At 50.2% G+C, this 45,486-nt stretch carries 40 protein-coding genes and 1 rRNA gene; 7 read left to right on the top strand and 34 right to left on the bottom strand.

The features are described 5' to 3' along the window. Window positions 1-196: 196 nt before the first annotated feature. The 6 genes from BW941_RS16900 to BW941_RS16880 form a co-directional block, all read right to left on the bottom strand. Window positions 197-637 (bottom strand): GNAT family N-acetyltransferase, encoded by a 441-nt coding sequence (locus BW941_RS16900; protein WP_076518056.1) that lies wholly within the window; start codon window positions 635-637, stop codon window positions 197-199. Between the two features lie 111 nt (window positions 638-748). Next, window positions 749-1,234, bottom strand: a complete 486-nt coding sequence (locus tag BW941_RS16895; RefSeq protein ID WP_076518054.1) for a GNAT family N-acetyltransferase — start codon at window positions 1,232-1,234, stop codon at window positions 749-751. Window positions 1,235-1,379: 145 nt separating this feature from the next. Next, window positions 1,380-1,673: a DUF1330 domain-containing protein gene (locus BW941_RS16890; RefSeq protein WP_076518052.1), complete on the bottom strand. Its 294-nt coding sequence runs from the start codon at window positions 1,671-1,673 to the stop codon at window positions 1,380-1,382. A 183-nt stretch (window positions 1,674-1,856) separates the two neighbouring features. Then, a complete protein-coding gene (locus BW941_RS18000; protein ID WP_245820129.1) occupies window positions 1,857-2,759 on the bottom strand; it encodes a transposase in 903 nt (300 codons plus the stop codon). Next, window positions 2,729-3,418, bottom strand: a complete 690-nt coding sequence (locus tag BW941_RS17995; protein WP_245820128.1) for a transposase — start codon at window positions 3,416-3,418, stop codon at window positions 2,729-2,731. Before BW941_RS17995 ends, BW941_RS18000 begins: the two co-directional genes overlap by 31 nt. A 160-nt stretch (window positions 3,419-3,578) precedes the next feature. Further along, window positions 3,579-4,127: a GNAT family N-acetyltransferase gene (locus tag BW941_RS16880; RefSeq protein ID WP_076518050.1), complete on the bottom strand. Its 549-nt coding sequence runs from the start codon at window positions 4,125-4,127 to the stop codon at window positions 3,579-3,581. A gap of 913 nt (window positions 4,128-5,040) precedes the next feature. Here BW941_RS16880 and BW941_RS16870 point away from each other — a divergent pair. After that, window positions 5,041-5,796: an enoyl-CoA hydratase/isomerase family protein gene (locus BW941_RS16870; RefSeq protein ID WP_084189105.1), complete on the top strand. Its 756-nt coding sequence runs from the start codon at window positions 5,041-5,043 to the stop codon at window positions 5,794-5,796. Window positions 5,797-5,898: 102 nt separating this feature from the next. Next, a complete protein-coding gene (locus BW941_RS16865; RefSeq protein WP_076518044.1) occupies window positions 5,899-7,545 on the top strand; it encodes a DUF2135 domain-containing protein in 1,647 nt (548 codons plus the stop codon). A 52-nt stretch (window positions 7,546-7,597) separates the two neighbouring features. Here the strand turns inward: BW941_RS16865 and BW941_RS16860 are convergent, their stop codons facing one another. From BW941_RS16860 to BW941_RS16825, 8 genes are all read right to left on the bottom strand, one after another. After that, a complete protein-coding gene (locus BW941_RS16860) occupies window positions 7,598-8,719 on the bottom strand; it encodes a fatty acid desaturase family protein (protein ID WP_245820126.1) in 1,122 nt (373 codons plus the stop codon). Window positions 8,720-9,087: 368 nt separating this feature from the next. After that, a complete protein-coding gene (locus tag BW941_RS16855; protein ID WP_076518042.1) occupies window positions 9,088-10,200 on the bottom strand; it encodes a fatty acid desaturase family protein in 1,113 nt (370 codons plus the stop codon). Between the two features lie 14 nt (window positions 10,201-10,214). After that, the gene (locus tag BW941_RS16850) at window positions 10,215-11,342 is read right to left on the bottom strand and encodes a ferredoxin reductase (protein ID WP_076518040.1); all 1,128 of its coding nucleotides are present in this window, start codon (window positions 11,340-11,342) and stop codon (window positions 10,215-10,217) included. An 884-nt stretch (window positions 11,343-12,226) separates the two neighbouring features. Further along, entirely contained in the window at window positions 12,227-13,822 is a 1,596-nt protein-coding gene (locus tag BW941_RS16845) for an isocitrate lyase (protein WP_076518038.1), read from the bottom strand. A gap of 160 nt (window positions 13,823-13,982) precedes the next feature. Further along, window positions 13,983-14,918: a sensor histidine kinase gene (locus BW941_RS16840; protein WP_076518036.1), complete on the bottom strand. Its 936-nt coding sequence runs from the start codon at window positions 14,916-14,918 to the stop codon at window positions 13,983-13,985. Continuing rightward, window positions 14,911-15,459 (bottom strand): heme NO-binding domain-containing protein, encoded by a 549-nt coding sequence (locus BW941_RS16835; protein WP_076518034.1) that lies wholly within the window; start codon window positions 15,457-15,459, stop codon window positions 14,911-14,913. Before BW941_RS16835 ends, BW941_RS16840 begins: the two co-directional genes overlap by 8 nt. Before the next feature lies 1 nt (window position 15,460). Next, window positions 15,461-16,819 (bottom strand): response regulator c-di-GMP phosphodiesterase, NosR family, encoded by a 1,359-nt coding sequence (gene nosR, locus BW941_RS16830; RefSeq protein ID WP_076518032.1) that lies wholly within the window; start codon window positions 16,817-16,819, stop codon window positions 15,461-15,463. Between the two features lie 125 nt (window positions 16,820-16,944). Then, on the bottom strand, window positions 16,945-18,150 hold the full coding sequence (locus BW941_RS16825) for a BaiN/RdsA family NAD(P)/FAD-dependent oxidoreductase (protein ID WP_076518030.1): 1,206 nt from the start codon (window positions 18,148-18,150) through the stop codon (window positions 16,945-16,947). Between the two features lie 74 nt (window positions 18,151-18,224). Here BW941_RS16825 and BW941_RS16820 point away from each other — a divergent pair, with 74 nt between their 5' ends. Further along, the gene (locus BW941_RS16820; RefSeq protein ID WP_076518028.1) at window positions 18,225-19,022 is read left to right on the top strand and encodes a lysophospholipid acyltransferase family protein; all 798 of its coding nucleotides are present in this window, start codon (window positions 18,225-18,227) and stop codon (window positions 19,020-19,022) included. Between the two features lie 34 nt (window positions 19,023-19,056). Here BW941_RS16820 and BW941_RS16815 read toward each other — a convergent pair whose 3' ends face one another. The 16 genes from BW941_RS16815 to rpsB form a co-directional block, all read right to left on the bottom strand. Next, the gene (locus BW941_RS16815; RefSeq protein WP_076518026.1) at window positions 19,057-20,529 is read right to left on the bottom strand and encodes a methyl-accepting chemotaxis protein; all 1,473 of its coding nucleotides are present in this window, start codon (window positions 20,527-20,529) and stop codon (window positions 19,057-19,059) included. A 104-nt stretch (window positions 20,530-20,633) separates the two neighbouring features. After that, window positions 20,634-21,302 carry a ribonuclease HII gene (gene rnhB, locus BW941_RS16810; protein WP_084189103.1) on the bottom strand — a complete coding sequence of 223 codons (669 nt, stop codon included), beginning with the start codon at window positions 21,300-21,302 and terminating at the stop codon, window positions 20,634-20,636. Then, window positions 21,299-22,435: a lipid-A-disaccharide synthase gene (gene lpxB, locus BW941_RS16805; protein WP_068441138.1), complete on the bottom strand. Its 1,137-nt coding sequence runs from the start codon at window positions 22,433-22,435 to the stop codon at window positions 21,299-21,301. Before lpxB ends, rnhB begins: the two co-directional genes overlap by 4 nt. A gap of 1 nt (window position 22,436) precedes the next feature. Next, window positions 22,437-23,207 carry an acyl-ACP--UDP-N-acetylglucosamine O-acyltransferase gene (gene lpxA / locus BW941_RS16800; RefSeq protein ID WP_076518024.1) on the bottom strand — a complete coding sequence of 257 codons (771 nt, stop codon included), beginning with the start codon at window positions 23,205-23,207 and terminating at the stop codon, window positions 22,437-22,439. Continuing rightward, window positions 23,204-23,668 (bottom strand): 3-hydroxyacyl-ACP dehydratase FabZ, encoded by a 465-nt coding sequence (gene fabZ, locus BW941_RS16795; protein WP_076518022.1) that lies wholly within the window; start codon window positions 23,666-23,668, stop codon window positions 23,204-23,206. Before fabZ ends, lpxA begins: the two co-directional genes overlap by 4 nt. Window positions 23,669-23,671: 3 nt before the next feature. After that, the gene (gene lpxD, locus BW941_RS16790; protein WP_068441130.1) at window positions 23,672-24,688 is read right to left on the bottom strand and encodes a UDP-3-O-(3-hydroxymyristoyl)glucosamine N-acyltransferase; all 1,017 of its coding nucleotides are present in this window, start codon (window positions 24,686-24,688) and stop codon (window positions 23,672-23,674) included. A gap of 17 nt (window positions 24,689-24,705) precedes the next feature. Beyond that, window positions 24,706-25,206 (bottom strand): OmpH/Skp family outer membrane protein, encoded by a 501-nt coding sequence (locus tag BW941_RS16785; RefSeq protein WP_076518020.1) that lies wholly within the window; start codon window positions 25,204-25,206, stop codon window positions 24,706-24,708. 27 nt (window positions 25,207-25,233) lie between these two features. After that, window positions 25,234-27,792, bottom strand: a complete 2,559-nt coding sequence (gene bamA, locus BW941_RS16780) for an outer membrane protein assembly factor BamA (RefSeq protein WP_076518018.1) — start codon at window positions 27,790-27,792, stop codon at window positions 25,234-25,236. Window positions 27,793-27,819: 27 nt separating this feature from the next. After that, the gene (rseP, locus tag BW941_RS16775) at window positions 27,820-29,157 is read right to left on the bottom strand and encodes an RIP metalloprotease RseP (RefSeq protein ID WP_076518016.1); all 1,338 of its coding nucleotides are present in this window, start codon (window positions 29,155-29,157) and stop codon (window positions 27,820-27,822) included. Beyond that, window positions 29,154-30,335: a 1-deoxy-D-xylulose-5-phosphate reductoisomerase gene (ispC, locus tag BW941_RS16770; RefSeq protein WP_076518014.1), complete on the bottom strand. Its 1,182-nt coding sequence runs from the start codon at window positions 30,333-30,335 to the stop codon at window positions 29,154-29,156. Before ispC ends, rseP begins: the two co-directional genes overlap by 4 nt. Further along, window positions 30,332-31,177, bottom strand: coding sequence for a phosphatidate cytidylyltransferase (locus BW941_RS16765; RefSeq protein WP_076518012.1), 846 nt, complete (start codon window positions 31,175-31,177; stop codon window positions 30,332-30,334). The genes ispC and BW941_RS16765 overlap by 4 nt, the downstream gene beginning before the upstream one ends. Further along, complete coding sequence (gene uppS, locus BW941_RS16760; RefSeq protein ID WP_076518010.1) at window positions 31,170-31,937, bottom strand: undecaprenyl pyrophosphate synthase; 768 nt, start codon at window positions 31,935-31,937, stop codon at window positions 31,170-31,172. The genes BW941_RS16765 and uppS overlap by 8 nt, the downstream gene beginning before the upstream one ends. Window positions 31,938-31,943: 6 nt before the next feature. After that, entirely contained in the window at window positions 31,944-32,501 is a 558-nt protein-coding gene (gene frr / locus BW941_RS16755) for a ribosome recycling factor (protein WP_076518008.1), read from the bottom strand. Then, the gene (pyrH, locus tag BW941_RS16750) at window positions 32,498-33,235 is read right to left on the bottom strand and encodes a UMP kinase (RefSeq protein ID WP_068438548.1); all 738 of its coding nucleotides are present in this window, start codon (window positions 33,233-33,235) and stop codon (window positions 32,498-32,500) included. The genes frr and pyrH overlap by 4 nt, the downstream gene beginning before the upstream one ends. Window positions 33,236-33,359: 124 nt before the next feature. Then, window positions 33,360-34,214, bottom strand: coding sequence for a translation elongation factor Ts (gene tsf / locus BW941_RS16745; RefSeq protein WP_076518006.1), 855 nt, complete (start codon window positions 34,212-34,214; stop codon window positions 33,360-33,362). Window positions 34,215-34,297: 83 nt separating this feature from the next. Next, window positions 34,298-35,035, bottom strand: a complete 738-nt coding sequence (gene rpsB / locus BW941_RS16740; protein ID WP_068441099.1) for a 30S ribosomal protein S2 — start codon at window positions 35,033-35,035, stop codon at window positions 34,298-34,300. A 292-nt stretch (window positions 35,036-35,327) separates the two neighbouring features. On the opposite strand from rpsB, the gene map reads away from it, so the two are divergent. The 3 genes from map to BW941_RS16725 all read left to right on the top strand — a co-directional run bounded on the left by map (window position 35,328) and on the right by BW941_RS16725 (window position 39,742). Further along, window positions 35,328-36,107 (top strand): type I methionyl aminopeptidase, encoded by a 780-nt coding sequence (gene map / locus BW941_RS16735; protein ID WP_076518004.1) that lies wholly within the window; start codon window positions 35,328-35,330, stop codon window positions 36,105-36,107. Continuing rightward, complete coding sequence (gene glnD / locus BW941_RS16730; protein ID WP_245820125.1) at window positions 36,104-38,800, top strand: [protein-PII] uridylyltransferase; 2,697 nt, start codon at window positions 36,104-36,106, stop codon at window positions 38,798-38,800. Before map ends, glnD begins: the two co-directional genes overlap by 4 nt. A gap of 99 nt (window positions 38,801-38,899) precedes the next feature. After that, on the top strand, window positions 38,900-39,742 hold the full coding sequence (locus BW941_RS16725) for a pirin family protein (protein ID WP_076518002.1): 843 nt from the start codon (window positions 38,900-38,902) through the stop codon (window positions 39,740-39,742). Window positions 39,743-39,786: 44 nt separating this feature from the next. On the opposite strand, the gene BW941_RS16720 is transcribed toward BW941_RS16725, so the two are convergent. Further along, window positions 39,787-41,130, bottom strand: coding sequence for a DEAD/DEAH box helicase (locus BW941_RS16720; protein WP_076518058.1), 1,344 nt, complete (start codon window positions 41,128-41,130; stop codon window positions 39,787-39,789). 136 nt (window positions 41,131-41,266) lie between these two features. Between BW941_RS16720 and BW941_RS16715 the strand changes: the two genes are divergently transcribed. Then, window positions 41,267-42,094, top strand: coding sequence for a M48 family metalloprotease (locus BW941_RS16715; protein ID WP_076518000.1), 828 nt, complete (start codon window positions 41,267-41,269; stop codon window positions 42,092-42,094). Window positions 42,095-42,160: 66 nt separating this feature from the next. On the opposite strand, the gene BW941_RS16710 is transcribed toward BW941_RS16715, so the two are convergent. The 3 genes from BW941_RS16710 to rrf form a co-directional block, all read right to left on the bottom strand. Continuing rightward, complete coding sequence (locus BW941_RS16710; RefSeq protein ID WP_076517999.1) at window positions 42,161-43,198, bottom strand: hypothetical protein; 1,038 nt, start codon at window positions 43,196-43,198, stop codon at window positions 42,161-42,163. 4 nt (window positions 43,199-43,202) lie between these two features. Continuing rightward, entirely contained in the window at window positions 43,203-44,363 is a 1,161-nt protein-coding gene (locus tag BW941_RS16705; RefSeq protein ID WP_076517997.1) for a hypothetical protein, read from the bottom strand. Window positions 44,364-45,201: 838 nt separating this feature from the next. Then, window positions 45,202-45,317, bottom strand: a 5S ribosomal RNA gene (gene rrf / locus BW941_RS16700). Window positions 45,318-45,486: the final 169 nt, after the last annotated feature.

Raw genomic sequence — 45,486 nt, 5'->3', positions numbered from 1 at the left:
CGGTGTAGTGATTGTATTTGTTCTTCGTTTTCTTAGTCATTTAAAGACCCTCATTAGGTAGTAGTGAGGTGTCTACTTTTCATGGGTAACTCGGTCAGCTAACGCCGTGCGCAACAGCCGAAGATTACTGGCGCTTTTTGTGCGTTTTTTTTGCACAAAAGGTGACCGTAAACGGAGGTCAGTTTGCCGCACCTTGTTATGAATTGATAGGCTTAGCATAGAACCCCATTGTATCCTTGAAATTGAACCCGTTTTTTTTGTAAAACTTAGATGCTGGGATTTCTATATCAGTAGTCAAATAGATGCTATTTACATTCATATTCTTTAAATTTTCTTCAAGACTTTCAAGTAATTTATGACCATGACCTGAGCCTTGCATTTTAGTATCTATACACATTTCTCGAAGGTAAAACATATCGCCGAAGTGAAAAGGTTCAACATTACCTAGAGCAAACCCCATAAGATCTTCACTCTCAAGCAAAACACCTACAAAGCCCTTAGATTCGAAGAAATGATTTAATCTTTTGAAAGCATCTTCTTCTGTCCAAGGTTCATTCCAAGGTTCCGTTGAAAAAACATGAGAAAATAGCTGCGCACAATTTCTAATGTCATTCTCTGTGATAAGCCTAAATTTCATTTCATGAATACCTCATAACGCTTTTGTTGTGGGGCGGTGAAACGTAGTGAGGAACGAGCGAAGTTTAACCGTCCCAGCCCCGCAGGGGCGTTCACCAACTGTTTGTTAGGCTTATAATGTTCGATGGTACAGATAGAAATCACGCCCATTAGCTATAAAATTTGACTCATGGATAAACCCTAATTTTTCATATAGATTTTGAGCCGCTTTCATGGAGTCTTGCGTCCAAAGAATTATTCTTTTATAGCCCTCGTCCTGTGCTTGAAGAATTAGCTTACTAACTAATTTACTACCTAAGTTATTATTTCTAAACTCTTTCTTAACAGCAAGAAGGTGAACTTCTACCTCATCTTCTTTTGCTAGCTTTCTTGCGTTAGATGTTGGTGGAACCATGATAACTAATCCCGCTAAGCGCTGATTTTCAGTATTAGAGGCTGTGATAATTCGCCCCCTTGAACGAATAGCAGCAGCATCAAATAGCGATTCTGCTAATTCAGCTTCTGTGTAGCCTTCGCCCACATAAACATCATTTAGTAATTCTGATAATTCAGAATCAGGAAAACCTAAACAGTTTGTTGCTTCAATTTTGAAATCCATTTCTTAACCTTTGAGTAAGTCGGCTACGACAGCCTAACGCCCGGCTCACCGAGCAAATTTTTGATGGCGGCTTTTGTGCGTACTTTTGCACAAAAGATGACGGCTAAAATTTGTCCGGTGCAGCCGTTTGTTAGCTGATACTATGCTATTGCTCTGCGCCATATTCTGGAACAAATACCACAATACCCTCTGTAATTTCGTTTCTTAGTTTTGAAAGTTCTTGAGCTTCTTTGGACTCATAAAAAACCTTTGCTGACTCAATACTCTTAAATTTATATATGACCATATTTGTATATGGGGAACCTTCTAGTACTCTAACACCACTACCCACCACCAACTTGCCAGAATATTTCTCCACAATTGGTAAAGATAACGGCCCTAGCTGGTCGATTCTTTTTTCATCGATAATGTTGTAGTGATAAATAATGTAACCACTCATGATATTCCTTATTATTGCCAGCTAACGAGCCTGTAGAAAAACATTCTTAGAAAAATCCATCTTTCTACGCTCCTTTGTTTGCTATTAATTTTTTAATTAACAATAATGTACAAAAATAATCGACTAAAAAACAGCCAATTTCATTTTTTACGCGCTTACGGCCTGATTCAGCACTAAAACAGACTATATACCCCTCATTTGACCATAATTCATGATCTTTTCAATATTATGAACCAAGCTAAACAGTAGCCATTGTCCCTGAATTTTCGCTTTGCTTCTCAGCGAAAACCGGTTCAAGCCTTTGTTAGTGCCGATATTCCCGAATACGGGTTCGACTACTGACATTCGATGACCATAGACCTTCTTACCGAACTGACTATCGACACGCTTCTTCATCCACTCAGTCGCGCTTTTACCTTTATTTATCGTAAAGCTGACTTGTCGACCGTGACCACTTCGGTCATTCGGAGAGTCTGGATTTCTCATGCAGTCATATTTCAAAGGGCAGCTTCGACAATCAGTCAGTCGCCCTTCAAAGGCGAATTTTTTGTCACCATTTCTCTTAGTAGCTTCGTCTTTTAGCCACATCAAATTACCAGCAGGACAAATGCAGGTTTTATTCTTTTGATTTAGCTTGAATTCGCTCGATGGAATAACCTGTTTAACTCCCACTTTTGTATCTTGATGACGCTTGCCGTACTTTTCTTTTTGATTTGCAAATTTTTTATCCCTGGAACGAAATGCATTATCCGGGATATAGGCATTAATTCGATTTTCTTTCAGGTAGAGATTGTTATCTTCGTTCGAGAAACCTGTGTCTGCTGTGACGATAACCTGATCGCCCAGGACATCTTCGCTAATTCCAAGGCGATCATATCGGGCTTGAATGCCTTCTAATATAGGCTTTAACGTGTGATGTTCCTGACCTTCACCAAATGCCTGAGCCTCTACAATAATCTGATGTTTCTTATCCACAGCAGCGACACCGTTGTAACCTTGGATCGTTCCTTTACTGGTTAACATTTTTCCCGACTCATTATCGGTGATGTTACTTTTTACTTCTTTGGGTCGTTTTCCTTGCCCCATCCTTGGGGTTGCGTCTTTAGGAATTGATCAACTTTCTCGTAATGCTTTGATAACGTATCGATTGATTGTTCGAGCTGTTCTTTTCGCTCTCGTTCCCGAGGCTTGCGCTTATCGAGTTTTTTATGCTCCTTCATACAGTGCTTAATTTGAGCACGTATCTTCTGACGTTTCTCAGATAATTCAGACAAGGTTCCAGAGTGTTCTTTCGACGCGTTTGATCGCATTTTGCAGCCATCAATGGCGATCAGTTCATTACCGAGAAGGCCTTGTTCAGAGCAGACCAGCAGTATTTGTTCGAATACAGATTCGATAGCATCGGGATAGCTGCTAACGAAACTTGCAATACTGGTGAAGTGAGGGACAGAGTCGCATGACAGCGCTTTAAAAATAATATTATTCTCGCATTGCCACTGAATTTCACGGCTTGAGGTGATGCCCTTAGAGTACGCGAACAATATTATTTTCAATAAAATGGCAGGGTCGTAAGCAGAGCGACCACCCTGATCGTTTTGGTATTTTTCATAGAAGACAGATAAATCGATATGACCTTCAATCAGCTGATGAAGAGTAAATTCGAAGGTGCCTGGCTGAAGTTGTTCAAGAAAGTTAACGACCACCATTGCGGTTTGATCGTAGTCGTACTTTTTAAAGTTGGGCATTTAAGACCTCCGAAAATCAGAGGTCTATTTTATCAAAAAACGTCTGTTTTTCAGAGTTTTTCTACAGCCTCAACGCCTTGCTAAACGGCAGCCAAAGCGTAGCGTAGGCTGTCCGGTGGAGGGCGCGCTTTTTGCGCCCGGAACGAATTTGAGCAACTTGTTATAAGGCATTTTGCTGCCAGTCTGATTTATTGATTTTGTACAGAACGTGCTCACATTGAGGGTGTGATACTTCAATATCGGGGTGCATAAAATTTTCATTACTGTTTTGCATGCCAATCTTTTGCATGACTGATTTAGAACGTTCATTGGAGAGCGTTGTAAATGAGACAACCTCATTTAGATTTAGCTGAGTGAATGCAAATTTTAAGGCTTCTTTGGCTGCTTCGGTTGCATACCCTTTACCCCAGTGCTCCTTTGACAATCGCCAGCCAATTTCTACACAAGGCGAAAACGGCATTTTGTCTGTTGGAGTATGCAAACCAACAAAGCCAATGAATTTATGCTGGTCAGGTATTTCGACGGCCCAAAATCCCCAACCACGATCATGTATAAGGGATAAGATCTTTATCCCCATTTCGTAGCTTTCTTCTTTAGTCTGGAGCTTAGGAAAATACTCCATTACCTCTTTATCACTGCACATTTCAGCAAAAGGAAGAAAGTCATCCTCTGTCCATTGACGAAGCAGTAATCTATCCGTTTTCAACATTCTTCGACTATGCCTTATAACGCCGCCAGAACGCGGCAATTTTGGAGTGGATTTTTTGTGGCAGCGTAGCGCCCGCCACGAAAAAGCGACGGAAAAATTGCTCGCTGTTACTGGCCTTGTTATGCGCTACTTCCAATTGCCGTCTTCATCGAAACTGTCAGCGTCTACTGCTATCAAGATCTTTGAAGGCTTAGATATTAGGTATGAGATGTTACCCGTTCTCCTACCCGATTTCACAACAACAAGCACTTCAGAACCTTGCTGACTCTCATAAATCGGTGTTTCGATTATTGCACCACTTTCTAACTCAACAAATGTTGATTCGCCACGGTGTGAGCTTATTACTCCGCGCTCAACGCTCACTACTTTTGGAGCGTCGGTTATGTACAGATATATCCAGTAAGTCAACGCAATTAAGCACGCTGCTGAAATAATGTAAATCAAGATCTTACTCAACATGGATACAGCCTACGAGTACGCATAACAGCTTGTTAGTGTGCGTGCGCGTTTATCCTGGAACACTCTTTCGAGCTTTCCAGGGTAACTCACTGACTTCATTGAAGAATCTTCCATAACTCAAATACCCTTTCCAGAAAAACGCGCACGCCTGTTATTTCGGCGAGAGCTTGCACATAAACTTGTAAACCAAGTTTGTAAGCCTTTGATTCGTTTAATGTTTACCGTACTACCCACCGGCAAAACGCGCAAGCGCGAATGTAAAGCGTGCCAGTTTTATTCGATAACTCCAAAATATACTGTATGGATACCCATACTATCTTTGCATTCAGGCGCCTTCGAAGGGCATCACGTAATCCACACGTTCGATCATTGCGATGTTATCTTTGATCATTGCTCTTGTGGGCACCCTTTGCCATGATCCAGTCTCTTTAAGGTCTTTCTGTCAGGGTTTCTTATGTATCAGGATATCGAGTATCAGGTTAACGATCGCATCGCGATTATTTCGATCAATCGCCCTAAGGTGTTGAACGCAATTCGTGTTCAGACCTATAAGGACATCATTGCTGCGCTGCAATCAGCAGATGCCGATGATGCTGTATCTGTCATCGTGATGACGGGGGCAGAAGGCAAGTTTACAGCGGGCAATGATCTTCGTGATCTGCTGACCGACGGTGATCTCGAAGGTGTACGCGATGGTGTCGCCGGTATTTTCGATACCCTGGGTGGCCTAGAGAAGCCGCTGATTCTTGCGCAGGAAGGCGTTGCTGTCGGTATCGGCGCAAACCTGCTGTTGCATGCCGATCTGGCTTACGCTGGTAAGAGCATCCGCTACAGCCTGCCGTTTGCCAAAATTGGTGTTGCCGCAGAAGGTGGTTCTTCTGTGATGCTGGCTGAAGCAATCGGTCCTAAGAACGCGGCAGACCTGCTGCTTACCGGTCGCTTCTTCTCTGCCGCTGAAGCTGAGAAATGGGGCCTCCTGAATGCTGCCGTTGAGGATGGCAAAGCCCTTGAGACTGCGATGACCACCGCTGCCGAGCTGCTAAAGAATCACCAGGGTTCACTTAAGGCAATCAAAGCGCTGGGCCGTGCTGAAGGGCATCGTGAGCGCTTGAACATTGCAGTGAAGGCAGAGATGGGCGCATTCACTGATCTACTGGCAACCCCAGAAACTCAGATGCGTATTCAGCACGTTCTTAAAGGCGGCAAGTAATACGCTCTGTTCAGGGGCTAGGAAAGCCCCTGCCCCGCTTGTGGTTACCGATGTTTCGTGTTTCCATTCTGTCCTGATCTAACAATCCACAAGGAAGTTTTTATGCTCAGGACATTCTCTTCATTCTCGCTTGTATTCGCTGCTACCCTCATTGCCTCATGTGGTGGCGGTGGTGGAAGTAGTTCGGGTTCTGACCCTGATCCCACACTCCCTATCACAGATCCTGCTCCAGATAACCGCCCGTCTATTTCCGCTGTGGCTACGGACTACTACACAGGCTCTCCTGTTACTGAGGCCATGGTCAGCGTTCGCTGGGGAAACAGTTCTGACGAATACTTCTCGGCAGAAACCAACTCAACTGGTAAGGCTACCCTGCGCTACCCTGATGGCACAGACACTCTGACCATCTACTCAGATGCCGAAGGTTACGCCGAATTTGGACGTACTTTTAACTTCGATACAGAGACAATTTCTGTTTCTTTAATCCCCGTTCATACGAGCGTAACGATAGGCAGTGGATCAGAAAACGAGATTCTGGTCGATGGTGAGTCAATTATCTCACTACCCGCTAATGCATTCGTTGATGCCGACGGGAATGCATTCTCAGGTGACATTGATGCCGAGCTTACCGTGATCGACCCTCGTGAAGACCCTGAGTTAATGCCGGGTCAATACGAAGCTGTGGATGGTACAACAGGGGAGATCAGTAATATCGAAAGTTTCGGTGCAATTAATGCGACCTTCGAAGATGCTGATGGCAACCCACTTCAGTTGGCTTCAGGTCAAACAGCCACCGTTCGTATTCCTCTCTCTGGTGACCCTGAAAATGCCCCTGAGAGCATCCCTCTTTTCTACTATGACGATGACTCTGGCTATTGGATTGAAGAGGGCTCTGCCACTCTGACAGAAATTTCTGGCGGATTCTTTTACGTTGGTACAGTTTCTCATTTCACCACGTGGAATGCCGACAGGGTCTATGAGACGGTATACCTGACCGGCTGTGCTGTTAATGAAGACAACAGTGTTGCCGCTGACGTCCGCGTTACGGCAACTGGCCTCGACTACACGGGTACATCTTCTGTGTACACCGACGAATTCGGTAGTTTTACCATCCCTGTCCGTATGGCTTCTTATCTCCGTATTCAGGCCTCCGGAAACGGTCTGCTCAGTGGCTCTCAAGAGCTGTCTTCATCAGAAGAGGACGAAACACTCAGCGATTGTTTGACGCTTTCTCCCGTCGATATTTCGATAGCGCTAAGCTGGTCTGAAGAACCAGAAGACCTGGATACCCATCTGGAAGGGCCGGATGACGCAAGTGAAAGTGGGCAATTCCACCTGTACTACTCAGATGACGACCTGGTCATTGGTGATGAAAGTATCTTTATCGATGTTGACGACACCGACGGCTTTGGCCCTGAAATCACTTACCTGAGCGGTTTCCCATACGATGGTACCTATAGCTATTATGTCTATCTGTATTCTGGTGATGGAAGTATTCAGGACTCGCCTGCGCGCGTAGAGCTGACTATCGGAAGCAACTCTTCTGTCTTCGCTCCGCCATCGGGTGAGCCTTCAGAATGCTGGCATGTGTTCGATATCACTGTAAGCGGTGGTGAGCCGGCTTTAACAACCGTCGGAGAGTGGGTGACGCGCGACGATTGCTACGGCAGTGCAGAAGAAGGGGATGGTGGCGCTGCAGCTGCTTCCGCGAACGAGATAGTACCGCCTACGAAGTACTACGCACAGTAAAAGCAGTGAAACAAAAAAGCCGCTCAATGAGCGGCTTTTTTATGCTTCGAGATCAGGCTCTGGCTTGTTTGAAGGCCGCCTTCTCTTCTGGTGTTGGCTTGCTGTACTTCAATACACGCTCAACCACCGTTTTGTACTGGCTCCACAGCGAGCCTGTGTTATACGGAATGTTGTGCTTGCGACAGACTTCCTGAACCTTCTCTGCCACTTCGTTGTAGCGATACGATGGCATATCAGGGAACAAGTGGTGCTCTACCTGGCGGCTCAGGTGACCACTCATGATATGCAGCAGCTTTGAGCCTTCAAGGTTAGAGGAACCCAGAATCTGACGGTAGTACCACTGACCGCGCGTTTCGTTCTCACACTCTTTTTCACTGAAGGTGTGCACATCTTCTGTAAAATGACCACAGAAGATGATGGTGGATGCCCAGAAGTTACGGATCAGGTTCGCGCCCATGTTCGCCAGCAGTATACCGAAGAACATTGGCCAGCCCAGGAACAGAGCAACAACACCCGGATAGAACAGGTAATCGCGGAACACACCTTTGCGAATTTTAGAGAAGAAGTCCTTAGCCAGCTGCTTCTTCGTTACAACGCTCTCACGGTCTACTTTCTTTTTACCGAAGAATACACGCTCACCAATCAGCTCATGGTAAGCAACGCCCCACTGGAAGAAAGTCGACAAACCCAGGTACCAGAAGAACTGATTCTTGAAGCGTGGCTTCCAGGGAGTGTCATCACTCAGACGCAGCAGGTCGTAACCAAAGTCACGGTCTTTGCCAATGATATTGGTGTAGGTGTGATGCTCAAAGTTATGCGTACGACGCCATGACTGACCGTCACACACGTTATCCCATTCGAACGTGGTGCCGTTCAGGTGTGGATCGTTCATAAAGTCATAGGCACCGTGCATGATGTTATGACCAATTTCCATGTTATCGAGGATCTTAGCCACACCCAGCATGACAGCCCCTACAACAAACCAAATCCAGTGGTAGAAACCTGCAACCATGATTGCACGGCCACCAATATCAAGTATGCGTTGCACACGAACGACTTTGCGGATGTAACGGGCGTCTTCTGCACCCACCTTGGCCATGGTCTCATCCCGGATCTGGTCGAGGTCGTTTTTGAATGACTCCAGCGTTTCTGCACTTGGTATCTGAGTCGTCACTTTAATTCTCCTGAAATGACTATTCTGCTATTGAGCAATCAATCAATTGCCTGACAGCGAATTGCACTTTACGTGCCACGACGGCATTGGTTGTCAGTGTCATACAGAGAGCGGTCAGTGTCGACGAAAGTCACCCTTTCCTCTATTTCATCAATAGTCAGCTGCACGCGCTTACTTCTGAATTCAGGCAACCAAGTACTCCGAAAAGGCCTGATTGCTGGCCTTTTACGAGCAGTGAGGTGAACTTCCAAGTCGGACATTTTTGTTCAACAAAGAGATGGGCTTACTCAGCATGGAAAAGTAAGAGGCATAAAAAAACGGCATATCCCTTCCGGAAGATGCCGCTTTTGTCAGACAGGTGTCAGATATCAGGCGTTAGCCACTTCACCTGTTTTCTTCGGTGGACGGCTGTATTTGATGACACGCGCAACCACTGTTTTGTACTGATCCCACAGGGTACCTGTGTTGTACGGGATATTGTGCTTGGCACATACCTGACGAACTCTCTCGGCCGCTTCCATGTAGCGGTAAGATGGCATATCCGGGAACAGGTGATGCTCGATCTGACGGCTCAGGTGACCGCTCATGATGTGCATGACTTTAGAGCCTTCGATGTTTGAAGAACCGAGAATCTGACGGTAGTACCACTGACCACGGCTCTCATTGACGCACTCTTCTTCGTTAAAGGTGTGTACTTCTTCGGTGAAATGACCACAGAAGATAATGATATTAGCCCACAGGTTACGGATCAGGTTCGCTACGAAGTTACCGCCAAGAATCGCGAAGAACATTGGCCATCCGAGGAACAGACCGACAACCGCCGGGAAGAAGATGTAGTCACGGAAAACAGCCAGACGAATCTTGGTAAAGAAGTCTTTAATCAGCTGGGCGTGAGAAATCGGCAGCTTGCCTTCTTTGTGGCGCTTACCAATGAAAATCCGCTCACCAAACAGTTCGTGATAGGCAACAGCCCATTCGAACATCAGCATCAGTACAATCAGTCGGATTGGCTGAAAGCGGTAATGATCTTTCCACGGTACATCATCACTCAGACGGAGAGTGTCGTAGCCGAAGTCGCGGTCTTTACCGATGATGTTGGTGTAAGTGTGGTGTTCGAAGTTGTGAGTACGACGCCAGGAGTTGCCATCAGCAACAGCATCCCAGTCGAATTCGCGTGAGTTCAGATGTGGATCGTTCATCCAGTCGTACTGACCGTGCATGACGTTGTGACCCACTTCCATATTGTTCAGAATTTTAGCGCAGCCAAGCATGACGACGCCGATCACCCAGAAGATCCAGTGATAAAAACCAGCGACCATAGTCAACCGGCCAACAAGATCCATACCACGTTGGATACGTACTATTTTGCGGATGTAATTCGCGTCTTCCTGACCCACTTTGGCCATGATGTCGTCGCGGATTTCATCCAGGTCTTTATGGAATGATTCCAGTGTATCGGCACTAGGAAGATGTGTTGTCATTATAATATTCCTTGTTAGACATCCAGTACCACGTCATTGACAGGAACAGACACACATAACTGAATGTCTTCTCTGCCAGTGTCTGAGTACTGACCGGTGAGAGTGTTAAGAACTACGCCGCTTTTCTTAGTACATTTGCATTGGTGGCAGACACCTACACGGCATCCGGCCAGCGGCTTGAGTCCATTCTGCTCTGCAAGCTCAAGAAGGCTCACTGGGTTTTCAGCACTGCTCATCGCAGCAACACCGCCCTTCTCGAAGTTTACATAAGCATCTTTTGCATCGGCACGGTCGAGCTCAATCGGAGCCGCACCGAAGTATTCGAACATGATGTTCTCAGCAGACACACCCTGCTCTGAAACCACACCACGAACGAGCTGGATCATTGGCGTAGGGCCGCAGATCATTACTTTGCGCTCAGCGAAATCCGGACAGACTTCCTGAATGTGCTCGGCACTGAACACGCCTTTTTCGGCACTATTCATAAAGGTCACACGGATGTTCTCGTGCTGAGCCGCGATTTTTTCGAATTCTTCTTTGAACAGCGCGTTAGCTTCATCACGCACGTAAAACATAAGGTGCGCGTCACGCTTATCGCCGGTTGCGGCCATCTGGCTCAGCATTGAGCGGAATGGCGTAATACCGCTGCCACCAGCGATCATCAGAACAGGATCATTGCCAGCAGGAAGAACGAAGTCACCTTCCGCAGGCGTCAGGTTACAGATGCCACCCGCTGCAAAAGCCTCGCGCAGCCAAGGGGTTACACGACCACCTTCCTGTACACGAATACTCATTTCGATCAGACCGGTTTTTCTGAAGTGCGCAGGAGCGCTCGATACTGAAAAGAAGCGAGTCTGAAGGGTACCGTTCTGCTCGGCGGTAATCTGCAGGTGCTGACCGGCTGTAAAGCCTTTCCAGCGTTTTCCGGGGCGAATGACCAGTGTGTATACATCGTTAGTCTCTGGGCGCACCTGGATGACTTTTGAGCGGATCGCTTCGGTCGTCCAGCCTGGTACGGCCATCTGAATAAGAGGTTCGAGGTATGCGCTGATTTTGTTCTGCTGTGTCAGGCTCTGTGCCACCCACTCGTGGGCTTTAGAGAAGAAAGATCCTGACTGCACACTGGTTTCTGCTTGGCTCATAATTATTCTACTTTCGTAATGTGAGAATGCGCTGTCTCATCGGCTGAGATTGCCCACGCAATGTTAACGAACTGTGACCATGTGTCTATTGGCGACAGAGGCCACATAGGCTGAACGGAAAACAGCAAAAAGCTTGCCCGTTACTGACAAATTCATCAGCTACTGCAAATAAATCCTTATAAATCAGTATATTGGACGACTTTGTCAGACGACTACTTGCCGTAGATCAGCGTTGTGCGCGGTAATTAGTGCTTCTCAGGAAATAATGTTTTTATTCTTGTTGTGATAATGGAAACATTTTCCAAGCCACATAGGAAGAATTTCTTATGTAAGTGTCAGGAAAATACCACATCTCGTGCCATGCTTCCGGAAATGGCTTACCGTTGTCATTTTAATGTCATCGCCGAAGCTGACCATGGCACATGTAGGAGGGGATCATATCCCCGAACATATATCGGGTAATAACGATGTCGGGAAGAAGCTTCCCTCCTACAGAATCGCTCAAGCTTCGCGTTGAGCTCCTACAGGTCGGCAGGTCAACTCGTAGGAGCGCTCCAGCCAGCTTGCCTGGCTATGCGCGATATTTCTGGGAGAAGCTCCTCTCCTACAGAATCGCTCAAGCTTCGCGTTGAGCTCCTACAGATCAGAGGCGTATGAAACCGCGGAAACAAAAAAAGCGGCCCGTAGGCCGCTTCTTTAAGAACAACTAATCAGATCTTAAGAGAACTGGTTAGAAGTGTTCTTAGCACCACTAGCTTTCAAATCATTCTCACCAGCAACGCTTTTCTTTAATGGCTTTGTGGTCGCGACCGCAAAGACATTCTTTGCTGGCACAAAAAAGGCGACCCTAAGGTCGCCTCTTTCTAAACGCTTTTAATCAGATCTTAAGAGAACTGGTTAGAAGTGTTCTTAGCACCACCGGCTTTCAAGGCGTTCTCACCAGCAAAGTATTCTTTGTGGTCGTCGCCCATGTCAGAGCCAGCCATGTTCTGGTGCTTAACGCAAGCGATACCTTGACGGATCTCTTTACGCTGTACGCCTTCAACATAACCCAGCATGCCCTGGTCACCGAAGTACTCTTTAGCCAGGTTGTCCACAGACAGTGCAGTCGTGTGGTAAGTAGGCAGAGTGATCAGGTGGTGGAATACGTTCGCTTCACGTGAAGTATCAGCCTGGAACGTCTTAACGCGAGCGTCAGCAGCTGCAGACAGCTCAGAGTCGTCGTATTCAGCAGACATCAGGTTAGAACGGTCGTACGCAGAAACGTCTTTACCTTCAGCTTCCCATGCATCGTAGGTCTGCTGACGGAAGTTCAGAGTCCAGTTGAATGATGGAGAGTTGTTGTAAACCAGTTTCGCATCTGGGTGTACTTTACGTACTTCGTCCATCATGCCTTTGATTTCGTGTACTGTAGGTACTGCAGTTTCGATCCACAGCAGGTCAGCACCAGCGTTGATAGCTTCGATACAGTCGAATACGCAACGCTCGTGGCCAGTGCCCTGACGGAACTGGTACAGACCAGAAGGCAGACGCTTAGGACGAACCAGTTTGCCGTCACGGTTCAGCAGTACGTCGCCGTTCTTAACGTCTTCAACGTTAACTTCTTCAACGTCCAGGAATGAGTTGTAAACGTCACCCTGATCGCCTTTCTCACGAACAACAGCGATTTCTTTAGTCAGGCCAGCACCTTCAGAGTCAGTACGTGCAACGATAACACCGTCGTCAACGCCCAGCTCAAGGAATGCGTAACGCAGAGCGCGCAGCTTAGCGTGGAAGTCAGCGTGTGGAACAGTCACTTTACCGTCCTGGTGACCACACTGCTTCTCGTCAGCAACCTGGTTTTCGATCTGCAGGCAGCAAGCACCCGCCTCGATCATCTGCTTAGCCATCAGGTAAGTCGCTTCAGCGTTACCGAAACCAGCGTCGATGTCAGCAATGATTGGTACGATGTGAGTCTCGTAGTTGTCGATCTGACCCTGGATTTCTGCTTCTTTAGCAGAATCGCCAGCTTCGCGAGCTGCGTCCAGTGCACGGAACAGGCCACCCAGTTCACGAGCGTCAGCTTGACGCAGGAAGGTGTACAGTTCGTTAACCAGTGACGCTACAGCAGTTTTCTCGTGCATAGACTGGTCAGGCAGAGGACCGAACTCAGAACGCAGAGCTGCAACCATCCAACCAGACAGGTAGAGGTAACGACGCTTAGTAGAACCGAAGTGCTTCTTGATAGAGATCAGCTTCTGCTGACCTACGAAACCGTGCCAGCAACCCAGAGACTGAGTGTACTTAGTCTTGTCTTTGTCGAACTCTGCCATGTCTTCGCGCATGATCTTGGCAGTGTAACGAGCGATGTCCAGACCAGTTTGGAATTTGTTCTGAGCGCGCATACGTGCTGCTGATTCTGGGTTGATAGCATCCCATGGGCTACCAGCTGCTTCTTTCAGCGCTGCTACCGCTTTGATGTCTTCTTGATAAGTTGACATGAGTCAGTCCTTAAAAGAGTGGGTTGAAAAGTTTCACAGAGCAGCGAAATTGCTGATCCGCGACTTCTGACAGAGCGAATAGTAGTGCTTTAGATCCCATAATTAAAATCAATAGTATCTATATGTACTATTTCTTCAGTGAATGGGCATTAAGGGGAGGTCAGTCGTCTGCGGGAGGCAGGAAAATAGTGAAGGTTGTGCCCTCTCCGATCTCACTTTCGACCTTGATGCGGCCATTGTGTTCTTCGATGAACCCGTGCGAAAGCGACAGCCCAAGCCCTGTTCCTTCACCCACGGGTTTCGTGGTGAAGAACGGCGTAAAGAGCAGGTTGAGGTGCTCTTTGCTGATGCCATGGCCATTGTCCTGGAAGCGGATCTCAATGTAACCGTTGTTGTACGTTGTGGAGATGTGAATGTCGCCGTTCTCGTCAACCGCCTGATTCGCATTAGCGATCATGTTGGTGAAGACCTGATTCAGCTTACCGAAGTAACCTTTAACCTTAGGCAGTTCACCATAATCGACATGTACCTGCGCATGGTACTTGGTCTGGTTGCTGAGAATGTTTACAGCACCACGCACACACTCATTGATGTCGACCAGGTCCATTTCACCGCTGTCTTCCCGGGTGAAGGATTTAAGATCAGCTACAATCTGCTTGACGCGTTCAAGGCCTTCGATGGTTTCGGAGGTAAGACTCTCGAAGTCCATGAGCAGATATTCTACGTCGTACCGTGTCAGGCCTTCCCGCCATGCCTCTCGTATCTTTTCTCCATCGGCGTCGCTGTTGACCAGCTTGTCCATGGTGAATACGAACGTCTGGATGTCAGACATTCCTTCCGACATGGTGCAGAAGTTACTGTAGATAAAGCCGATCGGGTTGTTGATTTCATGCGCAACGCCAGCAGACAGGACACCCAGAGATGCCATTTTTTCGTTGTGCAGAAGCGCTTTCTGGTTCTCCTGCATACTGTCATGAGCTTGCTGTAACTTACGGAATGAGTCGTAGAGCTCCCGGGATTTATCCTCGAGCATCTGCTCTGCCTGCTTCCGCAGCGTTTTCTCTCTCAAATAGGCAGCACGATAGTCTTCAATCATCAGCTCCCCCGACGGTTATCACAATGTGACACACCTCATCACCATGGTGCATGCACTTAGGTTGTTTAATCGTTACCGGTTCTTTGAAGTGCTTCGCCGACCCACTTATCAGACCTTCTGCGAGGTGACATAGCTTTCGTTGCGACTTGTAGATCATCGTCAATGTGTGCTCTCCATCCTCTTCATAAGAAAAGGATGGCAGGTTGGCGTCTGGATAGAATTTCAACACTTCGGCATGAACGATCTGATCCACGGATTTGAGAAAGTCGATCAGTCCGTCGCTGTTTTCAAAGAAGATGGGGAAACGAGCATAGAACTCTTTGACCATATACTCGCCGAACGAATGCAGTAATGTCGGGACATCGTGGCCGGTCATGTCGGAGGCAGCACCAAGAAGAGCAACCATCTCGCTGTCATCGTAGCTCTCCGAAGAAAGGTACATACCATGGGAACCTGCCTTCTCAAGCAAGTGGTTCCAGCCTTCGAGGCCGAACTTCTCTTCGATCATGTCTCTGAGGATGTCGAACACTACCCCTTTCATTTCATCCCCTCATCTCTTTGGTAAAACCTGTTTGCTTTTCGACCGCCACATCCAACGTACGACCGGACCATTCCTCCAGATGACTCAGACGGCTGATCAACTCGGCAGTCAGGTCGTGGCCTTTACGCAGAAGAATCATGCCTTTCTCACTGTAAAGGTCCTGCGCTAACACCATTCCGGCTTCAAGTTCGTCTGTACTCAGGTAGCAGGCGTTATCGGCGAGGTTGTTGGTATCAAAAGCCCCACATTCTTCACAGAAGATATTCAGGATTGCCGGGTCGTATCTCATATTGCTCTGGCGAACTAACTCGGCTTTCGCTTGTTGCGGCTCCATTTCTTCTCCAGTGAAGCGACCACGGATAAGATCAGTGTAGTCTCTTACTATCGCAATGATGCGGGCACCTGCTGGTATCCCTGAGCCAGACAAGTGGTCTGGATAGCCAGAACCATCGAATCGCTCGAACTGACTGCGTAACATAGCGGAGCTATGGCGCATCCCGGGTATGCCCATCAAAGCCGCCTCCGCGAGCACTGGCACCTGGGCATACTGCTGCATATCAGCACCGTCAAAGTCCACCAGCGGTTTATTCAACAATTCATCAGGAAGGCCTATATTGCCAAGGTCCGCAAGCAGAGCAGCATCCCGGATTTCACGTACATCAGCCTCGGCCAGTCCGAGAGCCTCAGCCAGTGACTCGGCCATTGAGGAACGCAGCTCGGCAGCCGCTGCAGCGCCTGGCTCCCGCAAAGCCCCCAGGCTTGACGCTAACCTGAGCACGTGCCCATAGCTTTTCTGCAGGTCATCGAATGCGTGTTCAAGCAGACGCGCATGCAGCCTTAACTCTTCGGTGCGTTCAGTCACTCGTTTCTCAAGGGAACTATTGAGTTCTTCGAGTTCCTGATTCTTACTCACCAGCTCGGCCTGCAGACGCTGGTTTCTCGCTTCGAGCAAACGCGTGTGCAGCGACTCTTCGATCAATTCTCTGAGTTTGTTGTCGTCCCAGGGTTTGGTCAGGTATTGATGTATCTGACCTTCATTAATCGCCCGTATTGTCGACTCCATGTCGGAATGACCGGTAAGGAGGAAGCGCAGTGTACTGGGGGATTTTTCAGCGACGGTTCTGAACAGCTCGGCGCCATCCGCTCCGGGCATGCGCATATCGCTGATGATGAGATCCACGTCGGTATTCTCGAGAATATAGAGTGCGTCGCTTACAGAACTCGCCGTAGTGATATCAACGTCCAGCCGGCCCAGAGAGCGGGTCAGAGACTTGAGAATATTCTCCTCGTCATCAACCAACAGAATGACAGGCTTGACGGGCTTTTCAGTGTCCTGGGCTGCTGCTTTTGCAAACGCCATGAAATCACTCCGGCATAAGGAACTGATTTCAGTCTAGACAAAGCTGTGACCCATGCCTGAACCTTACGTAATATTCCCGTAAGGCCATATCCTGAATGTCATAATAGGCAGGTTGCTATGCAGGGCTACCTTTCAGGAAGCGCCCCAGAAAGCGCTTCAGCAGCCGCAGCGCCACTGGCCCAGGCCCATTGGAAATTGAATCCGCCCAGATGGCCTGTGACGTCGACAACTTCACCAATAAAGTAGAGGCCAGGCACCTTACGGGACTCCATCGTCTGAGAAGACAACTCTGTTGTATCGACTCCACCAATCGCGACTTCTGCAGTCCGGTAGCCTTCCGTACCCGCCGGTTTGACACGCCACTGATGCAACGACTCGGCCAGTGCCTTGATGGTTTTCTTGCCCGTTTCAGCGAGAAAGCGATCTTCCAGCTGGTGATGTGCCAGCCACTGTTCAGCAAACTTCTGTGTCGTCAGGCTCGCCAGCCAGGTCTTGAGATGGGTTTTACCTTTCTGTTGCTGGGCCTCTTTGAAGGCTTCAGTCAGGTCGATAGCAGGCAGAAGGTTAATCTCAACCGTGTCTCCCTGAGTCCAGTATGAAGAAATCTGCAGGATAGCCGGGCCACTCAAGCCCCGGTGTGTAAAGAGTAAGTCGTCATTAAACACCTGATCACCACAGGTTACAGACGCTGGTAAGGCGGTACCCGAGAGCGCCTTACACAAAGTGCTCAACTGATCTGTAATGGTAAATGGCACCAGTGCGGCGCGCGGCGCAAACACCTGATGTCCGAATTGACGCGCAAGATCATAACCAAAGCCCGTGGCCCCCAGAGTCGGTATCGACGGCCCCCCTGTTGCAACCACCAGCGAACGACACGAATAATCACCGGCCGAGGTTTTCAGGGTGAAGCCTGTATCACTCTTCCTGACTTCCTCTACCGAGGTATTCAGCTGTAATTCAGCCCCTGCCCGACGGCACTCTTCAAGCAACATTTCAAGAATGTCCGAGGATTTGTTATCACAAAACAACTGCCCGTCTTTCTTCTCATGGAACGGAATACCGTACTGACTGACCAGATCGATAAAGTCCCATTGTGTATACCGGGAGAGTGCTGACTTGCAGAAATGTGGATTCTGGCTGAGATAACAGGCAGGTTCTATGTAGTAGTTAGTGAAGTTGCAACGCCCCCCACCCGACATCAGAATTTTCTTACCCGCCTTATTGGCGTGGTCCAGTACTGTGACCGTGCGCCCTTCGGCGGCGGTGCGTGCAGCACAGAATAAACCTGCTGCTCCGGCACCAATAATGATGACATCTGTGGTCGTCGACATTCTTCTTCCTGCTATTGCCCTGCTGTTTGCGGCTGCTATTATGCCAGCGTTTTGTGACTGACTGGACTGCTGATATGCCCCTGATTGATCGGGAAGGATTGATAAAGGCGTCAGGCCTCGCTGAATGGCAGGCTGACATTGTACTCAGATTATTAAAAATTCCTCAGCTGACGAAAATCTATGACCGTGTTGATCGCCAGCATGGCATTGATCTTATTGAAGACGCACTGAAAGATCAGAACATCCAGTTAGATTACGATGTCGAACGATTAGCTCAGGTTATTCCCAAAAGCGGCCCCTTTATTACTGTGTCGAATCATCCCTTCGGATTCCTCGACGGTATCATTCTGCTTTTGATTATCGGACGAATACGCCCCGAGTACCGGGTCATTGCGAACTTCCTGCTGGCCTACTTTGAGCCCTTCTCCGATCTGTTTATCACAGTGAATCCATTCGAGAACAGTGGCCCAAAGGCGATGGGGGGTACACAGAAGTCATTGGATCAGTTAAGCAAAGGACTGGGTCTGGGATTATTCCCGGCAGGAGAAGTATCCACCTGGTACAAAGGTCAGTCAGGCATCAAAGACAAAAGCTGGTCACTCTCCAGTATGCGGCTTATTAAGCGCGCGGACGTTCCGGTCATCCCGATCTATTTTGATAGCCAGAACAGCCTGAGCTTTCACCTGCTCGGCAAGGTACATCCGCTGATCCGTACGTTGCGGATTCCTGCTGAGTTTCTTAAGAAGCAGAATAAAACCATTCGGATGGTGATTGGTGAGCCCATTACGCCTGAACAGGTTACGCAATTCTCAGATGAAGAACTGGCGGACTGGCTCAAAAATATGACGTACGGCCTTAAGGGGCTGACCTGAACAACCTCGTACCTGAGCCTCCCTAAAGAGGAGATCAGAATAACTCGGCGTCACTACCTGCAAATGAACTGGCCAGTTGAGAAAGCGTCGAGACCTCATTTTCCAGCCTCTGAATCGCGTCAGCAACTTCAGAGGTTGAGGAAAACGCCTTCTCTATCGCAGAACGGATGGAATCAAACCGCTCCGTCACTGTTTCATTCAGTGCATTCTGGCTCTCACTCGACTCAGATAACCCCGAGAGGTATGCATTAATCTCGTTAGAAGTATTCAGCAACACCCCTACCGCCTGATTCGACTTATCAGAACTCTCACGGCCATACTCCGCCAGCTCACTCACCTGACGCATGGACTCCTGTGCCTGATGAGTAATTTTGAGAATACCCGTGACTTTATCGCTGATCTCTCCACTCGAACGGTGCGTTCGCTCTGCAAGTTGACGCACTTCGTCGGCCACCACCGCAAAACCGCGACCATGCTCTCCTGCCCGGGCCGCCTCAATCGCTGCATTCAGTGCCAGTAAGTTGGTTTGCTCTGCGACCGCCTGAATCACAGTCACTATCTCTGATATCTCACTGCTACGCCGGTCGAGTTCTTCAATATGCCGTCCGGCTTCCGAGATCTTGTCTGACACCGCAGCCATTGCCTTGTTGGATGCGGCCATGATGTCGACGCTCTCCGAGGCCAGCTCACCAGACGACGAGGCATCCTCAGCAAGCTTTTTCGAAAGCCCGGCGTTCTCCGCCACCTGCTGACGAAGCTCGCCCATCCCACTATGAATTTCATTAGCAAATTCAGACTGTAACTTCATTTCGCCTGCGGTCTCATCGGAGCGACGCGCTATGGCGCTTATTTCCTGGCTGATCACAACGATGGAGTAATTTACTGAAATCAACAGCTCACTGATCCGGTCACTCAGTTCTTCTGCGTCTTTACGTTGATGCTCAAGTCTCCGGAACCCCGTATTCTTAGAGCCTTCGTAAATCAGCGCCAGCACAGCAATCGCACCCGCGCCCAGTAACATGCCTATCATGTGCAGCATATCGGACGCGTAATCCGACATCGGTACGCTGCTGTCTGGGTCCATAACCCCCAGAACAACAAGAGAGCCAAGACCTGCAATTACCCAATAGGGTGCGTATTTCAGGCCCGCGAGAATGGCGCAAGCCAATGGGTAAACCAACAGTCCGGGGATAAGGAAGCTTGTCAGGCCGCCTGTTAAGTAAGCGCCGTAGGAGAAGTACAACAGGATTCCGATCAGTAGCAGACGAGCCGTGATTTCTATCGCATGAGTGAAGCGGACCAGGAGAAGGCAGATACACCCTAAAGCGAGAAACGCATGATGCTCTGCGGTAAATCCCTGTACGCCCAGCATGGCCTGCGACACCAGAATCACCAGCATGGCGAAAATGGCACAGATAGCCAAACCTGCAAGTACCCGGGCCTTCAGTAGCTTTTCAGGCTTAACCGGCCGCGGTGTGGCGATGCAGGAATCCAAATAACGCAGCATTCAGAGCAGCCCTCGGGAATGGATAGTTATTTCCAGACTAGTACCGGGAACCGACTTTGCACAAAACTGGCAGGTGGTTTACATAAACCCTCAAAATCTGAAGGTTAGTCTTTCAGAAGACGTTTTACCGGAGCGTAAGTCCGACGATGGATAGGACACGGGCCTAAGGCTTCGAGAGCTTCAAGATGCGCTTTGGTACCGTAGCCTTTGTGCTTCGCGAAGCCGTAGCCCGGGTACTGTTCTTCCATGTCGACCATGTCACGATCACGTTGAACTTTGGCCAACACAGAAGCCGCAGAGATTGCTGCAACTCTGGCATCCCCCTTGATCAGGGCAGTAGCAGGCAGGTTTAAATCAGGCAGTTTATTACCATCGATCAGGGCGTGGTCGCACGGGACACGCAACCCTTCGACAGCGCGCGTCATAGCCAGCATCCGGGCATTGAGGATGTTGATGCTATCAATCTCTTCGACCGATGCGCTGGCAATACAGAAGTCAACGGCTTTTTCACGGATTTCGTCGAACAGCCGCTCACGCTTTTTCTCAGTCAGCTTTTTCGAGTCTGTGAGTTCAGGGATCGGCTTATCGGGATCGAGAATCACAGCGGCCGCGACGACATCTCCGCACAAAGGGCCAGCGCCCGCCTCATCCACGCCACAATAGATCAGCCCCTCGCGAATCAGAGCGGCTTCTTCTTCGGTTATTTCTGGGTCGGTTATTTCTGGCTCGATTACTTCTGAGTCAGCCACTTCTGGCTTGTTGATATCAGTCATCTGGCTTTCAACAGCTGGCTGATGGCCTCGGCCGCTTCTTCATCCGCGTTTCGTTGCAGCTGACGATGAATAAACTGAAAGGTTTCCTGTAGCTGATGCACAGTATCGTTATCTTCAAGGCGCTCTGCCAAGGCCGCCGCGAGTTTTTCTGGCTGAGCATCATGCTGCAGCAACTCAGGTACAACTTCCCGGCCTGCAAGCAGGTTCGGCAGGGAGATAAACTCCTGTGTCACCATGCGCTTGAGAATCCAGTAAGTCAGCGGTGCCAGACGGTAGCTCACCACCATGGGCCGCTTCATCAGCATCGCTTCTAAGGTCGCGGTTCCTGAGGCCAGAAGGATCACGTCGGCAGCCGCCATACAGGTTTGCGACTGACCAAGAATAATTTTTACCGGCAACACTTCCGGGTATTCATTCACCAGCTGCTCGACCTGATCACGACGCTCAACACCAGGGACAGGAATAATAAACCTGAGGTCCGGATCTTTTTTCAGCATCAGGCTTGCCGTATCCAGAAACAGCTTACCCAAACGCGAGACTTCACTGCCCCGACTACCTGGCATCAGGCAGACGGTTTTCTTGTTCAGCTCAAGGCCGAGATTTTCTCTGGCGGGTGTTTTGGGCGTCTCGAATGGAATTTTGTCGGCAAGATGATGGCCAACAAAACGTACCGGTACTTTGTGGTTTTCATAAAATCGCGCCTCAAAAGGAAAAAGTGTCAACATCAGGTCGACGGCTTTTTCAATCTTGAGAACACGCTTCTGGCGCCAGGCCCAGACGGAAGGACTGACGTAATGAACGGTTTTGATCCCGGCAGCGCGAAGCTGCTGTTCGAGCCCCAGATTAAAATCTGGCGCGTCGATACCGATGAACACATCAGGCGGATTCGCAATCCAGTCCCGGACGAGCTTCTTGCGTACGTTGATCAACTCAAACAGGCGACCGAGCACTTCGACCAGGCCCATCACAGAGAGACGCTCCATCGGCACAAAGCTGACCATACCTTCGCTTTGCATCATTGGGCCACCGATGCCTTCGAACGTCGCTTCTGGGTATTTTTCCTTCAACGAGCGGATAAGACCGGCGCCCAGCATATCTCCGGAAGTCTCTCCGGCCACCAACGCGATTCGCATATCAGCGGATAATCCCTCGACTGGCAGCTTCAATACTTTCGAGCAGCATGGCTACGCCAGCATCCTCTGCTGCCACAGGCGCAAGCGCTTCTTTGGCTTCTGCCAGAGTCAGGTTCTGACGATAGATCGTCTTATAGGCTGCACGGATACGCATGATGCTGTCTTTTTCGAAGCCGCGACGCTTCAGGCCTTCACTGTTAATGCCATGAGGTTGCGCCGGATATCCCTGCGCCATCACAAACGCTGGGATGTCCTTCAGAACGACAGTCCCTGCACCGCACATGGCATGGGCGCCAATCATGCAGAACTGGTGAACCTGAGTAGAGCCACCAAGGATCGCCCAGTCACCTACATGAACATGACCCGCTACGTTAGTGTCGTTGGCCAGAATGCAGTGATCACCAATCACCGCATCGTGAGCAACGTGAACATTCACCATAAAGAGGTTGTCGCTACCAACTAGGGTGGTGCCTTTGTCCTGAACGGTTCCGCGATGGAAGGTACAGGCTTCGCGGATCACGTTGTTATCACCAATCACCAGAGTAGTCGGCTCGCCGGCATACTTTTTATCCTGACACTCTTCACCGATGGTCGAGAACTGAAAGATGCGGTTGTTCTTACCGATCGTCGTCGGACCTTTAATAACCACATGAGGACCTACGACGGTTCCTTCACCGATCTCAACGTCCGGGCCAACAATAGAGAAAGGACCGATCTCCACACCCTCTGCAATTTTCGCAGCAGGATCGATCACAGCTCTTGGGTCAATCATGCCACCTCCAGAGTATGTTCAGCGCAAATAATGTGAGCACAGCAGACAACCTCACCATCCACTTCAGCCTTGCAGTCAAACTTCCAGATACCCCGACGGCGGCTGACGAATGCTGCTTTCAGAATAAGCTGATCACCAGGCATAACGGGCCGCTTAAAGCGCACGTTGTCTGAACCCGCAAAGTAAAAAATAGTGTTTGGATCACGGGCATCGCCGATCATCATCATGCCCAGATAGCCTGCTGCCTGAGCAAGAGCCTCAAGCGTCAGTACACCGGGCATAACTGGATGGCCTGGAAAGTGACCGTTGAAGAAGTTCTCATTGATTGAGACGTTCTTCAGCGCCTCAATATGGGAGTTTTCTTCCGGGTCAGTTGTGCAGGACAAAACTCTGTCCAGCAGCAGGAAGGGATACCGGTGAGGCATCACCCGCTGAATCTGTTCAATGGTTGCACCGGACATGCATCAGTCCTTCAGTTGTTTTTCTAAGTCTTTAATGCGCCTTGCCATACTGTCTAACTGACGGAAGCGGGTCGCCGCTTTACGCCAGTCGTTAATTGGCATCTGCGCAGTCCCGGTGGCATAGCCACCGGGAGTGTTAATGGATTTACTGATAACGGTTTTCGGAGCAACAAAGACGCCATCACACAACTCAAGGTGGCCGGCAACGCCTGCGTTACCCGCCAGTGTGCAATGTTTGCCAAGCTTAGTGCTGCCAGCAACACCGGCCTGAGCTGCCATCGCGGTCCCATCACCCAGTTCAACGTTATGAGCGATCTGTACGTGATTATCGAGGATGACGTTATCACCGATCACCGTGTCGCCCAGCGCACCGCGGTCGACACAACTGTTGGCTCCGATTTCGACATCGTTGCCGATGCGCACGCCACCCAGCTGCATGATTTTGACCCAACGCCCTTTATCAGGCGCAAACCCGAAACCATCAGCACCGATCACGGTTCCTGAGTGGATTCTCACCCGCTCTCCGAGAGTAACGTCGTGATAGAGCGTGACATTAGCATTCAGGTGGCATCCACCACCCAGCACACAATGATCACCAATCACCGTACCCGAGCCGACTTCACAATCGTCGCCGATAATCGCGTCTTCGCCAATTACGACATTAGCCGCAATCCGACATCCCTCACCCACTTTTGCCGACTCTGCGATCACCGCTGTCGGGTGAATGCCAGAGGCAGTACGTGGGCGGTTATCGAATAACTGTGTAGCGAGGGCAAACGCCAGGTAGGGATTGTCACAGACAAGAGCACTGCCTGAGACGAGTTCAGCATCGGCATCACGAACGATCACCGCACTCGCCGCAGAGTCTGCGAGCTGCTTGCGATAACTTTCGTTGGCCAGAAAAGCAATTTCACCGGAGGATGCTTCCTTTAAGGTCGCAACTCCGGTGATCTGCTGATTGCCGTCACCACGAAGCTCAGCTCCGAGGTGATCGGCCAATTCAGATAGACTGATCTGCACGGGAGGATCGTCCGTTATTATTTCTCAGCGTTAAGACGTTCCAGCAGCAGTTTGGTGATATCTGCTTTTGGAGACTTGTAGATCGCTGCCTGAGCATTCAGAACAACGTCATAGCCCTCTTTGTCGATCAGTTCTTTCAGGGTTTTTTCCAGGCTTGGAAGCTGCTTCTGGAAAAGCTCCTGACGCCACTTCTGTTCCAGCTTCTGCAGTTTGTTGCCGTAGAACTGGTATTCCTGACCCTTGGTTTCAAATTCATTTTTGATTTCACGAGCTTCTTCGTCGCTCATGAAGTCTTTTTCTTTTTCAATTTTCTTCTGCAGCTCAGTCAGGCTTTCCTGAAGGCCTTTGAGTTTATCGATGTCTGCCTTGTTGGCTTTCTCGAATTCTTTCAACGCTTCCTGTGTCGCGTCAGACAGGAATAACGCCCGCTCCATGTCGACGACAGCCACTTTGGTTGCCTCGGCTGCGACCGCTACGTTGATGGTTGCTGCTGCAATGAGTGCCATTATCCAGCGCATTCTGTTCTCCTTTTATAATGATTGTCGTCAGAATACCTGACCCAGTGTAAATTCAAAGCCTTCTGTTCTATCCCCACGCTGTTCGTTCAGTGGGAATGAGTAAGTAAATGTCAGAGGACCGATTGCCGTTACCCACGTCAAGCCAACACCTGTGCTGTAACGAAGCTCTTCAAACTGCAGGCCTTCATCACAGAACGGGTGTGAATCAAAACTCGGCAGATCAACATCAGACGGCACATAACATTCGCTGCTGAAGGTGTTACCCGCATCCAGGAAGACAACACTGCGAACAGAGCTGCGGTCTTCAATGAACGGGGTTGGGAAAATCAATTCCAGACTACCTTCCACCAGCATATTACCGCCTAAAGCGCGCTCGGTTTCACGGAAGAAAGGTGCCGTCACAACGGCGCCAGAGCTGTCTGTCTCGTAAGATGGAACGTAGCCAGCACTGTTAGAAATTGCTGTTGCTCCACCATCGGCGTCTTTGATGTAGATAACCTGAGGCGCACTGTCGCTGGTCAGTGGTCGGCCTAACTCGTCCGTTTCATACACGACATTGCCTGCTGCATCGGTCTCAGCCAGGCTGACGGGTACGTACTCAGGCAAGCCTTTTGGTCCAAGGCTGTTGATCTGATAGCCACGTACAGAACCGATACCACCAGAGCGGAAGTTCTTGAAGAAAGGCAGGCGCTCAAGATCACCAAAGCCATCACCGTAACCCAGGTCCGTTCTCAGGCGTACACTCCACTCAGTCGCCAGAGGGAAGTAGTAGTTCGAGGTATAGCTGGTCTTGTAATACGTCAGATCACTGCCCGGCACCGAGATATCGGCTTTTACCTTATGCTCCATACCATCGGTCGGGAACAGACCGCGGTTGAGAGAGCTGTAACGCCAGCTGAGGCCCAGTGTGTATTCATCGAACACATCACCTTCTGAGTCGATAAAGTCAGTGATTTCAGCCGGAACAGTCACACCTTCAAACATTTCGGTATTCGCATAACCGACCGAGAACGACAAACGCTGGCGGCGAGAAATCGGATAGCCGAACGTGACGTTGCCACCATAAGTGTTGGTCTGGTAATCGCTCACCGTACTCAGACTTTCGAAGTCGGTTTCACGGTAGAAGAAGTTAAAGCCACGGCTGACGCCATCGACAGTGTAATAAGGATTCAGGTAGGAGAAGTTATAAGACTCAACCGTGTCCGTCTTCTGCACACCGAGAGACATACGGTTACCACTGCCCATAAAGTTATTCTGGCTGACACTGGCACCCAGGATCATGCCTGAGCCAGCAGCATAACCGATGTTAAAGTTCAGACTGCCGCTCAGCTGCTCTTCGACCGTATAGTTAACATCGATCAGGTCATCGGTGCCCGGAACCGCTGGAGTTTCCACGTTAACTGTTTTGAAGAAGCCCAGCTGATTCAGGCGATTTTTACCGGCTTCAATTTTCTCGGTAGATGCCCAGCCGCCTTCCATCTGAATCATCTCACGACGCAGCACTTCATCACGGGTTCCGTCGTTCCCTGAGAACTGCACGCTACGCACGTAGGTACGCTTACCAGGCTCAACGTAGAAGGTCATGTCGACCAGACGCTCTTCGTCATCGATTTTTGGAATACCGTTCACTTTAGCGAAGGTATAACCGTCGTTGCCGAGGCGCTTAGTCATCAGATCGCTGGTGAAAGTAACGCGGCGGCGTGAAAACACATCGCCTTCTTTCACCATATACAGGCGAGTCAGCTCGTCTTCATCAACGACCAGATCACCCGCGAGTTTTACATCGCGGATATTGTAGAGCTCACCTTCCGATACACTGACGGTGATGTAGACACCACGTTTATCGGGAGATACAGACACCTGGGTTGATTCGATGTTAAAGCGGATATAACCGCGATCAAGATAGTAAGAGCGCAGTGTTTCGAGGTCACCGGCGAGCTTCTCGCGGCTGTATTTATTGTCGCTGGAGTACCACGACCAGAAGTTCGTGCTCTGCAAAGCCAGCGGACCCAGCAGCTCCTCATCCGGGAAAATTTCGTTACCGACAATATTGATGTGCTCAATGGTCGCAACGTTGCCTTCGTCGACATTAATTTTCAGTGCTACCCGGTTGCGCGGCAGAGGTTCTACGTCAGTGACAATACCGGCGTCGTAACGGCCCTGAGCAACGTACTGTCGCTCCAGCTCCAGTGAAATTCGTTCAAGGGTTGAGCGTTTGAAGACAAGGCCTTCGGCCAGCCCACTCTGCTTCAGACCATCCATCAGTGCTTCTGTCTGAATCGCTTTGTTACCTTCAATTTCGATCGAGGTAATGGTCGGCAGCTCGACCATACGTACAACGAGCACATTACCGTCGCGGTACAGCTCGATATCTTCAAAGAAACCTTCGCGGAACAGTGCACGCGTCGCCTCAGCGATACGTGCGTCGTCCACAGTATCACCGGTTGCAATCGGGAACGCCGAGAACACGGTACCCGCCGAGACCCGCTGAAGCCCTTCAAGGCGAATATCTTCAACAGTGAAGGAGGCAGCATGGAGTGAGGCAGACAAGAGCCAGAGGGATATAACCGACAGCAGAAAACGCATGTAAATAAAAACCCAGTCGCCGCCTCCTCAGAGGCGGCTTATATCATTGTAGAAAGCGACAATCATCAGCATAAGCAACAACATCATGCCTACTTTTACCGCAGCGATCTGAACAGACTCTGGCAGTGGTTTACCACGAATCAGCTCAGCCGTATAAAACAAAATGTGACCACCGTCGAGCATGGGCACAGGTAACAGGTTAAGTACGCCCAGCGACACACTCAGCAGCGCCAGAAAGTTAACAAAAACAATGAGGCCGCCCGACGCAGAATCGCCGGCTACTTTAGCAATGGTGATGGGGCCGCTCAAGTTCTTTACGGAGACATCGCCCATCAGCATTTTCCACAAGGAGTCCAGCGTCAGTACGATCAGGCTCCAGGTTTTGTCGACACCCATCACAAATGCCTTCACAGGGCCCGGGTGAACTTCTCTCACCCAGTCGTCTGGTGCAACCGGAGCAACCGGCATCACACCAATACGGCCAATGACTTCGCCGCTCTCCAGGGTGATACTCTGTGGCCAGGCTTCGACTTCAATAATCTCACCGGCGCGATCCACTTCAACCCGTACCGACGTGCCCGCTGAATTACGAATCAGGGTCACCCAGTCCTGCCAGTTGGCAATCGGCTCACCATTCGCAGCAACCAGAGTATCACCGGCCTGAAGCCCCGCTAACTCTGCTGCCGAGTCTTCCATTATCTGGGAAATTTCCAGCGGAATCTCTGGCATCCGCGGGGTAATACCCAATTTGCTCAGAGGGTCTGGCCCTTCTTCTTCACTTAACCAGCGGTTAAGTGGCAGGCTCAGTTCAACCGGGCGTCCGTCACGGATGACTTCCAGGCTGACCGTGCGCGTCTCTCCCAGAAAGGACAACAGTTCCCAGCTGACGTCCTGCCACGACTGAGTACTCTCGCCATCAATCGCGCTCAGTTCGTCACCCGGCAGTACCCCTGCAATCGCAGCGGGCGAACCCTCAGTAATGTCAGACGCTACCGGGATAAACTGCTTTGAGCCAGCCCAGAAAAGTAAGGTATAGACAAGTATTGCGAAGAGGAAGTTGGCAATAGGCCCCGCCGATGCAATCGCAATCCGCGCCCATGGCGACTTACTGTTAAATTCCTGATCACGTAAATGCTCAGCAACCGGAGCTTCCCGGCTATCCAGCATTTTGACGTAACCGCCCAATGGAATAGGCGCCAGAGAGTACTCGGTGCCGTGGCGATCTTTCACAGAGAACAGAGGTTTACCAAAGCCTACAGAGAATCTCAGTACCTGAACTCCGGCACGGCGAGCAACCCAGAAATGACCATATTCATGAATAACCACCAGAATGCTGATCGCTATGATGAAATATAACAGCGTCAAAGGCTCTCCTCCTGAAGAAAACTTTCAGCGGTTGCTCGCGCCCAGCTGTCAGCCGACAGCACAACATCGAGCGAATCGGCGCTCACTACAGAGTGCTGATCCATCACCTTTTTAATCAACGCAGGAATCGTCGTAAAGCGGATGTCTTCGCGCAGGAAAGCCGCTACAGCGACTTCATTCGCTGCATTCAGTACCGCAGGCATGGTACCGCCTTGCGCAAAAGCCACCCTGGCGAGAGCCAGACAAGGAAAATTCTCTTCGTCCGGCGCTTCAAAGTTGAGTCGCGCAATATCAAATAGATTCAGTGACTCAACGCCAGCCTCAATACGCTCCGGCCAGGCCATGCCATACGCAATGGGTGTGCGCATATCTGGCTGACCTAACTGCGCCAACACTGAACCATCGCAATACTGAACCATCGAGTGAATAACGCTTTCCGGGTGAACGACGACTTCAACATCGTCAGCGTCACAATTAAACAGGAAGCAGGCTTCAATCAGCTCGAGGCCTTTGTTCATCAGGGTGGCAGAGTCGACGGATATTTTGGCACCCATCGACCAGTTCGGGTGAGCAACGGCCTGAGAAGGCGTCACATCGTTCAGTTCAGAAGACTGACGTCCGCGGAAAGGCCCGCCGGATGCCGTCAGCAATATCTTACGAATCCCGCTCGCATCCAGACGACCTGCATAGTCAGCCGGCATAGACTGGAAAATGGCGTTGTGTTCACTGTCGATAGGAAGCAGCTCGGCACCGCCCTTCTTCACTGCACCCAGGAATAAAGGTCCAGCCATGACCAGACTTTCTTTGTTTGCCAGAAGAACCCGTTTGCCTGCATTCGCAGCCGCCAGGGTTGGCAGCAGTCCGGCAGCACCAACAATCGCTGCCATGACCTGGTCAACACGCTCATCAGAAGCAACCTGAACCAGTGCATCGTCGCCATTCAGTACTTCGGTGACACAGTCCTCTGGTAACTGTTCACGCAACTGAGCTGCCGCACTGGCGTCCGCCATTACCGCATAACGCGGTGAAAACTCAGCAATCTGTCCGGCCATCTCGGCCACACGCGTCGCCGCAGTCAGGGCGTACACACGATATTTTTCAGGGTGGCGACGCACCACATCTAGGGTACTGCAACCGATAGAGCCCGTAGAACCCAGCACGGTAATCCACTGCGTCATACAGCGAGGCCCCAATTGAGCAACATCATCATAAACGCAAATACGGGCACAGCCGCCGCCATGCTATCAATACGGTCCATCACACCACCGTGTCCCGGTAGCAGCGATGAGCTGTCTTTGATACCACGATGACGCTTCATCATACTTTCAACCAGATCTCCCAACACAGAGATCACAGTGGTCGCAGCGGTAATGACAAATACCTTAACAACATCTTCCGTTGTCAGAGGCTGTAGCCACAGATCCAGACCAACACAGGTTACTGCAGCCAGGAAAATGGTTGTGGCAAAGCCACCCCAGAAACCAGCCCAGGACTTACCCGGGCTCACGTGTGGCGCCAGCTTGCTGTTGCCCCACTTACGGCCTGCGAAGTAAGCACCTGTATCAGCACCCCAGACCACCAGCATGACATAGATGATCAGCAGAGAACTGTGCGGCTCTTCTTTAAGGTGCATAAAGCCTACCCACATCGGGATCAATACACACAAACCGAGGAAGGCTCTGATAACACGCGCGTTCCAGATGTCGGTACCACCGGGGTAACGCTTTACCAGAGCAAAAGCGACCGTCCACCACAAGGTGCCGGCAGCAAGAAACCAGATTTTCCACTCTGGATTGATGCGGAGGAATCGGGCACTGACGTAAAGGCAGACAAATACGAAGAAGGCGTAGAGGATACGGCTCCAGTTCTTTTTGTAGCCCGCGATATTCGCCCACTCCCATGCACCGATACTGCAGATCGCTGCGATGAAAAATGCGAAAGGCTTGAGCGGCAGGAAGAAGATACCCACGATCATTACCGGGGCGAGTATCAATGCCGTTATAACGCGCTGCTTAGTCACCGTTCTTGGCTTCCTTTAACTGATCATCAGTCCGCCCGAAGCGCCGCGTCCGGCTGGCAAAGACGTCTAATGCTTTTTTATATTCTTCTTCTTTGAAATCAGGCCAGAGTACGTCTGAAAAATAGAACTCAGCATAAGCCGTCTGCCACAGCATAAAGTTGCTGATACGCTGCTCTCCACCGGTACGGATCATCAGATCCGGCGCTGGGAACTCGCTCAGCCAGGTGTACTGGTGCAGACTGTGCTCAGTGATATCTTCGGGCTGCATCCGACCTGCTTTTACTTCCTCAGCCATACGTCGCGCCGCCTGAGCGATGTCCCACTGCCCGCCATAGTTCGCCGCTACCACCAGCGTCATACCATCGTTGGACTGAGTCATTGCTTCAGATTCGGCCACCAGGCCCTGGATTTTTTCAGAAAAAGCGGAGAGGTCGCCCATGATTTTCAGGCGGATATTATTCTTGTGAAGCTTTTTTACTTCCCGTTGCAGGGCTGCAATAAACAGCTGCATAAGTGCACTGACTTCCTGCTCTGGGCGGCGCCAGTTCTCACTACTGAATGCGAACAGAGTGAGCACCTCAACCCCTGCTTTCGCAGATGTCTCAACGACTGCTCTGACCGCATCCACACCCGCTTTATGCCCTGCCACACCCGGCATAAACCGCTTTTTCGCCCAGCGGTTATTGCCGTCCATAATTATGGCGACATGGCGCGGCACACTTCCCTGTGCTGCACTGGAGTCATCAATACTTGTGGACATGTCCGATCAGACCTTCATCAGGTCTTTTTCTTTCTCTGCAAGCAGGTCGTCCACCTGGCCGATGAACTTATCCGTCAGTTTCTGGATAGCATCTTCTGCGCCGCGTGACTCGTCTTCAGTAATTTCTTTCTCTTTCAGAAGGTCTTTCACACTGCCGTTTGCATCACGACGGATGTTACGCACAGAGACGCGACCTTTTTCAGCTTCAGCACGAGCCTGTTTGATGTAGTCTTTACGGGTTTCTTCTGTCAGCGCAGGCATTGGCAGACGGATAGTATCGCCGTTAGTTGCCGGGTTCAGACCCAGGTCAGATTTCAGAATGGCCTTCTCAATCTGTGGTACCAGGTTCTTTTCCCAAGGGTTGATCGCAAGGCTACGACCGTCTTCAACAATAACGTTTGCAACCTGATTGATCGGTGTCGGTGTACCGTAATAATCGATCATCACGCTATCAAGAATCGCTGGATTAGCACGACCAGTACGAACTTTCTTAAATGCATCTACCAGAGCTGCAACGCTCTTGCTCATACGATCTTCAGCGTCTTTCTGGATTTCATTAATCATGCTTTTTCTCCACTTACAATCAGGGTTCCGTGATCGCCACCAGTCATCAGGCGACCCAGCACTCCTGTATCATTCATATTGTACACACGCAGTGGCATGTCATGATCCTGCGCCAGAACGATTGCAGTCAGGTCCATCACACCCAGTTGTTTTTCAAGGACTTCGCTGTACGTCAGGAGGTCGTACTTCTCTGCAGTCGGGTCCTTCTTCGGGTCGGCAGTATACACGCCATCGACATTCGTCGCTTTCAGAACCAGATCTGCATTGATTTCGATACCACGCAGACACGCAGCAGAGTCGGTCGTAAAGAAAGGATTACCGGTACCAGCAGAGAAGATAACAACATCCCCCTGGTTCAGAGCACGGATCGCACTACGGCGATCGTAGTGATCAACGACACCACTCATTGGAATCGCCGACATAACACGGGTCGGCATATTGGAGCGCTCGAGGGCATCACGCATCGCCAGAGCATTCATTACTGTCGCCAGCATACCCATATGGTCACCTGCAACCCGATCAAGACCAGCTTCACTCAGCGCTTTACCACGGAACAGGTTACCACCGCCAATAACCAGCCCTACCTGCACTCCCAGACCACGAAGCTGAGCAATTTCCAGCGCCATACGATCGAGTACTTTAGGGTCAATACCGAAATCCAGCTCGCCCATCAGGGCCTCACCGCTGAGTTTCAGCAGAATTCGCTTATATTTCGCGCTTTTTTGCTCGGCCATGAACCTTCTCCTGAAAATGTTTGGCGTATTCTACGTATATTTACATCAGACATATACAAATATGCCGGGCAAGCCCGGCATATTAATGGTGGTTTTCAGAATGTGAGCCCCACCTGTGCTGTTATCAGCCTTTCAGCTGTGCAGCAACCTCAGCAGCGAAGTCAGTTTCTTCAACTTCGATACCTTCACCTACTTCCATACGCAGGAAGCTGATGACTTCTGCACCGCCTTCTTTCGCCAACTGACCAACAGTCAGGTCTGGGTTCTTAACAAAAGGCTGTTCCAGCAGGCTGTTTTCCTTCAGGAACTTCTTGATACGACCGCCCATCATCTTCTCAACGATCTCATCTGGCTTACCAGCCATGTCAGGCTGTGCCTTGATGATCTCTTTTTCTTTCTCGAGAACGTCAGCAGGCATATCTTCGCCACGAACAACGCGTGGGTTAGATGCAGTCACGTGCATGGCGATGTCTTTAGCCAGTTCTTCGTTACCGCCCTTCAGCGCAACGATACAAGCGACTTTGCCGTTTGAGTGCAGGTAAGCACCTACAGTTTCAGCTTCTACGATTGCTGGACGACGAACAGTGATGTTCTCACCGATCTTCTGAACCAGAGCTTCACGAGCATCTTCCAGATCACCAGCCATCAGGGCAGCAACGTCAGCTTCTTTAGTCTCAGCCAGCTTAGCAACGACTTTATCAGCGAACGCACCGAAGTTGGCATCGCCAGCAGCGAAGTCAGTTTCAGAGTTGATTTCAACAATAACTGCATTACCTTCACCAACGATAACGCGCAGCTTACCTTCAGCAGCGGTACGGTCAGCTTTCTTAGCAGCCTTGAGGCCTGAGTTCTTACGCAGATCTTCGATTGCCTGGTCGATGTCACCGCCAGCAGCAGTCAGTGCTTTTTTGCACTCCATCATGCCTAGGCCAGTACGTTCACGCAGCTCTTTTACCTGGGCAGCAGATACAGTTGCCATGTGGAATATCCTCTTAAATCTATAAATTGACGATAAAGATTTAAAAAAAGGGGCTAAGCCCCTTTTTTCGTATTCAGCTCTGATTACTCAGCCGCTGGCGCTTCTTCAGCAACTTCAACAAACTCATCAGCAGATGCGCCGCCTTGCTTGCCTTCCAGGATCGCATCTGCAGCTGCAGAAACGTAGATCTGGATAGCGCGGATTGCATCGTCGTTACCTGGGATAACGTAGTCGATGCCATCTGGGTTAGAGTTAGTATCAACGATACCGATTACTGGAATGCCCAGCTTGTTGGCTTCCTGAACAGCGATACGCTCGTGATCTACGTCGATAACGAACATAGCGTCTGGCAGACCGCCCATTTCTTTAATACCACCGATTGAACGCTCGAGCTTGTCCATCTCACGTGAACGCATCAGAGCTTCTTTTTTGGTCAGCTGTTCAAAAGTACCGTCTTTCTGCTGTGCTTCGAGGTCACGCAGACGCTTGATAGACTGACGGATAGTTTTGTAGTTGGTCAGCATACCGCCCAACCAACGGTGAGCAACAAACGGCATGTTCGCGCGTTCTGCCTGCTCTTTGATGATCTTACCTGCTGCGCGCTTAGTACCAACAAACAGAACTTTGTTGTTTTTCGCAGCCATACCTTCGATCAGTTTCAGCGCATCATTCAGTGCTGGAACAGTCTGCTCGAGGTTGATGATATGAATTTTGTTACGGGCGCCGAAGATGTACTGACCCATTTTTGGGTTCCAGTAACGAGTCTGGTGACCGAAGTGTACGCCTGCTTTCAGCAGGTCACGCATGCTAACTTGTGCCATTGTTTTACTACCTTATATGTAGGGGTTATGCCTCCACGAACCCTGAGCCCCGACCTGTCGAAACAGGCACCCCGGCACATCAGTTTCAGTCCGTGTGTGTCGTTTAAGTATTCACGTGCAACTACTTTGTAGCAGCACGGCGCTGAGCGCGGGCGCTTTATACCATTTTGCGCGCCTATATGCCAGCAGTTACACGATCCTTTTACGGACTTCTTATTCAACGGTTCAACCCCAGCCACACAAGAAGTACAATACAATCATTGCTATTCAATGAAACGGAAGATCTCCTCTGATGGGTGTAACGATCAATACGGCGGAAGACATCGCCAAAATGCGGGTAGCCGGGCGTCTGGCTGCAGAAGTTCTGGAGATGATCGGCGACTACGTAAAGCCGGGGGTGTCTACAGGTGAGCTCGACCGCATTTGCCACGACTATATAGTCAACGAGCAGAAAGCGATCCCTGCCCCTCTCAATTACAACGGTTTTCCGAAGTCGATATGCACCTCAGTGAATCAGGTCATCTGCCATGGCATTCCCAGCGATGACAAGATTCTGAAGAAAGGCGATATCGTTAATATTGATGTCACCGTTATCAAAGACGGTTACCACGGTGATACCAGCAAGATGTTTATGGTTGGCGACGTCCAGCCCGCGCTGGATCGTCTTATCCGTGTCACTCAGGAATCACTGTATCTCGCGATTGATATGGTCAAGCCCGGTGTTCAGCTCGGTGATATCGGCCATGCGATTCAGACATACGCTGAATCCAACCACTATTCCGTTGTCCGGGAGTACTGTGGTCATGGTATCGGAAAGGTCTTCCACGAAGACCCTCAGATCCTTCACTATGGCAAGCCGGGCACTGGTATGGCCATTCAGGAAGGTATGATTTTTACCATCGAGCCAATGATCAATCTCGGCTCCCGGCACAACAAGTTACTTAAAGATGGCTGGACCGTGGTAACCAAAGACCGCAAGGCTTCAGCTCAGTGGGAACACACTCTGCTGGTGACTGCTGACGGTGTCGAAGTCTTAACGAAACGCAAAGAAGAAGAGCAGTTCTGGAAGTGACCGATCTATCTGACATGCCGGTACTACCTCAGGTAGATGAAGATGCCCTACTGGAAGAACTGAAGGAGAAATCCCTCCCTCTCCCCGTCATTAAGCCTCTTCTAACCCGCATTCAGAATGAAGCTCACCATTATTTCCGGGAAACTCTCGATGCCGACCTGTTGGTCCGGCATCGTGCCACGCTTATCGACCGGGTTTTACGCGCGCTCTGGCGTTTCCGCAATATAGCGACGCAGGACATCGCCCTGATCGCAGTGGGCGGTTATGGCCGTGCGGAACTGCATCCTCACTCTGACATCGACCTGCTCCTGCTTGCTCGTGACGAAGACAGCATCAACCGCCACGCCAGTGACCTGCAGGACTTCATTACCTTGCTTTGGGATATCAAACTCGATATCGGCCACAGTGTCCGTACTCTGGATGAGTGTGTCACCGAAGCCGAAGGCGACCTGACTATCATCACCAACCTGCTGGAAAGCAGAACCCTGATCGGTGATGAAACACTGCATTCCGAACTTCGCGCACGGATCACCCCAGAAGCTCAGTGGCCGGCGGCGGTCTTCTTCGAAGCTAAGTCAGAAGAGCTCAATACCCGCCACGACAAGCACAACAGTGCCGATTACAACCTCGAACCCAATGTTAAGAACTCGCCCGGTGCTCTGCGTGATATCCAGACCATCACCTGGGTGGCAATCCGACACTTTGGTAAAGGCACCTTACAGGCGCTGGAAGATAACGGCTTTCTGACCGAGTTCGAACATAAAAGGTTGGCCAGCAGCGTCAGCTTTCTCTGGGAAGTACGATACGCCCTACATATGCTGGCAGGTCGCGAGGAAGACCGGCTTCTTTTTGACCTACAGACTCAGGTTGCAGAAGTTCTGGGGTACAAAGACACAGGTCGACAGCTCGGCGTCGAGCGTTTTATGTCGCAGTTCTATCGTCACCAGCTCTCTACCATGGAGCTGAGCGATATGCTGATGATGCACTTTACCGAGGACTATATGCAGTGTGATGACGACACCATCACACCGGTGAATGAGCACTTCGTTCTGTGCAATGGCTATCTGCAACTGACCACACCAGATCTGTTCGAAAAAGAACCCGCCTGGCTCCTCAGGGTCTTCCCTATGCTGGCACAGATCTCAGAATCCAAAGGCATACATTCCGCGACGATCCGCGCCCTTCGCGACAATCGCAACCTGATTGATGAAGAGTACCGACAGAATCCGGAACACAATGCTATTTTCATGACACTGATGCGCAGCAGGTCACGCGTTGTGCGAGAGCTGTCACGCATGATGCGTTACGGCATTCTTGGTCGTTATATCCCATCGTTCGGTCGGGTTATCGGCATGATGGAATACGATCTGCTGCACAAATACACAGTCGATGAACATACCTTCCGCATGATCCGACTGCTGAGGCATTTCCGCTACGGCGATGTGCGAGAGCGCTTTCCTATTGCATCACGCCTGATCCACAAGGTTCATAAAAAAGAAGTGCTGTATCTGGCTGCCCTGCTTCACGACGTGGGTAAGAGCCGCGAAGGTGATCATGCTGCCAATGGTGGAGAGATTGCCGAAGCATTCTGTATACAGCACGGACTTAAGCCAGCTGATACACATATGGTGACCTGGCTGGTCAGTAACCACTTATTAATGTCGAACGCATCCCAACGACTCGACCTGAGCAATCCTGATGATATTCACCAGTTTGCTGTGGAGGTAGGTGATCAATACCACCTCGATATGTTGTTCCTGATTTCTGTGGCAGATACTCACTCAACCAATCCCGAGCTGTGGACGCCGTGGCGCGCCGAACAGATGCGCGAGCTGTACAGAAATACCCAGGCTGCGCTGCGACGTGGTCTGGAAAATCGCCTCCATAAAGATGATGTGATTGAAGAGATCCAACAGGAAGCCATTGCACAGCTTCAGGATTATGGCCTGCCGGAAGCGCGCGCCAGAGAGATCTGGGGACAGCCGGGGGAAGACTACTTTTTACGCGAAGGCGTCGACAATATCGTCTGGCAAACCCGCGAAATAGATGCGCACGGCAACAGCGCTAAGCCGCTGGTTTCTGTACGACAGACCTCCGACCGTCAGTTCGAGGGCGCCACACAGATCTTCCTCTTTATGAAAGATCAGCCCAATCTGTTCGCGGTAACGACGGCAACCCTGGACCAGCTCAACCTGAACATTCAGGACGCTCGTATCATGACGTCTGAGTCAGAGAATAACGCGGTCGATACCTATATTGTTCTGGACGAAAATAACGAGGCGATTACGGATCCGGAACGCATCCGCGTCATCCGCAATACCCTATGCGACGCACTCGATGAGCCTGAGGAGTTCGACACCATCATCCGTCGTCGGACATCGCGCGTTCTGAAACAATTCGATGTACCTACCCAGGTGACTATCAGCAACGATCCTTTGATGCGCAGAACCGTGCTCGAAGTCACTGCCGCTGACCGCCCGGGTCTGCTGGCACGAGTCGGCAGTATCCTTATGGATTTCGGCGCTCAGCTCCAGGGGGCTAAAATTCTGACGGAAGGTGAGCAGGTATCCGATATCTTCTTCATCGTCGACGCGAACGGTGAGCCGTATTCAGATCCAGCCTCATGCGAAGAGCTCTGCAAAGCGTTGGAAGACGGGCTCGACGAGCAAGTAGAAGAACAATCTGCAGTTTGACCACCAGATTGGAAGCACAAATAGAACAATTTATACCGACGTAACCCCCTCGTTATCCTCCGGCAAGCGCGATAAAGTAATCGTTAACCGGAGGTACTTATGACACAACGCTCTCTCGAAAATATCATTCGTAGTTACCCCAGCTCAGACGGTGATGGGGTAAAAATCAGACGCCTTGCCCTTTTCAACCAACGCGATGCCGATCCTTTTCTGATGCTCGATGAACTGGTGTCCGATGACGAAGCGGATTACATGGGAGGCTTCCCACCCCATCCTCATCGCGGTATGGAAACGCTGACCTATTTACGTAAAGGCGCTCTGATCCACAAAGATCATATGGGCAACCGGGGCGAAATACGCAGTGGTGGTGCTCAGTGGATGTCTGCTGGGCGCGGTATTATCCATAGTGAAATGCCTGAACTCGATCAGGGTGGCCTCCATGGTTTTCAGCTCTGGATCAACCTGCCAGCAAAAGACAAAATGAGTGCACCGGATTACCGGGATGTTCCGCAATCAGAGATCCCAGTGGTCGCTCTTAATACGGGTGGCGAAGTCAGAGTTCTTGCAGGTGATTGGCAGATCGAAGGTCAGCAGGTGACGGGACCTCTCGACAAGTTAGCTGCTAACGCCAGCTACCTGGACGTCTCTCTTACTGAAGGTGAGACTCTGACACTCCCGGTCACTTCGGGCAAACGTGCCATCGCCTACGTCTATAAGGGGCAGCTGGCGACAGGTCAGTCACTGCCAGAGAAGCCGTTACTGATTTACAGCACCCAAGGGGAAGAGCTCGTTTTTAAAGCCGAAAGTGATGCGAACTTTCTGGTACTGACAGGTGACCCAATCCTTGAGCCCGTCGCACACTATGGTCCCTTTGTGATGAATACGCATGAAGAGATTGAGCAGGCCATCAAGGATTACAACAGCGGCCAGTTTGGCCGCTGAGGGAAAGATGTCAGCCTGTTTTCAGGCGTCCTACTTTCTCTGATTTACTTCTTTCTCTTAATAGGCGCAAAACCTTCACTGTCCATCAGGTTACCTGCTGGACGTGAAGGCCGGGGCCCGTTTTTCTTCTTAGGAGACGGGCCTTTTTTCTCGGCAGCTTTCTTCGCAGCCGCTTTTTTCGCAGCTGGGCCACGTGGTTTTTTCTTCTTAATACCAGCAGCCTTGCCCGAGGCCTTAACCTTCTTAGGCCCGGTATACTTCGCCTTAAGCTCTTTGATCGTACGCGAATCCATCTCCTGCTGAATGTAGCGCTCAATGGCCGCTTTCAGGTTCCATTCATTAGGTGCAATCAGACTGATCGCAAGACCGCTGCGGCCTGCCCGCCCGGTTCGACCAATACGATGAATATATTCATCCCCCTTACGAGCAAGATCGTAATTGATCACCAGATCCAATCCGTCGACATCAAGTCCCCGCGCTGCCACATCGGTGGCTACGAGTATATTCCGTCGACCTTCGCGAACGTTCTGCATGACATAGTTACGCTCATCCTGCGTCATATCACCGTGGAGTACGGCGATACCCTCTCTGTGACGGCGTAGGAACTCGCTCAGACGTTCTGCTTCTGTGCGCTTATTAACGAATACAATCGCCTTATCATAGGTTTCATTGGCGAGGAGCCAGGTTAACAGGCGATCTTTATGTGCGTTATCGTCAGCCAGAATACGCTGCTGAGTAATATCGTCATGACGCTCCTGAATACCTTGCGTAGTGATCTCTACCGGATCCTTAAGCCACGAACGTACAGCACGCCCTACGCCCTCATGGCGCAAAGTTGCGGACAACATCAGTGTCTGACGCTCAGAGCCACACTTGCCAACGATATGCTCCATATCTTCAGAGAAGCCCATATCCAGCATTCGGTCCGCTTCGTCGAGAACTAAGAACTCGATATCTCCCAGCTCTGCCGTTTCGCGCTTAAGGTGATCAACAAGCCGCCCCGGTGTTGCAATAAGGATCTCCGGGTTCTTACGCAGCACTGCAGCCTGATACTTGAACTCTTCACCGCCGGTTAACACTCCGGCCTCAAGGTGATTCATGTCGGTCAGGCGCTTAGCATCCTTGAACACTTGTCGGGCGAGCTCGCGGGTAGGAACGATCACAAGAGCACGCGTGGCGCTGTCTGGTGCATCGACCGTCAGTAACTTCTGCATAATCGGCAACAAATAGGCAAAGGTCTTACCACTGCCCGTTTCTGCACATACCTGAACGTCACTCCCGCGTAATACTTCAGGGATAACCTCAAGCTGCACGTCTGTTGCTTCTGTAATGGACTGTTTTTCAAGCCCGGCAATTAGCCTTGGGTGTAATTCTGTTCCGGCAAACACGCTGAAATCCCGCTGGAGAAAAAACGCGAGTATACCAGACCTTAAAGCGTAGGACTGCGCTGTCGGCATTAGCACTACACACTCACTCAGCAACACCTTAGACTAACGATACATACCTTACTTCAGGAATACGGATATGAAGAAAGTGATCAGCCTGACGTTGATCAGCGCAGCCATAGCAGGTTGTGCAACCACCTTGACCGGCCGCAATCAACTTATGATCGTCTCGCCGGATTCGGCGATTGTTGAGTCTCAGAAAGCTTACGCGAGCACCGTAGGTGAACTCGATCAGAATGATCAGCTGGTTACGGACCCTGCCTGGGTAAAACGCATTGAGACAATCACCGGGCGACTGGTCACTGAAGCGATAAAACTTGATCCCGACACCAAAGACTGGGACTGGAGCGTCGCGATTATTGACGACCCTGATACCCTAAATGCCTGGTGTATGGCTGGCGGGCGTATGGCGATCTACACCGGCATCGTCACCCAGTTAAATCTGAACGACGATGAAATCGCACAGATCATGGGTCATGAAATTTCTCATGCCCTGGCCAATCACACTGCTGAGCGTATGTCCCGCGCAGTACTCATGAATGGCGCGCTGGCAGCAACCGCCGTCGTCACTGACAACAATGGCTATGTGCTGACAGGAACCGCCATGGCAGCCAAGGTCGCACTGGAATTACCAAACAGTCGTACCGCTGAATCAGAAGCCGACGAAATAGGCATCGAGCTGGCTACTCGCGCCGGATACAACCCAGATGCTGCGGTGAGCTTATGGAAGAAAATGGCAGAGGCCGGAGGTGGCGGTGGCCCGGAGTTCCTGAGTACTCACCCTTCTCCTGATAACCGGGCATCAACGCTCGATAAACTTGGGGAAAAAATGCTACCGCTGAACCCGCAACTTAAAAAGTCTCAGGTTTACCCTGTGACCATAGTAACGGACGCGGATCAGATCTGAGAAGCCAGACCCGACGAGCCAGATCTGAAAAAAGAAGATCTGAAAAAAGAGACGCACCAGTATCGATCAGAGATCGATACTGGTCGCTTTAAGATACTGCGCGCGGAAACCGTTAATCACTGTTTCACCGGCCGTTCGGTTTCCAACAGTGATTTCCCCGATATAAATATCGCTCTTGGGCGCGTTAGCGTAATACTCATTAAAGAAAGCCAGCATGGCATCGCTGTCAGTTTCATCAACTCCTCGGGAAGATGGGTCCGGCTTGCTCAATTCCAGTACAAAGTTACCGTCGGATGTTGCACTGAATTTCAGCGGCTGTATGTCACCAAACCCTAAATTCAAACCGAGATAAAACTGGTCAATCTGTAAAAGAGATCCGGTACCCGTACATGCCTCTCCGCATGTATCGATCTGAAATTCCTCAGCCAACAGAGACAGGTTCAATTGCCCCAGTAGTTCTGACTGACCCGAATCGTCTGGTCGAGACCATAAAGTAAAACCAGACCCATCGAGATACACACCCCGCATATCGATATTCCAGACGTGGTTCGTACCATCAGCAAAATCGAGCGTGAAGCGGGAACCGATGTCTGCTCCACTACGTCTGATAGCAGCCCGCTGACCGCAATCACCTGCACTCGCAAAAATACAATCCATCACGTACTGTCGCGTATTCTGAGCGGCAGAAGTATAAACATCAGTCAGTATCTGCAACGCTGCGACGTCATCGCCGATGGCAGGTGCATCGCCGGTATAGAAGTCAGCGGGATCGCCATCCCAATCAGAACTGCCACGAACACTTCGCACGACCCAAGGATGAAGATAGCTACCAATATCAACAGGCTTTTTAACAGACCCGTTCTGGCTCCCTTCTCCCATGATGTAGAACTGATCCCACTTAATGCCAACTTCATTACTGTTGCCATCCTCAATGCCGGTAACTGCAAGAGAAGCATCATCCGTACTGAATATAAAGTCCTGCAGGGCGAAGCCCAGGCCAGCACCACTCTGAGAAGACATTTCGGCGTCATCAAGTGCCTGCAACTCCGCGTTTGCGGAATGAGAAATAACCAAAGCAACCGATAGTGATAATAACTTCTTCATATCATTAGCATCCCTTAACCCGACCAACGCAAGTCGCGACCCGCGGCGTACCACGTGTAGCTTCCTCAAGTGTCAGATACAGTGGGTACTTGGTTTCATTACCCGACTGATAACGCGAAATATTCATAAAGGCGCCACTATCGGTTAAAACACGATCAGAGCCCGGAACGCCGGAGAGATCTTCCCATGGCACAGATTCGGTTTGTACTGACAGGAATACACCCGATGCAGACCCAGTCTCGAAGTCAGTATCTTTATCGCCAATGTATATCGACTGATAAATAGTAGAACGGAAGCACGCTGGGGTACCAAGGACCTCACAATCACTCGAATTTGTGAGAGTCGGGATCAATGAGGCAATAAGACCTGTTTCATCGGTCTGGAAATTACGGCCGTTTGGTACACCAAACCAGGATGCTCGTTTGAGGTATGTCGTATTCAGCTGATCAGCACCGTTACCCGTTGCACCATCGAGCAAATCCACTTGCGTATAGATTTCTTTATCCGAAGATGCCAGGAGAAGGAGGCAGTTCGGTGCCAGAGCATTCCACCCACCACAGTTATTGTCGTAGACAACCTGGATATCGCCTCGAATCTCGCCCTCTACGATACCAGTAACCGAAATCAGATCGCCAGAGAGATCACCCTGAGCTTTCTCAAAGCCTACCCGAATACCCGAGATTCTCTTTTGACCATTTTCCGTTTTGTATGCCAGCTCAATAAAAGGGTTTCTGGCCATAAACGGAACATAAGCTGCGTTCGCAGCATCGTTATAATTATCAACCCTACCGAGCGCAAAATCCTCAATAATGATATCGGAATCGTAGACCTGTGCACTGCCATCAGAATTATAAAGGATGTTACGATCGTCATCCGTAATCGGAACTGTGCCATCTACGTATGCCTCGCGTTCGAAGCGCCCGAGTTTCAATTCATCTATGTTAAATACAGTTTCAAGCTCCATACCAAGATTAACTTTGGTGAACTCGTAGTCGCCAGCCCATTTGCCTGAGCCCTGGTTGTATGCACTTGTATCAATGGTGATAAATGCCTGCCCTGAGACGTCAGAGAGGTCTCGATCAGTCAATGGCTCAAGCGCACAAACAGATGCGCTGAGTAGCAAGCCGGACATTACGAAAACTGGACCTACATCCTGTAAACGCATACTTCACCTATTCTTGTATTTATTGAACAACTGTCAGATTAAATTAAATCTAGTTCTCCTATCAGGTAATTTCCAATCAAGGATCGGTAAATAACCTGCATCATATCGAGCCATAATGACACGTCATGCCATATTTCAAAAGGGACATTTTATCATTTATCAATATAAATCAGTTGGTTACATATTGTTACTCGACGCCACATATAGACACACGTAATAAATCTTTAGCACAGAGTCTGGTCGTGACCGAAGAGAGGTGCCTAGGGCTTTGCGAGATCGGGTATTGAGGGAGGTGTCCGGGATAGCCATCTCATTTCCTACAACCCGATCATCGCGTATAGGCAGGCCAGCTGTTTGAAGCGTTCTTACACGGTTCACTTTCTTGCGGGCAAACAAAAACCCCTGACTGCGTAAGCAATCAGGGGTTTTGAATAGACCGGGGTCGCGCCCGACCTTGACGATGATCTCTATGAGTCCAAAGCTACGCTTTCTCTGGCTTCGCCAGGGCCTGCCCCATGAACGCAGTGAGTGCTTTGGGTACGCCTGCGGCGCTCAAGGCTGGCACCTTCGGTGCATCGCCGAAGATTCAGGCGTCCTGCCTTCACCCTTAGGGCAACCTACGGTTGTCCAAATTCATTCCTGATGAATTTGTCACATGACGCTCGTGACCGCCATGGATGGCGGAAATGCCGGTTATGCAGGATGCAATCACCGGCCTGCCCGATAGGTAGTGAAAGTGATTATCGTATTCTACCCAATACCCCAGCAGGCAACCTGGCATAAATTTAAAACAAGAAAAAACCCCAGCAGGATACCCTGCTGGGGTTTTGGGATAGAAGCTTGACGATGACCTACTCTCACATGGGGAAGCCCCACACTACCATCGGCGATGCTGCGTTTCACTTCTGAGTTCGGAATGGATTCAGGTGGTTCCACAGCTCTATTGTCGTCAAGCAAACTGTTTGTGCATCAGTCTCTTACGCGTTTTGTCGCTGGACCTTGAAGCATTTTCATACTTCGCACAATAAGTTGGATACATGAGTCGAGATTCTCTCGCGAACCGGCGGCTGCCTGTTCGTGTCTTTAACTGTTTATACACCAGTTTGGGTGTTATATGGTCAAG

Origin of the sequence: Thalassolituus maritimus, assembly GCF_900156675.1 — a bacterium.
Taxonomy (GTDB): Bacteria; Pseudomonadota; Gammaproteobacteria; order Pseudomonadales; family Oceanobacteraceae; genus Thalassolituus; species Thalassolituus maritimus.
The sequence above is the reverse complement of the archived record's forward strand: the minus strand, read 5'-3'. Positions and strand labels throughout refer to the sequence as shown.

Bases quoted from the DNA above. Each gene is read 5' to 3' on its own strand.
- BW941_RS16785 (WP_076518020.1), bottom strand. From the start codon at position 25,206: ATGCGCTGGATAATGGCACTCATTGCAGCAGCAACCATCAACGTAGCG.
- frr (WP_076518008.1), bottom strand. From the start codon at position 32,501: ATGATTAATGAAATCCAGAAAGACGCTGAAGATCGTATGAGCAAGAGC.
- fabZ (WP_076518022.1), bottom strand. From the start codon at position 23,668: ATGTCCGGTGCAACCATTGAACAGATTCAGCGGGTGATGCCTCACCGG.
- BW941_RS18000 (WP_245820129.1), bottom strand. From the start codon at position 2,759: ATGGGGCAAGGAAAACGACCCAAAGAAGTAAAAAGTAACATCACCGAT.
- uppS (WP_076518010.1), bottom strand. From the start codon at position 31,937: ATGTCCACAAGTATTGATGACTCCAGTGCAGCACAGGGAAGTGTGCCG.
- BW941_RS16820 (WP_076518028.1), top strand. From the start codon at position 18,225: ATGCCCCTGATTGATCGGGAAGGATTGATAAAGGCGTCAGGCCTCGCT.
- map (WP_076518004.1), top strand. From the start codon at position 35,328: ATGGGTGTAACGATCAATACGGCGGAAGACATCGCCAAAATGCGGGTA.
- lpxA (WP_076518024.1), bottom strand. From the start codon at position 23,207: ATGATTGACCCAAGAGCTGTGATCGATCCTGCTGCGAAAATTGCAGAG.
- BW941_RS16705 (WP_076517997.1), bottom strand. From the start codon at position 44,363: ATGCGTTTACAGGATGTAGGTCCAGTTTTCGTAATGTCCGGCTTGCTA.
- BW941_RS16900 (WP_076518056.1), bottom strand. From the start codon at position 637: ATGAAATTTAGGCTTATCACAGAGAATGACATTAGAAATTGTGCGCAG.
- rpsB (WP_068441099.1), bottom strand. From the start codon at position 35,035: ATGGCACAAGTTAGCATGCGTGACCTGCTGAAAGCAGGCGTACACTTC.
- BW941_RS16890 (WP_076518052.1), bottom strand. From the start codon at position 1,673: ATGAGTGGTTACATTATTTATCACTACAACATTATCGATGAAAAAAGA.
- BW941_RS16895 (WP_076518054.1), bottom strand. From the start codon at position 1,234: ATGGATTTCAAAATTGAAGCAACAAACTGTTTAGGTTTTCCTGATTCT.
- BW941_RS16815 (WP_076518026.1), bottom strand. From the start codon at position 20,529: ATGCTGCGTTATTTGGATTCCTGCATCGCCACACCGCGGCCGGTTAAG.
- BW941_RS16865 (WP_076518044.1), top strand. From the start codon at position 5,899: ATGCTCAGGACATTCTCTTCATTCTCGCTTGTATTCGCTGCTACCCTC.
- ispC (WP_076518014.1), bottom strand. From the start codon at position 30,335: ATGACGCAGTGGATTACCGTGCTGGGTTCTACGGGCTCTATCGGTTGC.
- BW941_RS16845 (WP_076518038.1), bottom strand. From the start codon at position 13,822: ATGTCAACTTATCAAGAAGACATCAAAGCGGTAGCAGCGCTGAAAGAA.
- bamA (WP_076518018.1), bottom strand. From the start codon at position 27,792: ATGCGTTTTCTGCTGTCGGTTATATCCCTCTGGCTCTTGTCTGCCTCA.
- BW941_RS16850 (WP_076518040.1), bottom strand. From the start codon at position 11,342: ATGAGCCAAGCAGAAACCAGTGTGCAGTCAGGATCTTTCTTCTCTAAA.
- BW941_RS16715 (WP_076518000.1), top strand. From the start codon at position 41,267: ATGAAGAAAGTGATCAGCCTGACGTTGATCAGCGCAGCCATAGCAGGT.
- BW941_RS16725 (WP_076518002.1), top strand. From the start codon at position 38,900: ATGACACAACGCTCTCTCGAAAATATCATTCGTAGTTACCCCAGCTCA.
- rnhB (WP_084189103.1), bottom strand. From the start codon at position 21,302: ATGACTGATATCAACAAGCCAGAAGTGGCTGACTCAGAAGTAATCGAG.
- pyrH (WP_068438548.1), bottom strand. From the start codon at position 33,235: ATGGCCGAGCAAAAAAGCGCGAAATATAAGCGAATTCTGCTGAAACTC.
- tsf (WP_076518006.1), bottom strand. From the start codon at position 34,214: ATGGCAACTGTATCTGCTGCCCAGGTAAAAGAGCTGCGTGAACGTACT.
- lpxB (WP_068441138.1), bottom strand. From the start codon at position 22,435: ATGCGAATCGCGTTGGTGGCCGGAGAGACTTCCGGAGATATGCTGGGC.
- BW941_RS16870 (WP_084189105.1), top strand. From the start codon at position 5,041: ATGTATCAGGATATCGAGTATCAGGTTAACGATCGCATCGCGATTATT.
- BW941_RS16825 (WP_076518030.1), bottom strand. From the start codon at position 18,150: ATGTCGACGACCACAGATGTCATCATTATTGGTGCCGGAGCAGCAGGT.
- BW941_RS17995 (WP_245820128.1), bottom strand. From the start codon at position 3,418: ATGCCCAACTTTAAAAAGTACGACTACGATCAAACCGCAATGGTGGTC.
- nosR (WP_076518032.1), bottom strand. From the start codon at position 16,819: ATGGCGTTTGCAAAAGCAGCAGCCCAGGACACTGAAAAGCCCGTCAAG.
- BW941_RS16835 (WP_076518034.1), bottom strand. From the start codon at position 15,459: ATGAAAGGGGTAGTGTTCGACATCCTCAGAGACATGATCGAAGAGAAG.
- BW941_RS16855 (WP_076518042.1), bottom strand. From the start codon at position 10,200: ATGACAACACATCTTCCTAGTGCCGATACACTGGAATCATTCCATAAA.
- BW941_RS16840 (WP_076518036.1), bottom strand. From the start codon at position 14,918: ATGATTGAAGACTATCGTGCTGCCTATTTGAGAGAGAAAACGCTGCGG.
- BW941_RS16880 (WP_076518050.1), bottom strand. From the start codon at position 4,127: ATGTTGAAAACGGATAGATTACTGCTTCGTCAATGGACAGAGGATGAC.
- BW941_RS16710 (WP_076517999.1), bottom strand. From the start codon at position 43,198: ATGAAGAAGTTATTATCACTATCGGTTGCTTTGGTTATTTCTCATTCC.